We start from the raw sequence: 55,653 nt of genomic DNA, 5'->3' as shown, positions 1-55,653 counted from the left end.
GATCGCCACAGCCGGGTTCTGAACCACACGCTGTTGCAGCTTCGTGAAGATCGGCTCACGAATCGCCAGGTTGTTGTCCTGAAGAACACACTGACGAGCAGTGCGCGCTTCAATGTTCACCACAACGGGTGCCTTCAAGTTCGCCGTCATTTGTGTAGGATCGTCCGGGATTGTCACGATAGAGAAGTAACGAGCTTTGTCTTGAGACGTCAGCTTCAAAGCTTCCATGTCACCTTTAGTGAGGTTGGCTTTGTACTGAGGAGCAAACAGCTCAGGCTCAAGCACGGGGAAGGCAATGGCGGGGGCTTCGCAGCTTTGCAACCAAGCGAAGATCTCGTCATTTGGATCATCAAGAAGAACGAATTTGCGCAAATCAGCGAAGCCCAAAAGGCCTTCGGTGAAAGTCAGAACATCTTCTTGTTTCAGCTCAATCTGGCCGAATCTTGATGTCGAAATGATCATTCAACCCCTCCAAACAGGTACACAGATTCACCCTTATTTTAGACACACCAAGGCACTAAGACGGTGAATACACCTATAAATCTGGACCTAAATCTAGGGAGACTCAATTAAAATCTAGAGAGGATGACTGACCGCTTCAGGCGCAACGCCTTTGCCAGAAAGGATTTGGGAGGGATTTCAAAAACGAAAAAAGGCCTGACAATCAAATGCAGGCCTTTTTATGCACAAGTTTAAAGAAACCTTTATGGTTTCAATAGCTTAGCAATATTTCGCGTCTTATCAGCATCTGTTGTGGCAGACTGCTGATTCTGATCTTGGATCGCAACGTAAACTTCTTCACGGTGGATTTTGGTATCTTTGGGCGCTTCGATGCCTAGGCGGACCTGTTTACCTTTAATTTGAACTACTCTGATTTTGATGTGGTCATCGATAGCGATGCTTTCACCCAACTTCCGTGTGAGAACCAGCATGACAACTCCTTTTGCTGCAGTCGTTATCGGTAGTTTTAAGCGGAACTGTAGGTATTATTTTTATCTTAGAAAGTCAAGAAGGCTTGGCTGAATAAGCTTTCCAGACGTTTCGAGGGTCGCTTTGAGCGTGCTATCGGTCTTATTGATGTCGGAAATAACCTGGAAGGCATCCGCATCTTCAAGCTGGGAAGCCGTAATTTTATTGTCCACCACAGCCTTTTGCAGGGAATCCATGGTGTTATTCACCGCCATAATTCTGGACCCAACTTCAGATCGGGCCAAAACCACCTGGGAAATAGCCTGATCAAGGGTGTCCAGGGCTTCCTGGATGCCCTCTTTGTCGTTGGTGCGCATGGAAATCTCAAGATTCTTCAGGGTCGAGAACAGGTTCACCCCGCTCGACCCCGTCACCGGATCTTGCTTATCCAAGCGGCTGGAACGACGCTCCGAGGCAGGACCGCGAGTTTCCAAGTAGTTGGAGTCGATCTGCTCATTGCGCTCTTGACGCTGAATCTCCTGATTTTGGAAGTCTTTTAAGGACTCAACATCCGTCGGAGTCTCATACTGCGCCCGAACGATCCCGTCCCCGCCCAAGCCCCGACCCAGGAACACTTTACTGCCCGGAAGGTTCATCGCCACAAAAGCGTCCTTCTGGGTCTGAATCTTCATGTCCGAGTCGTTGCCGAAGTATTCGCCGCTTTGATTAAACGGCGTCGTCTGAGTTTTCTGCCCACCAAAGATATATCTTTCACCGAGCTTGCGGTTGCCGATCTGGATGGACTGATTGTAAATCTGTTCAACCTCAGAAGCCGTCACCATACGGCTTTCTTCGTTTCCGCTGGCATCATTGGCCTGACTGACCGCCAGCTCTTTGGCGCGCACCAGAATGTCAGTCAACTCACTCAGGGACTGATCCGAGAACTCCAGGAAGCTTTTGGCGTTATTAATATTCTTAATAAACTGAGAATTTCCACGTTCTTCAGTTCGGGCCGTCAGAACACGCGCTGATGCCAATGGATCGTCAGATGGCTTGTTGATACGTTTTTGAGTCGCAGCCTGATTTTGCAAATCAGCCATGTCCGACCTGTTTTTGGTCAGATTCTGGTTCACCTGATTGAAAGCCATTTTATCTGCGATTCTCATCTATTCCTTCTCTGCTTCAGCTTACGCGGCTGCCGCCGCTACAGCTCTGCCCGCTAGAGCGGAGCTTCAGCTCTGCCCGCTAGAGCGGAGCTTCAGCTCTGCCCGCTAGGGCGGCTACATCCGTTTTAGATTCAACACTGTATCAAACATTTCATCGGCGGTTTTGATCAAACGCGCGGATGCATCGTAAGTTTTCTGGAACTCGATCATTTTCGTGGTCTCTTCATCCAGACTCACACCGCTGATACTTTCGCGGATGTTTGTCAGTTGAGACATCACATTCTTTTGCGACTCCTGTGACTTCACCGCACGCTGGGCAATCGCACCGATCTGACCCACTTGCGTGTTGTAGTAATCATCCAAGGTCGCTGTACCACCATCCATCACCTGGCGATACTGCAGGGACGAAATCACGTTGGCCACGGTGTTGTCACCCGGAGCCCCCGCTTGAGCCGCCGTGGCGATACGACCCACGTCATTAAAAACGGTTTTGTTAACAGCGATCTGAGACGCCGCCCCCTTGACGGCATCGGGCATCTCAAAGAACAAAACCCCATTACGGCCGGTTTTGTCATAACCTTCGATATGGGCCGTATTCACCTCTTTTGCCAAAGTGTAGGCCATATTGTCGACGTGACTTAAAAGATCCTCAATGACACGGTCACGAACATCCAGAGCCCCCCCGATACGACCGCCCGAGATCTGCTCGGTTATGTTGGCAGAGGTGCTGCCGCTTCCCATGAAGAAGACTTCGACACGGTCACGAGCATCTGTCTGCTGGGCCTTCAACTCTGAAGAACCGATTCCGGAAACCAGAATTGCCGTGCGACCCGCCGTCACGGTCACCATACCATCCTTACCCTCTGCCCAGGAAATATCGATCTTTTCACCCATTTTTTTAAGCAAAAGATCACGACGGTCACGCTCGTCGTTGGCAGGAGTGTTTTGAACTTCAATCATCTGAATCTTTTCATTCAGAGAGGCAATTTCCTTGGAAAGCTGATTGATCTCTTCAACAGTCGTTTTCACCTGACCGTCCAGATCTTCTTGCACGGCTTTCAACTGTCCCACCACGCGACCGAAATCTTTGGTCAACGCCACCGACGTTTCACGCACCATGGTACGTGACGCCAAACTTTCTGGATTGTTGGAAAGCTCACGGAAGGAATTGAAGAAATCCGTCATGTACTGATTCAGACCCTTGTTGGTCTGTTCGTTGTACACCTGTTCTACACGGCTCAGGGCTTCCGCGCGGGAATCCTGAAAGCCCATGTTCATGCCTTCTTTTTGGATTTGTTTTTCAAGCCAAGGATTGTTCACACGGGTCACAACACCCGCACGGGCCCCCATACCGATCTGAAGATTGCCTTCCGTGATAGGCATGTTCGTCTGAAGCTCCACTCTTTGGCGAGAGAAGCCTTCAGTCGATTTATTGGCGATATTATGACCGACCGTCTGCAACGCTGTCTGAGAGTTCATCAGAGAGCGTTTACCCGTATCCATCATAGCCGAGATTTTAGACATCCTATCCTCATCTCCGGTGGGTTCCGTTTACTGCTTCAGCCTGCGGGGCTCCGCCCCTTCGGCTCTGCCCGGTCAAGCCGGGCCTCAGGCTTCTTTGCTAACGAAGTTGCCTGCGACTTGAGGGCCTTGTTTTACCTGGCCCTTGCCTCCGTAAGTCTTCTTACCGGAAAGCGTGTCTTTGATATTATTCAAAGCGCCGTTCAATGTATTCAGAGCGGACTTTGTGTATTCTTCGTTTTCTTTGTTAATTTCGGTGATTCGTTTGATCAGAATATCCAGCGCCGCGTGCTGCGTGCGCAGACGATCTGCCGCTGGAGTGCCCGCCAGTTTTTGCGCCAGCTCCAACAAACGCGGATTTTCCGCATCAGCACCCACGATTGTCGCCAGCTCCATCGCATAGCGAGAGCGCAAAGAATCTTGCGCACGAAGCTTGAACAGCAGCTCTTCTTTAAGTTTGTTGCTTTCATCCAAAGCTTCACGGTCCGCTTTCAAAAGAATTTCTTTTTCTTTGCGAACGATATCCAACAGGGAACGGTAGATTTTTGTAAGTTCTTCGAGATTTGCTTCCAGCTTGTGAAACGCTCTTTCTACTGTTGCGTCCATCTTTATCATCCTTCCGCCTTTGCTGAAGCTTTGGCGGACAGGTCCGCGGGCTTACTTGGGGCGGGATTGAAATCGTTTTACTTCAGCTTCCTTGCTGTCGCTGCCGCGTCCGTCTTCACGGCGCGGACTTGTTCGGTGTCAGCCGATTAGAACTCCAAATGTTCGTCGACCATTTTGTCGGCGATGGCTTTGGCGTCAACTTTGTATTTTCCTTCGTCGATCAAAGCGCGGAATTTAGCAACTTTGGCTTCGTCAACATCAGGGGCAGACATAGCAAGTTCTTTGATGCGTTTTGCTTCCTGAGCACGAGGAGACAACTCCACGCGTGAGGATTCACCAAGATTGGAAGACGTCAAAGCATCCGCTTTTGTCAAACCTGCATCCGGCGCTTTATTCTTGATACCATCCGCTCTGTCAGATCTGGAAGAATCTGTAAGATTCAAATTTTGACCGACTTTGTTGTGCGTGATCTTCATCGAGAACTCCTCTGTCAGAGTGTAGAAACACACTCTTTTATTCTTTTTATAGTATCACAATGGGACAGTTACACCAAATCATTCTGAGACAGTTTCTGGTCCAGGTTCGATGGTCCAGTAAAGGGATTTTGCCTCTGGACTTAAAAAGCCAAGCGTGTCGCCAGCTTGCAACTTTTCCCCTGTCGAAACTTTAGACAGTCCACCCTTAAAAACAAGCTGACTTTTAAGACCATTGTCGTGTTCGATTTCCACCATGGTCTGATCATCTGCCAAACTTCGCTTCCCCAGCAAAACCCCGTCCCATGGGGCTTTGACTGCTGCTTCAGCTTGCGCGCCTGTCGGCACTCCAGCACTGCCGGCTGCCGCCGTGTCAGACGAAGGTCCAGCGTTGGGTGACACATCAAATTTGTAGGACACGGCTTGTTTTTTTCCGGGATGCTGAAACGGCTTTGCCGTGTAATTGCTTTTTTCGTCCATCGCCAGTGGGCCGACAGGTTTGGTGACAGGAGCTTTGATTCCCATCATCACACCAAACTTATTCATCAGCTGATCGTAGATCATATTGGAAAGACCAATGCCGCCACGCTCGCCCCACTTTTCGACATACTGATCATCCAGCTGTTCGCGAAAGATTTTTTCAGCCTGGTTGGATTGAATGAAGCCACCCTCTTTGACGGTGGAGCGCATCGCCTTCATCATCTCGCGAAGGAAATGTTTCTCGTACATATCAGAAACTTCGCGCAGCTTCTGCTCGGGCGGCTTTTGTTCCGGCCGCCCCATCATACGATTTCCCATTGGTTTGAAGCCGCCGGAGGATCCCACATCGCTCATTGCGAGACTCCTACATCAAAAAAGAAAAAGGTACGGATGTACCTTTTTTGAAAGAGAAAAAAAGGGGAGTTAGAGTCGGAGAATCATGTGCATCCTGCACTCGATTCTGAGAGTGTAGCTTCGGCTCGTGTTGATCACTCCGTGATCTCTGCTGACCTATTGCTCCTGTTTCCTGCGAGAAACTTTTGACTCTTGACCTTCCATGGTTCGCGATCTCTTTCTCACCCTCCCCGCGTTTCAAACACGTCCATGTGTCTGAAACTATAACTTTGATTGTATTAAATGCTGTGTCATTCTGAAACAGAAATCTCATAAAACTTCGAGCTCCCCGTGCAAAGCTCCAGCTGACTTTATGGACTGAAGTATTGTAATCAGGTCCTTCGGCGAGACTCCCAGTTTGTTTAGTGCTTGCACCAGTTCTCCGACGCTGACACCGCTGTCGAGAACCGCCACTTTTTCTTCAGATCCTTTTTTACCTTCGCCCACTTTTACAGAAAGCGCACCGTGTGAGATTGCAACCCTGGAGATTTTCACTTTGTCTCCAATCACGATCGTGCCGGTTTTTTCATTCACCACCACACGCGCTTTCATGTCCGGATTGATCTCGATGGATTCAATGGTCGCCAACAGTTCCACGCCCCGATTTTCATAGGCAAATGGAGTGATGATGTCGATCGTTCCAGAGTCCTTGGCCGAAGCGTAGTGACCGCCCAGTTCTTTGTTAATCGTAAGTACGGAACGCGCAGCCGTGGTGAAATCCGGATTAATCAGTGTCAGACGATACATTTTTCTGGAAGAAAAATCCGCCGTCATGTCACGCTCAATGATCGCCCCGTTGGGCACACGCCCAGCGGTCAGATGCTGGTCTTTGCCGTCACCACCGATGATAATGCTTCCCTGAGCCACTGCATACACCTGTTCATTCGCAGCGCGCAGCGGAGTTTGCAACAGTGTGCCCCCCTGCAATGACGAGGCATCCCCGATCGCACTGACTGTGATATCAATCGGATTACCCGCTTTGCCAAATGCCGGCATCGTCGCCGTCACAATGACAGCTGCCACGTTTTTACTGGAGAAATCCACATTATCCAGTTTCATGCCCAGCTTATCCAGCATGCGCACCATGCTCTTGCTCATAAATTCATTTTTGCCGTCACCAGTGCCCTTCAGACCCACAACGATCCCATAACCGATAAGTTGATTCTCGCGCACCCCACGGATGCTGGCGATATCCTTCAGGCGAGCGGCATTAGCCGACTCAATCAAAGTCATAAAGAACAAGGCCGACAGCAAAAAGAAGTTGATGATTTTATTCATTGCTCTTCGTCTTTCTTAAGCTGACCACGTCGTACTGTGGATCAAGCAGTTTTTCTGAATTGATTCCGGCATCGTTAAAGTCTTCTGGACGAATCAGACCCGTCACAATCACCTTGTATTCACGTTTGCCGATCATGAACGGCTGCTGTCCCTTGATGCGATAGTTGCCATCCGCCATCTTTTCCACAATACGGGTTGGTATGTTCTGCACATCCGCCAGGCCCTCATCTTTTTCGTCAGCCTTTGGTGCTTCCGCTTTTTTAGCTTCGGAAGCCGGTGCCCGGGAAGCATCCCCTGCATTTTGCGCCAAAGAGTTGCTCAATTCCTGCTGTTGTTGTTCTTCCAACTGCTTCAACAACTTTTTAATCACTGACACTTTGGTTTCAACCTGCTTGCGGGCCGGTCCATCCAAAGTCACATTCAGTAAATCACCCTCTTTGCGCATTTTGTTTTGTGCAAAAAGATAGGCTCCCTGACCTTCCATCACCCACGTGGAACCGGCATTGGCCCCCAGATCGGATTCTTCTTCCATACGGTTGCGGGTCATACGCTTGTAATGTCGGTCTGTGGGCACACCCATGTTCTGATTGTCAGAAAAACGTGGCGCCGTATTGATGTCTTTCAAAGCCGGAGCCTCTTTCGGTCCATCCAAAGACGTCAAAAAATCCTGCATCGTCGCACAACCTGTTGCGAACACGGACATAACCAAAACTGAGAAGAGAGAAACCATCTTCATCATTGCAACTTCACCACACCTTTTTCAGTCACGAGACCGGAGAGTACTTTTTGTGTTTCCAGATTTTTTACTTTAATGATGTCTCCGACAAAGCCACTGTCCTCCGCCATCATATTCACGGAGATCTCGAAACTGTCGTCGCCAAGCAAAGCTTTAACGACTTGTCCCTTCTTAGCTGCCGGTTCACGTTTGAGATCAGAAGCCCATACAGTGCTTCCAACGGGAAGAGAGCGAGCTGCCAACTGACCCTGGATATCCTCCATGCGCAAACTGCCATCCTTGGCAAAGGTCACGTCCGTCATGGACATGCGCAGGTCTTCGGCCTGAACCCTCTCTCCTTGTAAGATCAAGCGAGTGGTCACGGGGGTTAATCGGGAAACACGAATTGTTCCAGAGATCCATTTAATTTGTCGCTGATCCCCGTCGCGCAACGGCAAAAGGAACCCACCCTTTGCTGAAAGCTGAGTATAATCCAGATCCCACAGCTTTGATGCCGGGCGTGGCGTACTTTGCACGCTGACCTGATACTCACAATCCTGACAACGGGCTTTGAGCACATTGTGAATCTTTCTTTCAATTTCCTGTTTGGAAACTGGTGTGCTGGCAAAACTCACCTTCACTTGGGAAGGAACTTTGAACTGCGGATTCATGCGGCGCAGGCTTTCCTGGCTGTTCAAAGCCGCTCGCATCTTGCCCAGAATCTCGCTGGATTCCAGATGCTGACTCAACAGCAAGTCACGTGCGTCTTCACGCAAAACCACCGCATCCAGGGCCGCCAGCAATTCCTCGCTGCCACCTTCAACAACGGCGATATCGCCCAGGCGCAGAAGTTCTCTTTGCGAAATCTCCACGCTGGCCGGAATAGAGATCTCAGGCCTTGCAAAAGCCTGAGCGCTCAAAAGAAATAGAAACACAAAGTACTTAATCATCAATTATCTCAAATTGTTGATGGATTGAAGCATCTGATCGGAAGCCTGCATCACTTTGGAGTTGGTTTCCATCGCACGCTGGGCGGTGATCATGTTCACCATCTCGTCCACGATATTCACGTTACTGGATTCCAACTGTCCTTGTGCCAGATAGCCTGTGCCATTCAATCCCGGACGCGAGGCAATGGCCTGACCGCTGGCCGGTGTTTGTGTGAACAAGTTCTTACCGACGGCCTTCAGACCGGCCGGATTAACAAAGTTCACCACATCAATCTGACCGATCGTCTGCGGAGCATCGTTAAGACCTGTGATCACACGAACTTCTCCCGTCGGTGCGATCTCAAGACCGGAAACATTCGGCGGGACTGTGATTTCGGGCTGAAGAACGTTGCCGTTCTTGTCAACCATGCGGCCCGTGGGATCTTTCTTGAAAGCGCCATCACGGGTGTAAGCTGTTTCGCCGTCCGCCGTCAGCACCTGGAAGAACCCCTGACCTTCGATTTGAATGTCCAATGGATTTTTCGTGACTTGCGCCTGACCGCCAGCAAAGTCCTTTTGCACGCCCGCAGTGCGCACACCCAAGCCGACTTGAACACCGTTGGGTGAATAAGCATTCAGACCCGAAGCCGTCCCTGGCTCCTTTTGGGTCTGATACATGAGGTCTTCAAACTCAGCACGGGATCTTTTAAAGCCAGCCGTTGAAACGTTGGCAATATTATTGGCAATCACATCCATATTGGTCTGTTGGGCTGCCATCCCTGTCGCTGCTGTGTTTAAACTCTTAAGCATTCACGAATCCTTCCGTTAGCTTCATTTCAATCTTTTATCTAACCTTGCCCATACGATGGCTAACCCGTTAACCGCATCTCCGCGAGAGCTAACCTGCTAGCCGTAGCTCCGCGAAGGCTAACCCGTTAGCCATAGCTTCAGCGAAGGCTAATTTGTTTTTCCCACCACATTGATCATCTTGTCCGCCATCTGATCGTAAGCACTGATGGCTTTTTGCGTACTTTCAAAGACACGATTGGTGGTGATCATGTCTGACATTTCCTGGATGATATTGACGTTGGAGGTTTCCAAGAATCCCTGCTTTACGCTTGGATTATTGATGTTCTGCATATCCGGCGCCATATTCGGCTTAAAGGTATAAAGAGAGCTTCCGGCCTTTTGCAAAGAATCAGGGTTGTTCACTGCGACCAATGACAACTTGCCCAGGTTTTCAGTTCCTTCAAACACATCACCATTGTCAGCGATGCTGATAGCGCCATTTCCAGTGAAGCGAATCACTCGGCCCGCCGGGTCCGCGCCCGGTTCCGCTTGACGAAGGACCGGGTGTCCATCCTTGGTTACAAGCTGCCCATTACCATCCAAGGTGAAGTTCCCGGCACGTGTCAATTTTACGCCACCCGGAGTGGCCACTTCAAAGAAGCCTTTTCCGTCAATGGCCACATCCAGATTGTTCCCTGTAGGCTTCAGACCCCCTTGTGAGAAGTCCGTGAAAGTACCCTTGGTATCGACATAACTTTTGTCGCCACCTTGCATATTATAAAAACTTTCAATGGATGCGACATCGCGAGGGATTTGTGTGGTTTCCGGCATCTTTTCATTGGCGGTCAGATACTCTTGAAAGAGCTGCTGATCACGCTTAAAAGCGGGCGTGTTCACGTTGGCCAAATTATTGGCGATGGTATCAAGCTTTGTACTTTGAGCCATGGCACCACTGAGCGCTGTATAGACACCTTTTACTCCCATGAACTTCCCTCCCACTGTGTTGAGCAGCAAGGCGTGTGCCATCTTTTGACAGGACGGATCTTCGTCTAGGAAAAAGGTTCCAAGCTCGACCTTTGAAGAGTTCAAAAATTCTGGGCTCAAGTTTTTTTCGATTTGGCCGTGCATTGACCTTCGTCGATGGCGCCAGGGAATTGTCAGATCTTTGTCGACAGTGTCAAAGAATCGGCTTCATAATTGACTACATGAGGACGTGGGTTTCTTTCTTTTTCATTGCATCTCTTTCTTACAGCTTCAAGACAGAAGCAGCGCCAGTGGCTCCAACCAAGCCCTTGCCTGCTCCTGCCGTGGCCGCTGCAACACCAGAAAACCGCGCCCTGAGCTTGAAGGAAAAACTGAAAGCTCTGACCGCCAAGTCGACCCATGCGCAGTCGGACAATCTGATCTTTGATCTTCCAGTGACGTACAATAAGAAAGTCAGCAAGTGGATCGCCTACTTCCAGGGAAGTGGTAACAAGTGGTTCCGGACCTGGTTGCAACGCTCTTACAAGTACATGCCTTTTATTCAGGAAGAACTAAAACGTGCGGGCCTGCCTTCGGATCTTGCCTATATGGTGATGATCGAAAGTGGATTTGCGCCAAACGCCATCAGCCACGCCGATGCGGTGGGACCTTGGCAGTTCATTGAAGCCACAGGTTCACGCTACGGCTTAAGTAAAACCTGGTGGCTGGATGAACGCAGAGATCTTAAGAAGAGCACCTTGGCTGCCATCCGTTATCTGAAAGATCTGCATGCGGAGTTCGGTTCCTGGTACCTCGTGGCCGCCAGCTACAACATGGGCGAAAGTGGCTTACGCCGGCGCATCAAGAAGTATGGCACCAAAGATTACTGGGCCCTCATCAAGCTCGATGCTCTTCCGCAAGAGACTCAAGATTACGTTCCTAAAATCCTCGCAGCCATGCTAATTGCCAAAGCGCCAAATCTGTATGGATTCCGAGACTTGGAAAAAATGGACCCGTTGGAATACGATGTTGTCCTTGTCCCCGGCGGCACCGATCTGGAACCTTTGGCCGACCATTTGGGAGTCACCAGAAAGTCATTAAAAGATTTGAACGCCGAGCTGTATTTGGGATACATTCCCCGACAGGTGCAAAAACACTTTATCCGAGTCCCAAAAGGGGCCGGGCGAATGGTTTCCACCTACGTCTATCAGAACACTCGGAAAGTTGCATTGGAATGAAACCCCTGATTGTCCAAAAATACGGTGGAGCCACCTTGGCGGATCCTGAGAAAATCAGATCTGTCTCTGCTCGCATCGCAGCTCAATCCAAAGATAATTCGCTGATCGTTGTCGTCAGCGCCATGGGTAAAACCACTAATTCTTTGATCGATCTAGCCAATCAGGTGTCAGCTCATCCGCAAAGACGCGAAATGGATATGCTGCTGACTGTGGGTGAACGTATCAGCATGTCGTTGGTCAGCATGGCCTTGAATGACCTGGGCTGTTCAGCAATCAGCTTCACCGGAAGCCAAGCAGGTATCTTTACAGATGATTCCCACGTCAATGCTTTCATCAAGGATGTGAAACCCATCCGCGTGGAAGAGGCTCTAAAAAGTGACCGTGTGGTGATTCTGGCCGGATTCCAGGGTGTGTCCCCGGCGACCAAAGAAATTACCACTTTGGGGCGCGGCGGATCAGACACGTCGGCAGTTGCCATGGCGGCAGCTTTCAAAGCAGAACGATGCGAGATTTTAAAAGATGTTCCGGCTGTCTTTACGGCGGACCCCAACATCGTCAAATCAGCCCGACCTCTGAATGAACTGAATTATGATCAGTTGATGGAAATGACCTTCTGGGGCGCCAAAGTTCTGCACTATCGCTCTGTGGAATTGGCCAAAATGCGTGATGTAACTTTATACATTGGTCCCGCTTCCAATAAAACCTCTGACGGCACACTCGTCAAAAAAGGATTGAATATGTTTGAATCCTGCAAAGCTCTGTCCTTGAACTCGCATGAACTGGTTTTGGGAATTCACTGTAAAGAAAAGAATCCCGCTAAAGCTCTGCACGGGTTGCAAAGCCTGTTGGATCAAAACCAAATAGCCTTTCCTCAGTTGTTAAGCTGTGAACTTTCTTTGGACAAGACAGAAATCTTCCTGACCGGTCCGCAGGAGATCATGGTGGCAGTGAAGAAAGAGCTGCAGAAGCATTCCGATTTCACATTGCTGCCAACGGACTATTCCACAGTGACTTTGACCTGCACCGGAGCGACGTCGCCCGAGATCACCCAGAAGGTCCTGAATAATTTGAATGAAAAGAATTTGTCTGCCCAGAAACTTCTGGTCAGCGCCATGAGTCTGACGGTTTTGGTGGAGGCCCCCCTGCGCAAGCAGGTGATCGAGGCGCTCCATCCTTTGATTTAGTTTTAAGCTGAATTAAGGCAACAACGTCGGCGTCATCACACGATAACGATTCTGAATCTTCTGCCAGATATTCGAATGAGGGCCGGTGATCCCATCGGCTCCACCCATACCGGAGATTCCGCGTTTTGGATCATACTGACCACCGGGAAGAAACTTGCTAAGATCCGGACCACCCTTAGTGGTCGCAGTTCCAGCCGCACCAGCACCGGGACGACCTCCGCCACCGGCAGCTCCACCGCCATAGCTTCCGAAGCTTCCGCCTCCGCCGCCATAGAAACCCGCTGTCACTTGAACACCATCAAGGCCTTCGCCATCTCCACCAGAGCCGCCGCCAGAATCTCCACCGCCGCCGGAGCCACCTCCGCCACCGGCCAAGCCTGCACCACCGCCCTGCTTGCCATCAACCGCTTCTCCCGCACCGCCAGAGCCTGGTTTTCCCGGAGAAATAGAGGGCAGACCCGGAAGATCTCCAGAAAGTCCATCACCGCCTTTGGCTGTCAGTCGGGAACTTGAATCCAAACTACTGCCCACGAAAGTGCCGCCACCTGATTTTGTATTCAAACAAACAGGATCCGTCGGACTCTTCGCACAAATACATACTTTGTTTGAGGCCATTTCAGGTTTCGTACAATCCACGGGACCCGCGGCAGAACATCCGGGCAGGTTCGGATTGGTCTTACAGATTTCCGGAATCGGCGTCGAATCACCCGACGTCAACGAAGCACACTGAGAAGCGTTTTGCATGGTATTACCAAAGTTCGCTATCGCCTGATTGGCTTCCTGAACTTTATTTTCAAAGTCCGAACAACGCTTTGCCTGCGATTCGGCACTGGATATGGAGATCGACCCACCACTGGCTTGCACACATGTGGGGTTTCTGTTCACCCATTCCACCAAAGCACCGCAAGCGGAATGACATGAATTAATAGAACTGCTGCAGGTCAGGCGATAAGCCGCCACTGCCGCATTGGCTGCCGCCGAAAGACTGGCCATTTTAGAACAAGCGGCCTGGATGCTGGCCGCCGTCTGCTGACCAAACATCAAACTGAGCTGGGAGGCCGTATTAGCCACACCACTCATGCCCGAATCATTTTTTTCATCACAGGTATGAGCCGTATCAATAATCTGGGCACTGCACTGTTCTTGCAGCTGCTGATACTCCGCACAGCCGCCTCCGCCGCCTGTCATTTCACTTCGACAGACCCAGCCATTCCCACCATTCACGTTGATGCAGTCACTGACTGCGCATCGGTTACCACAATGGTTCACAGGGCCTGGAGGACCTACAAATCCGCGATCAACTTCGCATCTGTATATATTTGTCGTGGTATTTTCTGTGGCGTCATAGACCCTGACACATGTCATTCCTTCAGGACAACCATCGGTATTACAGCCAGCCTGCGCCTGCGAAGGAAGCATAAAGAGAATTAAGAAAAATCCTCCGACAATAAACTGCGATAAAAGCACCTTCATTCCCATGGTGATTCTTTTCGGTACTTTTCAACGTGAACTTTACCAAAGTATAAGTAATCTCGATTTGAGACACTAAGGCATCAATGTCGGGCTTAAGACTTGATATCTGTTCTGAATCTTCTTCCAGATGTTGGAATGGGGTCCCGTGATTCCATCAGGACCTGACACACCGGCAACGCCGCGAGCTTTGGGATCAAACTTTCCACCGGGCAAGAATTGGCGTAAATCAGGGCCCCCCGCTTTGCCATCCGCGCCCACAGCTCCGGCTTTTCCAGCAGAGCCCCCGGCAGATCCCATAGCGCCACCACCGTAGGCCCCTCCGCCACCGCCGCCATAGAATCCGGCATTGACGTCAGGATCAAGACTGTCGCTTTCGGCCTGCCCTGAGCCAGAACCAGAGGCGCCGCCTCCCGCTCCGCCACCAGAGAGGGCAAGTCCCGCGCCCGCTCCCTGACGACCCTCCACGGCCTCACCGGCACCGCCGGGCCCAGGTTTTCCGGGAGAAATAGAAGGCAAGCCCGGCAAATCACCACCAGGCCCATCGCCCCCCACAGAGTTCAAGCGTGCAGCGGAATTAATACTGGAATAAGTTGTCCCGTTCATACCTTTTTCAGAACGACAGACCGGATCTGTTGGATTCTTCGAACAAATGCAAACTTTATTGGTAGCCATTTCCGGCTTGGTGCAATCAACAGGTCCGGCACTGGAACATCCTGGCAGGTTGGGGTTGGCCTTACAGATCTCTGGCACAGTCGTGTCCCCTGAGGTCTGATCAGCACACTGAGATGCATTTTGCATCGTACCTGCGTAGTTTGCGATCGCTTGATTGGCCTCTTGAACTTTGTTTTCAAAGCGATCACAACGCTCGGCTTGGGAACGCGCACTTTCAATTATCATTGAATTGTCTCCGGCCGCCCCGGAAAAACCCTGCACGGTGCATGTGGGATTGTTCGTAACATAGTCCACCAACTCCGAGCAGGCCGAGCGGCAGGAACTGATCGAGCTACTGCAGTTCAAACGATAAGCCGCCACCGCAGCATTGGCTGCGGCAGACAATCCCGCCATCCGCGAACACGCCGCCTGAATACTGGAAGCCGTCTGCTGACCAAACATCAGACTGAGTTGGGAAGCCATGTTGGCCACGCCACCCATTCCGCTGTCATTCTTTTCATCACACGTGTGAGCAGTTTCTTCGACCGCCTCGGAACACCGCTGCACCAACTCGGAATACTGCGCAGAGCAATCCGGCCCACGCTGTTGAATTTCTGACTGGCATACATATCCACCATTGCCATTCACATCCAGGCACTGATTGACAGGGCAACGATTGCCGCAAGGATTGGTTTGCGAGGAGCCTGGAGGTTCCTGTTGTTGCCGGGATTCAGCAGGCCGTTGGGTTTGCGAAGGACGAGAGGTGCCGCCCCCGGAACCACGGTTGGTGGAACCTGAGCCACACCGACCTTCCCTCTGCGTTTGCACGACACAGTTGTCGTAACGAAGCATCTGATCCCGGCTGGCTGAGCCCGATTTGGGCAGATATCGACTGGCACACCATTCAGCACAACCCAGAAAGGTGCCGGCCGAAACCTTCACGCTTCCGAGAAGTACCAAAAGAATAAGAGGGAGGAATCCCCTTAAATACCAGTTTCTCATAGAATGCCTATCGGCCCCCAACCCAGTCTGCTACAACTGTGTTCGGATATGTTCTCATATTTTAATGAAGTTGGATTCGCAAAACAGAATCAAAATGAAAAAACGATTCAAGATGAAACACATCTTGCTAGGGTATCAACGTGGGACGCACGAACTGATAGCGGTTTTGAATTTTCATCCAGATGTTTGAATGCGGCCCGGTGATACCATCGGGTCCCGAAGCTCCCGCAGGACCACGAATTTTGGGATCGAATTTTCCACCCGGCAAAAACTGACGAAGATTGGGAGACACCGTTGAAGCGCTCACTGTCGCAGTAACTCCTGCGCTTCCTCTTCCCGCAGGGCCCGCCCCCGCAGAGCCAAAACCACCACCGCCTCCACCGCCATAGAATCCGGCTGTGACAGCATGTCCACCGCCCTCAGATTCTTCGCTTGAGGATTCTGTTGCTTCAAAGCTTCCGCCTGCTGCTCCTGCTCCTGAACCGGAAAGGTTTGTACTGCCACCCTGGCGCCCTTCAACGGCTTCTCCTGATCCACCTGCTCCCGGTTTTCCCGGAGATATCGCCGGCAGACCTGGCAAGTCTCCTATGCCTGCCCCCGCAGCCCCTGGAGTGGTCAAACGCGCTGACGGGTTGATGCTTCCCATTTGAATCGACCCGGCCGAGCTTTGCGATAAACACATTGGATCGGTCGGGTTCTTGGCGCAGACACAGACTTTATTGGTGGCTAATTCTGGTTTGGTACAATCCACCGGCCCAGCGGGTGTACACCCCGGAAGATTGGGATTGGTTTTACAAACATCCGGAACCTCCGCAGATTCGCCCGACGTTAAGGATGCGCATTGAGAGGCATTGTTCATCGTGCTGCTTAAATTGCTGATGGCCTGATTGGCCTCTTGAACCTTATTTTCAAACTCAGAACATTTTTCTGCGTCAGTTTCGGCCGCCTGCAGGATCAAAGGATTAGTCCCCATGGTCCCTTCAAAACCAGAGGCCATGCATGCTGGATTACTGGCGACAAAATCTTTTAAGCTGGAGCAGGCAGAACGACACTTCGCGATCGCACTGCTGCAGAGCATGCGGTAGGCAGCCACAGCACTGTTGGCCGCTGCCGAAAGACCCGCCATCTTAGAGCATGCCGCCTGAATGCTGGCACCTGTCTGCTGCCCAAACATCAGCCCCAACTGCGTTGCTGTATTGGAAACACTGTTCATTCCTGAATTGCTTTTTTCATCACACGAACGGGACGTTGCCTGAATTTCCTGACGGCAGGCTTCCTGCAATCCGGAATACTGCTGACACCCCTCGCCCGCCACGGGGCTGGTCGAAGGTGAGCCCGCACCCGCAAATCTTTCACGGCATCGACTGTAACAGGTCTCCTGATAGTGAATCATCACATTCACATTGCAGGTATCGATGCAGTTTTGCTCAGAGAAGGCCCCCTGAACCGTGAAACTGATGGCTCGCATCTCGCGATCCCGTTCATCTGCCTCTGTTTGCTGTGGTAAACTGTTAAGATACTCCAGATGCGCTTCGATCGAACCGTCGTTGGATCGTGAAGGACTTCTTCTTTTATTGGACGAGGCCCAGGCCAGATCCACCACAAGGGTGACAGCCAGAAGAGAATAACTAAGAAGAATGAAACGGACCCCTTGCCTCATAAGTTAAAAATCGGCCAAACATAAGGACTGCTAAAATTTCCAAATCGGCTATAAGAGAACTACCAAAGATCTGTTTCCTCCTTCAGACGGAACGTATCAATTTGCACCTCAACTTCTTCCAAGCTATGCTAGCCTTGCATAGACAGGAGATCACATGACAAGCCTTTATAATTTCTCTGTAACCAACGCCAGTGGTAAATCTACTTCTTTGGAAGAGTATCGCGGCAAAGTCGTTCTGATTGTAAACGTCGCCAGCAAATGCGGTTTCACCCCACAATACAAGGGCCTTGAAGAGCTTTACGCTCAGTTCAAGGATCAGGGCTTGGTTATTCTGGGCTTCCCTTGCAACCAGTTCGGCGCACAGGAACCAGGAACAGATTCCGAGATCCAACAGTTCTGTGAACTGAACTATGGAGTTTCGTTCCCGGTGATGGCCAAAATCGACGTGAACGGAGATAAGGCAGATCCTCTTTACCAGTGGTTGAAATCTTCCGCTCCAGGTCTGCTGGGCACAGAGATGATTAAATGGAACTTCACCAAGTTCCTCGTGGGGAAAGACGGTCAGGTTCTGAAGCGCTACGCGCCTCAGGAAGAGCCCGCGAACATCGCCAGCGACATCAAAAAAGCTCTGGCTTAATATTCCGCGAACATCCATAAGCTAATAAATGGCACCGCCCTGTCAGAGACTTCGACAGGGCTTTCTTCACCGCCGACACCACGATGCTTGCGATTGTCTGGCACCCTCGTTGCTATCTCTTCTTTTCATGATGAAGAGCCCTTTTCAGACAATCAGAAACTCGCTGCTCGCAACGACCCTGTGTCTCGTTCTGGGACAGTCATTTGCCTGGGCTGCTGTCACTGTTAAAACTGAAAAGTTCGACAACGGCGTCACCTCGAAAGAAAGTTACTATCAGGATACGGTTCTGACAGAGCGACGCTATTTTGATATCGACGGCCGCTTCACCGGCTGGATGCGGTTCACCAAGTCCACACAAAGTCGTGTGATTGTGACCGAGCTTTCTGTCGAAAAAGAAAACTACGGTCAGATTAAAAGCCAGGAAGAGTGGTCTTTCCTGGATCAGGAAGGCCATCAAACCGACAAGTCACGTCTGATGCGCAAATGGCACTACACCAAAGAAGCCCCTGTCACTTTGGAATACATAGGCCACCACGAACAGAATGAGCCTTTCAGAGAAATTCGCAAAGACTATTTGAATAAGGACAATCAAATCACATCCTCGATCTTCCTTTACTATAAGGAGCAGGATGAAAAGCCCTACGCCTTTATCGAAAAGGACCCTCAAGGGAAGGTTCTCAGTCAATTTTCCCTTTATGAAAAGTATGATCTTGTGGGCAGCTTAAAAAAAGCGGGACTCAAGGCAGATGAAATTGCTGTCCTAAAAAAGCAGCGGGAAAACCCCAACCGCTTTCTGGTTGCCATCATCGATTCGGGCTTTGACTATAACCACAAAGAGCTTGTCAGCAAGTGGTGGAACAACCCTCAGGATCCGGTCGATGACATCGACAATGATGGGAACGGCTGGGTTGACGACAACTTCGGGTGGGAACAAGTGCGCAATATCGGCCTGCCCACAGAATCTTCCATTGGTATGCATAAAGACCACCGTCCGCTGTCCCATGGAACCCATGTCGCCCACATCGCCAGCCGTGGACTGAATAATATCGCACTGGTGGGCTTTGCTGGCGACTACACCCGTGCCGACTACATTCGCAAAATGTCAGATTTCATCAAGAAGCATCAGGTTCGCATCGTCAATATGAGTCTGGGCTTTCCTGCTGACAACAAAGACCTGCTGGGCCTGCGCGACGGTATTCGGGCTTATAAGACTATGATCGAAGAAAATCCCAACACTCTTTTTGTCGTAGCCTCTGGCAACGCCGGTGTTGATCTGGATATGACCAAGAACCGCCAGTACCCTGCCAGCTTTACCCATCCGAATGTTCTGAAGGTCGGCGCGCTGACGGCCAGCACGATCGAAGAAGTGACCCCTGAAAATGCCAAAATGGCTGATTTCAGCAACTTCGGTAAAGAGAACGTCGATATTCTGGCTCCGGGAGTAAAAGTCAATGCGGCTTCCTTGGGCGGCGGTCTGATTGAACACTCTGGCACCTCCATGGCAACGCCTTACATGGTCAACCTGATTGCCCGCCTGTGGAGTGAGTTGCCTGAGCTTTCCGCCTCTGAAGTGCGGGACCTTTTCATCTCCACAGCTCAGGTCACCAAAGACCCCGCACCAGTCAAGTCCGGGGGATATGCGGATTTAAAAAAGGCCCTGCTGACTGGAAAGATGAAATTGCTCAAAGACCGCTACGCCAAGGTCGATGGTCCAAACTGCTGGAATGCCTCCACCTATCTGGCCGGAGTTTCCAAAGGACTGCACCACACCTTTGCCAGCGAGTTTGCCAACATCGTGGACTCAGCTCTGTGTCAGCCTGTACCGTTGGAGCAAGCCCAAGCTGGCGACATCATCGCATTTCGTCGCTTGAACAGACACGGTAAAGTTTTACCCGCCGCCTTTGCTTCGGAAGTGCATGGATACACGCTGATTGGTCCGGGACTGGGTTTCACCAAGAATGGTGTTTCTGCGGCAGCCCCCTATCAAGAGCAGCCTTCACAAGAAATCTTCTACAAGTACCGCTCGCAGGAAGGACGCGAATGCAAGAAACTGGGTATTGAACGCCAGGACTGTCGGTTGGCGCAAATGGCCTATCGCTGCAGGGGACTTGAAGAATTTATGAGCCAACACGGCGGACTTAATGTCTTTGAAAAAGATCTTCTGCTGGAAGTCAGCCGACTGGAAAAAATAGTCCAGAGTCAGATGCTTGATCAGAAGAATCTGAATGTAAATATCGAGCCCGTGCTGGAAAGACTAAAAAATAAAGTCCTGGAGCTGAAGGCTCGCGGCAGTTCTTTGATAGTCACCGACTATTTTGAGTCCCGCCTGGAATCTTTGGAATACAGATAAAAAAACAAAACTAAAAAGGAGTTCCCATGAAAAAGATCTTTATCACCGCACTGATTCTGGCCGGCGTTCAAGCCCAGGCTGAAGGCGACCTGCGTATCTTCGTCAACAATCAAGGCTGCAGTGTGATTGAGCAAATCGAAGCCACCAAGCGGATCGTCGATATCCAAAAAGGCAGCGAGCGAGAACTTATTGTCATCAACAGTGATGGCACAATGGATGGCGATCTCCAGATGATCGAAGATGCCGGCGGCATCCGAGCCGTCAGCGCCAATCAGGGCCGCCTTCAGTGCGCTGATCTGGAAGAGGATATCGGGCCTTAGTTAAAAGCCCGGGTGTTCTTTCATAAATTCCAACTCTGCCGTCGTGGACTCTCTCCCCAGGACGGCATTTCTATGTGGATAGCGTCCGAACTGATCGATGATCTTTTTATGGGCGACCTCAAACTTATAAGAATTCTCAAGCCCCTCTTGCGCAAACAGCTTCATGGCCTGATCATGGATCAACGGCGATTCGCTATGCATATAGGGCATATAGAGAAAACCACGCTGTTGCAGAGGTAATTCCATATCATCCCCTTGCGAAACTGCTTCCTGAGCCAACACCAAGGCTTGTGCATCACTGGCAAAGGCCTTCGCTGATCCACGAAACATGTTCCGGGAAAACTGATCCAGCACAAGAATTTCTGCCAACCGACCTTCTGGAGAATTTCGCCAAAGATAGGTTTCACCTTTGCTGACTTGGTCATGCAAATCAGAAAAGCGGGCGCGCAGAAGTTGATCAAACTCTTCATTCCTGGCAAACCACAGCTGCGGATCAATTTCTTCAAACCAAAATGATATAACAGTCTTTGCATTCATGTCTTGAGCATCCCCGAAGCCACCCCCGGTGTCCAGACACATTGAGACATCAGCGGTGCGGAGGCAAAAGAATGACCTTCCTGGTCTTGGGATACCCCGTCCTTTCGCGCACCAAAGCAGCTTCTTCTTCCGTTGCCATTCGGAAAGGAAAGCTGTTTTTGATATTGGCAAACCCCAGACGATGGAAAGTGTTTTCAGGGACAAAGGGTTTGGTAAAACCCGTATAGAAATCAAAGCGATTCGGACCTTTGATGGCTCCTCCGGCATCGCGCACGACAAAGAATCCATCGTGTTCCGTTCCATCAGGCATTCGCTGACCTTCCAAGCGAGGCACAAAAATCACATCCCCCAACTTATAGATACTTAAGTCGGCTGCGACCGTATGATATGGATCCAGGCACACGTTTCTCATGCCATACCCATAGGGGCACTTTCGCAGATCCACTTCCTTAAAGCGTGGCACCCCATCCTCGCCACGAGCATAATAGTTGAACGACCGGAATCGTCCATTTTCATCATGAACGTAGCAAGCCCCTTGCATCACACAATTATTAAAGTCCTTCAGACACAGACGGGTCAGAATTTTGTCCTCTGGGGACAGCATCTCCACACGGGTCTGCTCTTCGCAGCGATCCACATCATATTTGATAATGGGCTTGTAATAGATTGTTGGATTTAAAAAGGTTGGCTCTTGCGGCTCGGGTAAGGGCGGTGGCATCGGTGGCTCAAAAAAGCCCACCCCTTGGGCCTGCACACCCATCGCCAACATTAGTCCCATCACCAACTTGATCATCGGCTCATACTAACAAACTCACAGGGCATCCTTCACAACTAGGTCAAAAGACATAACAAGGTGCGCTTGACCTGAACTGTAAATAAACGACGGTTCAGCGCTGTTTTCGCTCTTTATTTGAATTTATTGAATTAAAAAAACATAAGGTTCAGCCAGAGGGAGATCAGAACTTTTCTAAAACCTCTTTCAGCACATGAGCATGATTGATCTTTTCATCCCGAGCCGCATACAACAAGGTGACGTTCTGAGCTTGCGCACGCTCCGCCAACTCAGCGAGCTTATCTTGGGCTGCCGCTGCCTTGAGTTCTTTTTTGTATTCCGTTTTGAATTCAGAAAACTTTTCGGGCTTGTGTCCGAACTCTTTGCGCAGCTCCGTGCTGGGACAAATCTCCTTGGGCCACTCACTGAATTTCAGCTCTTCCTTCTTAATTCCCCGCGGCCACAAACGATCGACAAGAACACGATAACCATCATCCCGACTAGGCTTTTCATAAACTCGTTTAATCTTAATCATAAAAGGTACCTGCTCACTTTTGCAGAAGCTCTGCGTTGGATTTCTTCCATTTTACGCGCAGCTTCTGCAAAAGTGAGCAGGTACCTTTAGGGTGGGGAAAAAAACAAAACCCACTCTTGTTAGGAGTGGGTTTTGGAGTTGCTTCAGCTTGCGCGACTGCCGTCGCTCCAGCACTGCCGGCGGGGCCGACTGCCGGCGGGGCCGAGCTCCAGCTCTGCCGCTGGCGCGAGCTAGTGTTTGCCTTTTTTGCCTTTTTTCGGAGCGTCTTCAGCTTCAACTTCTGGCTCAACACCTTCGTGGTCTTCGCCGTTGTTGCCGTTGGTATCAACCAAAAGTTTGCCGATACCGTTGGCCGCAAGGATCTTCTTACGAAGTTCAGTCATGTACTCCGGGTGCTCTTTCAGGAAGGTCTTCGCAGCATCACGGCCTTGGCCCATGCGCTCACCGTTGATAGAGAACCACGCGCCGGATTTTTCAACCATGCCCGCAGTCACTGCCAGATCCAGAAGGTCACCCTCTTCAGAGATACCTTCACCGTACATCAAGTCGAATTCAACTTTGGTGAATGGAGGTGCCATTTTGTTCTTAACAACTTTCACCGCAGTACGGTTCCCAGTCACGTCCTCACCGTTTTTGATCGCGCCCACACGGCGTACATCCAAACGAACAGAAGAGTAGAATTTCAAAGCGTTACCGCCCGTAGTTGTTTCAGGGTTCCCGAACATAACACCGATTTTCATACGGATTTGGTTAATAAAGATAACCAGAGTGTTGGAACGGTTGATCGCCGCAGTCAGCTTACGCAAAGCCTGGGACATCAAACGAGCCTGCAAACCAACGTGGGAATCACCCATGTCACCTTCGATCTCTGCACGAGGAACCAAGGCTGCTACGGAGTCGACAACCAATACGTCGATCGCGCCGGAGCGAACAAGAGTTTCAGTGATTTCCAAAGCCTGTTCACCAGTGTCTGGCTGGGAGATCAGAAGATCTTCCGTGTTCACACCCAGTTTACGAGCATAGTTTACGTCCAACGCGTGTTCCGCATCGACGAAGGCAACAACGCCGCCTTTTTTCTGAGCTTGAGCGATAACAGACAAGCACAGAGTTGTTTTACCAGAAGACTCTGGTCCGTAGATTTCAACGATACGACCTTTGGGAAGACCGCCGATACCCAAAGCGATGTCCAAGCTCAATGCACCCGTGCTGATCGCTTCAACGTCTTTAACCAAAGATTCGTTCGCGCCCAGACGCATGATAGAGCCTTTACCGAATTGCTTTTCGATAGTCGAAACAGCCAATTCAAGGGCTTTGATTTTTTCTGAGTTTGCTTTGTTGTCTACAGTAGCGTTTGCCATCTGTCGTCCCTCTCTCGTGACTTCTGTCACGACACTTTTATTGTTTAAAATTCAGGCCGGGGGCCTTTTACTATTTCTTGTCGAGAACTTCTTTCAGCCAAGACACTGCGTAGTCTACCGAAGCCATCTGGATGGATTTGCGATCGCCTGAAAAGAGTTCTTTTCGGGAATCTTCAAAACCCGGTCCAGCGATGGCAAAGCATACAGTGCCCACTGGCTTTGACGGTGTTCCACCTGTCGGACCAGCGATACCTGTGATTGCCACAGACCAATCAGTTTTAAGCTGACGACGCACTCCGTGCGCCATTTGACGAGCGACTGTCTCGCTCACCGCACCCTCTTGCATGAGAGTGTCTCGACGAACCCCCAGAAGATCCACCTTCGCCTCGTTAGAGTAAGAAACCACAGAGCCTAGAAATATGTCGGACACGCCTGCTTGCTCTGTTACAAAAGCCGAAAGTGCACCTCCAGTACAACTTTCCGCAAAACCCACTGTGAGTTTTTGGTTGCGAAGGGATCGAATGAGTTCTTGAAGCTTCTGATCGTTGGGTGTCATTGACTGATCACCACGATCTGAGAGCCCAACCAGTTGGTTTGAGTGTAGATCACTTGCATGATGAGGCTCGCAATTATCCCCGCGGCCACGTCATCGATCATCACCCCAAGTCCTCCTTGGATCTTCTTATCTAAATATCCTATGAATAAAGGCTTTGTGATGTCCAGCACTCTGAACAAGGCAAAACCGATTAAAATGGCTTGCCATGTCATTGGCAGCCAAACCATGGTAATCAGAAAACCTAAAACCTCATCAATTACGATCTCTTTGTGATCATGACCGCCCTTAACCTGCTCATAAGCTTCGCAGGCCGCGATTCCGACTGGGAGCAGCAAAATCACCGCCCCCATATAATAGAGCGGCCCCAGTTTGCTTAAAAGAATGACAATAGGAATAGTCACCAGGGTGCCGACAGTACCGGGGCCTTTGGGAAAACGGCCGATACCGAACATAGTCGCAAGTTGTATCAGAAAGCTTGTCATCATACCGATGACGTACGCCGGACCCACAGGCCTTGCAATGCAGAATGAGAAGCGTCAGAACTAAAGGTGCAGTTCCTGATGGAAGCCCACAGGTTCCCGCAAAGAAGACCTCCAGAGCTCGCCGGATTGAGCCGAATATTTTGTGAAGAATTTTTCCCGACGGCAGACCATCACCGCCGAAGAGCGCTCCGGCATCTCCACCACTCCCTGCATCTCAAAACACGTGGCTTCTGCATAGCGAAGCACCATGCGGTTGTTGATGTCCGGTTCACCAAAAACCCGCTGCGTGCGCACATCCTGAAAAAGAAATTTCAAGAAAGCCGCAATCAGCGACGGTGTGAATCTGCGGCCCAGATATTCCTTTTCACCAATAAGGAAATGCAACCCTTGATCAAAGGGCTGAGTTTCCACATAGCGACCCAGAATATCCTGCTGCAACCAATAGCGTTCCCAATAGCTGACGGGAACCCCATCCACACAACCGATAAAAAGACTCTGATGTTTATCTGCGAGTTCTTTTTCCAGATGAGTTTTTAATTCCGCCGGAGATTTTGCCAAGTTCCACCATTGCGATACGTACGACTGATTCATCCACTTGGAGTAGACATCAAAATCACGTTCGATGGAAAAGGGGCGGAAAGAGTACGTGTGCCCGTTTTGCTTGTTATAGATCTCAAAACACTCGGACTGCATACCCAACGTCGTATTTTTCGACCTCCCAACAGGCAAGTTCCCGTCACAAAAAAGGCTCAACTGCAAACCAACCAAAAATATTTTCAAGTGGCTTTCACCTTCGACTGATTATAACTCAGTGCGAAAAACTTATGGCTTCCATCAAAATTAGCGATTCGACTTCTCCGAGTCCTTTTCGCATACTGCCTTCACGGAGGCCCCATGATTCGTTGGATGATTCTGTTGGCTAGCTTGGTCTACTTCGTAGACACTCTGATAGCTCTCCAGTTGTAGATCAAACGCCGGAAACTAAAATGTTTGGTTTCACCTCTAAGACTCTCGGGGCCGACCTATTTTCTTTCCAGAACTCAGTTCCCAGCCACTTCCGTTAATGCTATAGCTTTTTTATGAAACCAATCATTCTTACGGGCGACCGCCCAACAGGTCCCCTCCATCTTGGCCATTATGTTGGATCGCTTAAAAACCGCGTGGATCTTCAGGACTCCCACGATCAATACGTCATCATCGCAGACGTTCAGGCTTTGACGGACAACTACGATGACACCACCAAAGTTCGCGAAAACATTCTGCAAGTAACTTTGGATTATCTGGCGGCGGGTATTGATCCGGCGAAAAGCACGATCTTCGTTCAATCTGAAATCCCAGAACTGTTTGAGATGACCACTTACTTCATGAATCTGGTCACCGTGGCACGCCTGGAAAGAAATCCCACCGTAAAAACGGAAATCCAGCAAAAAGGGTTGGAAAAATCCTTGCCTGCCGGCTTCCTGACTTATCCCGTCAGCCAGGCCGCCGACATTCTGGGATTCAAGGCCAATCTGGTCCCAGCCGGTGAAGATCAAAATCCAATGATCGAACAGACCAACGAAATCGCTCAGCGCTTCAACCATATCTATAAAACGGACTTCTTTAAGCCTGTGAAAGGTATGCCGGGTGTGGCTGGCCGTCTGCCAGGCATCGACGGCAAGGCGAAGATGAGTAAATCTTTGGGGAACGCCATCTATCTTTCCGACGATGCTGACACCATCAAAAAGAAAGTTCAAAAGATGTACACTGATCCAGGGCACATCCGCATTGAAGATCCAGGCAAAGTGGAAGGCAACGTGGTCTTCAGCTTCCTGGATGTCTTCGATCCAAGAAAAGACGAAGTCGCTGCACTGAAAGAACACTATCAGCGCGGCGGTCTGGGGGATGGCACTTTGAAAGTGCGGCTGACCGAGGTTCTCAACACGATCATCGCCCCTATGCGCGAACGTCGTGCGCAGTACGCTCAGGACCCACAGGCAGTTCTGAAAATCTGCAAAGAGGGTTCTCTGAAGGCGCAGACCAAGGTCCACCAGACATTGAAAGAAATGAAATCTTTGATGGGAGTCGGACTCCAATAAGAAAAGGGCGGTACAAACTGATCTGTACCCCAAATTTCGGACAGGAAAATAAAAGACCCTGTCCCATTTTTGGGGTATTTTCGTATAAAAAGGAAGCAGATCATGGGCTCACTGTCCGAAAGAGATCGCCGAGATCTTGAGAAGAATCCGAATGTTCTAAAGGTAACGCAGTCCAATGTTGCCTATACCCCCGAATTTAAGGTTAGGGCCTTAAGGCTTCGGGAAGAGGGACAAACTCCTAGTCAAATTTTTAAAGATGCTGGTATTAACCTATCCTTATTTGGTGTGGATTATGCCAAGAAGTGCCTTCAGCGTTGGGAAAAGATGTCTACCCAAGAAGGTGGATTAAAGAAAGACCGCCGAGGTTCTAAGTCTACAGGTCGACCCAAGGGAAAAAAGCTTAAATCAGCAGAAGATGAAATCGCTTATCTTCGCGCGGAGAACGACTTCCTAAAAAAGCTCCGCGCCTTGGAGGCAAAATACGCAAACAAGAAAAGTTCGCGTTGATTAGCAAGGCGGTCAATCATCGGCCTGATCTATGTCTCAGCAGGCTGTGCGCTCAGGCTCAAGTCAGTACCAGTGGCTATTACTACTGGTTTGCCCAAAGAGCATCTCCCCAGGTCATCACAACAGACGCGGAATGGGTGCAAATCATTTTTGCGTATAGAAGGGGTAAAGCCGGCGCTAGGACAATAAAGATGCTTTTGCAACGCCACTTCTGGATCAACATGAACCTGAAGAAAATTAGACGGTTAATGAAGAAGTACGGCCTTCAGGCGACTATCCGACGTAAGAATAAGTACAAGCAAGGCTGGGCATCAGGTGAGGAACACCGGGTAAGTCCGAACATCCTAAGCAGGCAATTTAATGTTGAAAAGAAAGACACAGTTTATTCAACAGACATTACCTACTTAGACTATGGCAAAGGAAACAGGGCTTATCTGTCAGCCGTAAAAGACTTGGCAGTGAAAGATATCGTCCACTATACGGTTTCTCCTGGAGCTGGACTACACGTTGCGATTCGAGGCCTGGAAGACCTATTCAGCCGAAAGCCAGAGAGTTTGATCATGCATTCGGACCAAGGGTGTCACTATACATCCAAGACGTATCGAGATCTTTTGTCTAAGTGGGGTGTCACCCAGTCCATGTCCAGAAAAGGCAACTGCCTGGACAATGCGCCTATAGAAAGTTTTTTTGGTCATTTAAAAGATGAAGTGGATCTTCAAAGTTGCCATACGTTTGAGGAATTGGTAGCAGAGATAGACCGTTATATTAACTACTACAATAACGAACGTCCCCAATGGGGCTTAAAAGGAAAAACCCCGGCAGAATGCCGAGGTTTCACTTAGAGGACCCTTTTATTTATCTGTCCACTTTTTGGGGTACAGATCAAACCGCCCTCTTTTTTTTGCATGAACTTCCACTGGCTTGCCTACGGCAGCTCCTGCGCCCAGGTGTCGGCAATGCTGATCTTGGAATCCTCTTCCCAGAACTCATAGGGCGCCCGTTCACCGCTTTGGCGCTTTTGTTTTTCCATCGCAATCAAGTCAGAACGCAAAGTTTCGCCGGCCGTGTTTTTGGGAATTTCCATAAACTCCAGGCGGCGGATCCGTTTAAACGGTGAAAGTCTGGTGCGCGCAAAGTTCATAATGTCCAAAGCCAGCTCTTTGGTGGGCTCCACCCCTTTTACAACAGAAACCAAAGCTTTGGGAACGGCCTCACGCACGGGGTCCGGACTGGGAACAACCACCACATCCCGAATCGACGGGAAGTCCTTCAGAACAAATTCAAGCTCGAAAGGACTGATGCGGTAACCCGAGGACTTAAACAATCCATCGATGCGTTCACAGTAAGTATAATTTCCAGAAGCATCGACATAGGCCGAATCCCCCGTGTGATAATATTTTTGAGTGCTGTCCAGCCCGCTCATCAAGCCCCATGGATTGCCTGAGATATCCACACAGATTTCCCCAGTGTCGCTCTGCTCCCCTTGTCCGTCCAGCAGCGCGATTTTAAAGCCTGGCATGGCTTTCCCGGTGGTCCCAAGACTTTCTTTTTCCCCAGGAGGCACTCCTATCAACGTGGCAGTTTCTGTCTGTCCATACCCATCCCGCAGGAAAAGTCCCCAGGCACTGTGAATCTTCACGATAAGATCCGCCGTCAATGCTTCACCTGTGCTTATCACTTCACGCAGACTGATTTCACTGGCAGCAATCTCTTCCTGAGCCAGCAGCCGCCAAACTGTCGGTGGCGCGCACAGGGTTGTGATTGGATATTCTTCCAGCACATCCAGAATCAGCCGTGCATTAAAGCGTTTTTCCTTGAAGACAAAGACCGTCGCTTCGGCATTCCAAGGCACAATGAACGAATTCCAGTCGTGCATCGCCCAGCCTGTGGAGTTGATCGCCAGGTGCACATCCCCAGGACGCAAGCCCATCCAGTACATGGTCGACAAATGCCCGACCGCGAACCCGCCGTGACTGTGTTCGATAGCTTTGGGTTTCACACCACTGGTGGAAATAAAATAGCGAAACAGCGGATCGGTCGCCTTGGTTTTCCCTTCAGGCTCAAACTCTGAACTTTCCAGATAGGCGTTTTCGTAATGAATCCAGCCCTCCTGCTCACCATCAACAACAATGGGAATGACTCCAGAGGCCACCACATCAAACTTTGCAGTGTGAGACTTGGTTGTGGCTATGAGTTTGATCTTTTCCCGATCCAGACGGTCTTTCAGTTCCTGTTGGGATAACAGCGGATTATTGGGCACCAGGATGGCCCCCACCTTCATCGCCGCCAGCATGATTTCCCACAAGGCCACATCATCTTCGATCAGCAGAAAGATGGAATCACCTCTTTGCAATCCCTGAGCTCGCATAAAGTTGGCAACCTGATTAGATCGTCGGGACAATTCTGAAAAGCTGAATTTCTTTTCCCGCCCCGTTTCATCCACCAGCCACAGTCCAATCTTGCTGTTGCCGTTGGCCATTGGGTCAAAGTAATCAAGGGCCCAATTGAATTCATCCAAGCGCGGCCAGCGGAAGTTTTTATAGGCATAATCATAATCCGAGCGATGCAGGATTAAAAAATCCCTCGCCTGTTCAAATTCATTGCGAAAGCTCATACAAACCTCCAGGGATTTTCTAAGGTTAGCACTTCTAACTCGACTCGCCGACGTGTGTTTCTACATTGGACTGTGCAAAGACAAGGGGACATGTTAAAAAAATCCATGGGAATTTTTCGCACTATCGCCAGCACCTTTGTTCTTGTGATCTTCGTCTATGTTTCGCACCAATTGACTCGCTTCACAGATTTTTCGTGGCAAGGCACAACTTTGCTGGTGAGCTTTCTGGCCTTCCTGTTCGCCCTGGTCCTAGGCAGCTTCACACTTCTTCTGCGCGAAAAGCGTCCGGACCACAATCCATGGCGCGATCGTTTTATGAACGGCGCCCTGACAGTCATGGCCTATATCAACTTTCTGATTTCGTTTGTAATTCTGCGTGACGTCCTGGCATTTGCGGATAAGATCTCGGTTGAATCCTTGTCGTTGGAAACGCTTTACAGCGCTCAGGCCACGACGACACTGATGGGGCTTCCGCTGTTATTCATCCTTGTAGGTCATCTGATCGTGCGCAAAGGGGCCTTTAATAAAACGGTGCCCATCAAGTTTGCTCATCTGCCCTCCGACTTGGAAAACCTGCGCATTGTTCATATCACCGATCTGCACATCAGCCCCAGCCTGCCTGTTCGGCTGGTAAAAAAACTGGTGGCGCAGGTGAACCGCCTGGATGCCGACCTGATCGTATTTACCGGGGACATACTGGACAGCTTCGCGGAAAAGCACCACGAAGAGTTCCAGATCTTAAAAGGTCTTCAGGCTAAACACGGAATCTACTACGTGCCCGGAAACCACGAATACTATTGGAACGGCAGTAAGAGCCTTCAGGCCTTTCGCGACATCGGGTTCCGGGTCCTGATTAACCAGGCCGAATCCCTTCGTTTCGGAACTGCCGAGTTGCAGATGATCGGCATCCCCGACCCTGCCGCCAACCATTTCAAAGAAGAAGGACCGGACCTGGCCAAGGTGCATGCTCAGCTGAAAACGGACAGCTTTAAGGTCCTTTTGTCCCATCAGCCGGCATTGGCTAAAAAAATCGAAAAGCTGGGGGTGGATTTGCAGCTTTCCGGTCACACTCATGGTGGTCAGTTCTTTCCATGGAACCTGTTGATTGTATTCTTCCAGCGCTACAACAAGGGCTTGTACCGCATCGGCGACATGCAGCTCTATGTCAATCAGGGAACCGGCTATTGGGGACCTCAGTTGCGCCTGGGAACATATTGCGAGCTGACTGAAATTATCCTTCGCAAGAAATAAAAAACGGGGTATTAATTTCCCCTATGTCCCGAGAGAAAGATCCCCTAAAAACCCGACAAGCCGCCAAAAAGAAGGTCATGGACATGATCGCGCGCCGGGACCATTCCGAAAAAGAACTGCGCACCAAGCTGCGCGAAAAGTTCTCGGACGAAGATGACGTGGGGGATATCATCGACGAGGCCATCGAGTTCGCCAAAGACAACCGCTGGTTGGGTGACCCGTTGGACCTGGCCCATCGTTTGGCCGACATGCTTCATCGCCGCAACAAAGGCATCTATTACATCAACAACTACCTTAAGGAAAAAGGTCTTCCCACTATTGAGACCGATCGCGCTTTGGAGCTTGAAAAGGCGCTGGCGATTGTCAAAAATAAGTACGACGAGGACCACAGTTTTTCCCGTGAGGAAAAAGCCCGTGTGGGCCGCTTGCTGGCTTCCCGTGGATTCGATTCTGAGACCGTAAGAAAGGTTATTTATGAAAAGCTCTGAGATCAGAAACGCCTTTATCAAATACTTTGAGAAGAACGGACACAAACATGTCGCCTCTTCTTCCCTGATTCCTGAAAATGATCCTACGTTGCTTTTCGCCAACGCCGGAATGAATCAGTTTAAAAACACATTCCTGGGTCTTGAGAAGCGAGACTACAACCGCGCCGTGACCGCACAAAAATGCGTGCGCGCCGGTGGTAAACACAACGACTTGGAAAACGTGGGATTCACCGCACGTCACCACACGTTCTTCGAGATGCTGGGGAATTTTTCTTTCGGCGATTACTTCAAGAAGGATGCAATTCACTTTGCGTGGGAATTCCTGACAAAAGAATTGCAGATCCCGAAAGAAAAGCTTTACGTGACCGTTCACCTTTCTGACGATGAAGCGGCCGACATCTGGCACACCCAGGAAGGTGTCCCGCGTGAGCGCATTTTCCGCTTCGACAAAGACAATTTCTGGAAGATGGGTGACACCGGTCCTTGCGGTCCGTGCACAGAAATCTTCTATGATCACGGCCCCAAAGCTGGCACCATCGACGATCCTTACAAAGGCATCGCGGCCGGCGAAGACCGCTTCGTGGAAATCTGGAATCTGGTCTTCATGCAGTACTTTGAAAATCCTCCGGGCACTCTGACTCCACTGCCGAAGCCTTCTGTGGACACTGGTGGCGGTCTGGAGCGCATGACTGCAGCCATGCAGGGTGTGTTTAACAACTATGACACCGATCTCTTCCAGCCGATGATTCAACATGCCTGCAAAATCGGTGGTATTGAATACATCACAGACAAAGAGGTGCTGGCGAAAAACCCCGCGGCGGCGGAAACTACAGCCGCTCTGCGCGTACTGGCCGATCACTGCCGTTCCACGTCTTTCCTGATTGCTGACGGCGCTTTGCCATCCAATGAAGGCCGCGGTTACGTGCTTCGTCGTATCATGAGACGCGCCATCCGTTACGGGCGCAAGCTTTCTGCTGACAAATCCTTCTTGCCTGGCATGGCGGAAGCGTTGATTGAAAGTATGGGCTCTGTTTATCCAGAGCTGAAAACCCGTCGCGACCATATCATCAACACCATCCGTGACGAAGAAGACCGCTTCATCGCCACTTTGGACAAAGGGACCGCGATTCTGGCCGATGAACTTTCCAAGGCCAAAGCCAAAGGCGTTAAAGAGCTTTCCGGCGAAGTCGTCTTCCGTATGTATGACACCTATGGCTTCCCTGCCGATCTGACTCGCGTGATAGCCAACGAACAAGGCATCGAAGTGAATGAAGCCGCGTTCGAAAAGGAAATGGAAGACAACCGTGCCAAATCCAAAGCCTCCTGGAAAGGCAAATCCATGGGCGCTGACGAAGCTCACATGATCAAGTTTGCCAAAGACTATCTTCAGTCCGGCAAAACAGTGACCTTCCTGGGCTATGAAGGAACCATCGGCGACGGTAAAGTGATGGCCCTTTCCAATGGCCAGGCTGAAGTTTCAGAACTCAAAACCGGCGATTCCGGTTTGATGATTCTGGATGCAACAACCTTCTATGGTGAAGGAGGAGGTCAGTCCGGTGACGTGGGTTACATCATGCAGGACACCCACCGTGCGCGTGTCGTGAACACCACAAAAATCGACGATATCGTTCTTCATCATGTTGAGATCGAACACGGCTCGTTCAAAGTGGGCAATGCCGTTGTGACGGGCGTGGACCCAGTTGAAAGACGCAATACGGCTGCGAACCACTCTGCAACTCACTTGTTGCACGCGGCTCTTCGCAAAGTACTGGGCACGCATGTGACTCAGGCCGGTTCTTTGGTTGATTCGCAAAAGACCCGCTTTGACTTTACTCACAACAAGCCGGTGTCCACTGAAGAAATCAAAAAAATCGAAGACCTGGTGAATGAACAGATCGCGCGTGCCAATCCGGTGCAAACCGAGATGATGTCCCACAAGGCCGCCCTTGAAAAAGGGGCCATGGCACTGTTTGGGGAAAAGTACGCAAGCGACGTGCGCGTTCTGACGATGGGGGATTTCTCTTGCGAACTGTGCGGCGGCACACACGTAAAGAACACTTCCGAAATCCGCTTGTTCAAAGTCGTTTCTGAAGCAGGTGTCAGCTCAGGCGTTCGCCGTATCGAGGCAATCACTGCTGACAATGCCGTTCACTATGTGATGAGTGCTGTAAATCATCTGGATGATGCTTTGGCAGCCGCAGGCTTCCAAAAAAGCCCGCACTATATCAAGCATCTGGAAACCACCGGCGAAACAGCCACTTTGGCAAACCGTGTGGAGTCCCTGAAAGATCAGGTGAAGCAGCTGGAAAAAGAAATGAAGAAACTGCAGGGTGGACAGGTCAACGTCGATGATCTTGCTGCCAAAGCCCTGACCTTCAAAACCAAAGCCGGCGCTTCTGCGAAACTAGTATTGGCGGATGTTCCTTTGGATGACCGCCAGGTTCTGGCAGAGGTCACTGATCATCTGAAAAACAAAATCCAGTCTGGCATCGTGGTTGTGGTTGGTCAGGGGGACGGCAGTCACCCGATCATCGTGAGTGTTTCCAAAGAGATCACCTCCGAAACCAAAGCCGGCGATCTTTTGAAGGAAGTTGCTGGTATTATGGGTGGTAAAGGGGGCGGTCGCCCAGACTTCGCTCAAGGGGCCGCACCAAATCGTGCGCAAATGAACGAAGCCTTCAGTAAGATCAAATCAATGCTGGGTCTGTAAAGACCTGGCTATTCGCAGCTCATGTCCGACCAGTTGGCGCGGACATGGGCGACGTAAGCTTGGAAAACATCAGCCAAACCGCCACACAAATCCTGGCGACCCCGGCCGCAGGAGTCTTTTTCTTCACCCAGATTCACACGCTTTTCATCTGCATATAAAGAGGCATAAGCTGGCGTGTACTTCATCGCACAAATATCATTCGATTTCACCGGCGCCGCACACACAGAGGAACCACTCAGGATTGTTTTAAGTTCCGCCAGATTGGCAGACCCCAAACAACGCTCTTGCAGAATGTTGTTTCCATCATCAACCAGATGAATTTTTCCCGAATCGATTGCAATCACCAGTCGGTAAGGGCTGACTTCGGAGGCCTTTGCAGATACTGCGCCGTCCTCAGAGATATTGGGAATTTCAACATAGGTGACCTTGCTAGCTTCTGTGGGGGACTCGCCACCAGCCGCCGGAGGCACGATCACAGAGACATCGTTCATGGATGCCATTTCGGATGTTTGAAGTGCACTTTGGCTGCAATTCTGAAATCCCACAATGAGACAGACTGTACCAGCCAACACTGCCAAACGCTTAGTCATGAATTCCCCCTGTTTACCCGTTTCATAATGAATAGAGGCAAGATCCGTTCCGGGCTCAGACCTAAGTAATATCGGGAATAGCTGTTAAGAACTTAACGCTGTCTTGATAGTTTTCACTTTTGTGGGTGCAAATAGATTAGACCTGAGCGGTTTCAATATTCTGCGAACAGTACTTCTGAACCACTTCGAGCACCGTCTGCTTGCGCACCGGCTTACCCAGGTGTTCATCGGCACCGGCAACCAGGCTTTTCTCGATATCTTCTGTAAAGTTATTGGCTGAAATCACCACCACTGGGGTCCGGCGCAGGCCGCGCACCCGTTCTATTTCACGCAGCTTGCGAATGGTGTCCAAACCCGACATCTTCGGCATTTGCACGTCCATAAAGATCAGGTCGTAGTGATTCTTTTCCCACATTTCCAGACATTCAAAACCATTATAGGCGGACTCCGTGGCAACAAAGTCCAAGCGCTTGATATACGCTTTTAACAGCGTGTGGTTTTCTTCCATGTCATCCACGATCAAGACCGTGCGACGACCACTGTCCACCACCTTTGGGGCCGCATCCGTCACGGGGACTGCGGGGGCCAGGTTCAGATCCATCGCCAGACGACGGTTCCACAACTCTGCCTTGCGCGAAACAAACTGCAGCGAGAAGTGAAAACGTGAACCCACAAACTGGCGGCTTTCACAATAAAGTTCGCCCCCCATGGACTGCACCACTCGCTGGGAAATACTCAACCCCAGCCCTGTTCCCCCAAAGCGTCGGGTGACGGAAGAATCTTCCTGCCCGAATTCATCAAAGACTTTCTTCAGATTTTCTTTCGCGATACCGATGCCCGTGTCTTTGACCTCAAAGAAGATCACTTCACGACCATCTTCTGCGGCTGGATAGGGCTGAATGGTCAGCTCAATGACCCCACGATCTGTGAACTTCACTGCATTCCCCAGAAGATTCATCAGCACCTGCTTTAAACGCAGGGAGTCCCCCACAATCCACCGATCATACTCCGGAGGATGAAACACAAACTGCAGATTCTTGCGCAGCACTGCCGTGGCAATCAACGCCTGAACCTCACGCGCCAGATCGCTCAGCAGAAACTCACGACTTTCCATCTGCATTCGGCCGGACTCGAACTTCGAATAATCCAGGATATTGTTCAACATGCTAAGCAGGGTTTCTCCTGCGCTTTGCAAAGAGCTCAAGAGTTCTTTCTGTTCATAACCCAGCGGCGTTTCGCTCAACAGTTCCGCCGAGCCCAGCATGGCATTCAAAGGGGTGCGGATTTCATGGCTCATCGTGGACAAGAAAAGTGACTTGGCGCGAGTGGCGGCCTCAGCTCGATCCCGGGACTCCTGCAATTGGGCCAGGGCTTTTTTATCCTGCTTGATCACGTAGTTCCCGGTCATCCAGACCATCACCGTAAAGACGCCATACGTGACCAAGGCCACAAATCCAAAGAAGAACAAACGGAAGTACAAACCGGAATAAGCTTCCGACTTTTCCTGATAGATTACCAGATGCCAGGACTTGCCTTTGATCGGATTGGAGTAGGTCAGATAAGTTTTTCCATCAGCGCCGGGAAACTCCCGAATCTGTTTTTGCGCCTGGATATTAAAAACTTTCTGCGAAAGCTTCGGCATGGACTTAAATTCGTCCTGACTTAAAGCCCGCAGATATCTGTAACCCAGCAAAGGCAAATCTTTGGCGATCAAGGGCAGCACGGGGCGCCCATGTTCATCCACAATGACAGCCCCACCGGTTTCCCCCAGCTTGAAGCTTCCCAGACGGTGGGCAATGTCACCCGCCAACGTGTCAATTCCAACAACGGCCTCCAACTTACCAGCCTTATAGATGCCGGTGGTCGCACTGAACATGACCTTTTCCATGAAGCCTTTGTCGAAGTAGAAATCTGAATAATTGACGTTTTGATTCTTTTCATTCAACCACCACCACTGTTGATCAGGGTCACGGTCGTATCCAGGTTCAGAAAAAACCTCGGCAATGAATGTCGAAGGTTCATTGTACTGTGGACTGGCGAAAAGTGAAAAGTCCCGGTGCAGGACATAGACGTAAGCTTTTTTTCCGAAGTATTCATTCGCCAGACGAGGCCCCAAAGCCACGTAAGCATTAAACTGACTGCTGTGACTGGCGATGGTTGTGGAGGCAAACTGACGGAACTTTTCAATGCGCGTGCCCTTGGGCATGACATCAAATAGCTCCACCATGCTTTTAAGCCTCAGGACGTTGGCCTCCAAAGCGGCAAAATCGTGGTTCATTCGCTCTACTTCCCGAACGGAAGCCGGCTCCATGCGCTCGCGCAATGCTCTTTGCTCCTGAATGAACAAGTGAGTCCCATAGACCCCCAGCACCGTCAAAAGCACCAGGGTGGTCACCAGTTGGTTCAGCAAAAAAAGATGGACAAAGGTGAGCTTCTTTTTCATCAACCTTCCGTTTAAAAGTTAAGCCCCAACCCCACGGTTCCATAGAAGGTCGTTAATTTGGCTCCGGAGCCGTCAGACTTTTTCTCGTAGTAGTAGTTCTTCAAACCAAACCCCGCCTCGCCAAAGAAGCTGGAGGTCCACAAAACTTTTCCGTGGAAATTCAAAACATAGTCATCACCCAGGGTGATGTCACTGTCCGTGGACGACATGTACTTGATGAATTCCATATCAACCCATTTTGGATAGTTCATGAACGGAAGCTTCGAGAACCAATAATCAATTACTCGCGGCATAGAGCGCGCCCAGAACAGACCCGCTCCCATCTTTGGAACATTGGTGTCCCCCAAGGACATGGCCTCGTAGGCCAGAATCACACCCAAAGTTTCATCCTTTTCCCAAAGTCCCGGAGTCAAACGATAACGTAAATCCACATCCGCCACGTTCAGATTCACATCTTCAGAACCGCCCCCCGCCGTGGATGCCGGAAGTTTTGTTAACGAAGTGAAGTACTTCGCACTGACACCCCATCGTTGTTTGGACAAGTAATAGTTCTGCCAGTCAAAAAGATCATTGAACCACCAGGAAACGTGCCCTTCACCAAGGACCACATAATCACTTTCGCTGGTCACCACACCGGTCAGACGAAGACTCGCCTCGCCCGCACCTGCACGATAGATTTCCATATATGCTTTGTGATTTGCTTTTTCTCCAGGAACTTCCAACAGAACCGTATTCATCGCAAACTTCTGCGGGACATCGAAATGCCAAGGCGTCACTTTGTCTTCTATATCACGCACTGGCACCTGGTCTCTGGAAGAATAAGTACCCTTCGGAGCGCGGTAGGAAATAAAGCGACGATCCTTTTGTCTCGGAGGATCGGCAATTTCCAATCCATAAACGAAGACGCCACCAGATTTTCCAGGAATCACAAGGCGGGTGTTTTTCTGCGGAAGATCGGCCTGCCATAAATCTTTGGGTGCCCCAATGGTGCTTTCAAAACCCAGGATGCGGGTCACAGTCCCATACTGCTCTCCCTGAATTATTGTGGAATCAACCTTCAGCGGGCGTGGCAGTTCGGCTGTCAACGTGACTTGATCTGCTTTCTCAGATTCGATCATGTCCCGCACTACAGGCATCACCGGCTCGGAAACGAATTCATACGTCGCATCTGATGTCAGCGTCGCCAGAAACTGCACCGGCGCTCCCACTGCCACTTCCTCTGAGCCCTGCAGCTTTCCTTCTTCGTTTTGGAAGATCACGCGCGCAGTGGCTTCGGATTTGGTCACACCAATTTGTGCCTGCCCATCTTTGATCTCAACCCCATACCACTGTGAGCAGATGCTCGCATAGCCTTTGCCGACCTCTGAACGCAGACAGAAACGGAATCTTTCACCGTCTTTCCACGGCGGAGCTTTGGCACCGCTCAGTTCAGCTGACTTCCAAGAGCCCGTGCCCTACACCGTCTGTTTCCACAGCTCTTTTCCCTGCTGGTTGATAATTGAAAGATCTCCGCCTGCAACCAGATCGTAATTCCATGTCACAATCAGGCTTGAGTTTTCCATTTTCGCCACCAAGGAATCACTGCTGAAAGTGACTCCACCGATGTCCATCTGCTTTCCTTTGGAGGTCTTCAGATCATACTCCACGACGGGATTTTTTATTTTCAGTTCCTGATCCATGACTGAGAAAAACAGAGGCTTGGAGTATTCCGATGCAGCTTGTGAAGGCTCTGCCTTCTTCTCTGAATCGGTGGCAGGTTTGGTCTCAGCAGCGGCTGGTGCCGGGGTGGAAGGGGCTTCAGGAGCTTTGTCCTGAGCAATAGATAAGGAGCAAACAAGAATGACGATCAAAGATGAAAGCATGGATTTCACGTAACGTTCCTTCGGCAAATTTTCCTTAACACATAGGGTAATCAAGAAACGCGAGTCTGTCCCTTAAATCAGAGGGAACTCAGACCAAGTGCTAGTAAAGATGTGCGTCCAAGTGTGGGTCATTCTAAAAGTCCTCCTCCAATAGTGCGATGCATTTGGATTGCAAGGCTTCGTCCACTGAAATAGCCTCCCCCCGTTCACCTTATAGGAGGTTGATAATGAAAAAGCTTATTATGGCTGCTTTGGTTCTTATGGGTTCTTCTGCTATGGCAGATACAACAATCATGAAATGTGTTGTTCCTTCCGAAAGCAACGCTGTCACTTTGACAGTTGAATTGGCTGATGATCAGTCCGTTGACTTCGTGGTTGTGAACTTGGTTGAGCGTGCAAAAACGGCTGTCTTCTTCTCTCAAATGGATAAAGGCACCGTGGCACAACAAATCCAAAATGGTTTCTTGAACCTGTTGGCTTTGACTGACAAGTCGTCTCAAGTAGACGGTGTGATCACAAACACTGGTTTCTTGGGATTGAGTCTTGAAAATGATGGCGTGTTCGGTGGCTTCTTGGCTGCGAACGGCAACATCTATCCTTTGTCTTGCACAAAGTAATTTACCGGACTTCAAAAGGCGCCTGCTACAGGCGCCTTTTTTTTTATCATCCTGTTACGTCCCCAGAATTCGATTTCAGACAAATTTTATGACGGAATAAATGTAGGACGATCAAAAAAAGACAAAAAAAAAGGGAGCTCGAAAGCTCCCTTTTTTCTTCCATTCCCAAAATCCGAAGATCTTGAGTCCGTGCGAATTAACGCTTGGAGTATTGGAATCTACGGCGTGCACCAGCTTTACCGTATTTTTTACGCTCAACCATACGAGGATCACGTGTAACGAAGCCAGCTTTCTTCAAGATCCCTTTGAATTCAGGATTGAAAGCGATCAACGCACGAGTGATACCCAAACGGATAGCACCAGCTTGTCCAGACTCACCACCACCGGAAACAGTGATTTTAGCGTCGAACTTGCCAAGTTGGTTCAACAGGTCCAAAGGCTGAACGATAACCATTTGAGACTGCATACGAGTCAAATAGTCGTCAGATTTTTTACCATTGATTGTGATTGTACCTTTACCAGGCTTCAAGAAAACGCGCGCGGAGCTTGTTTTTCTTCTTCCAGTTGCATAGTAGAATTTATCTGCTGCTGCCATTGTCTATCTCCGATTATTTCTTAGAAGGGAGTGTGTAAAGAGCCGGCTTTTGAGCTGCATGAGGATGCTCAGCACCAGTGTATGTCTTCATTTTCGCGATAACGTGACGGGATAGCTTGTTTGTTGGAAGCATACCGCGTACAGCTTCGTGCATGATGAAAGTAGAATCTTTCTCTTTCGCCTGAGCTGCAGTCATCTCTTTCATAGAACCGAAGAAGCGAGTGTGAGAGTAGTACTTCTTATCCTGCCACTTAGTTCCAGAAAGCTCCATCTTGTCCGTGTTGATAACGATCACGAAATCGCCAGTATCAACGTTCGGAGTGTAGATAGCTTTGTTTTTACCACGAAGGATAGTCGCTACGTGAGTTGCTACACGACCAACTTTTTGGCCAGCGGCATCGACAATCCACCATTTTCTTTCAACTTCATCTGCCTTAGCATTGAAAGTCTTCATTAGAATCTCCAGTTTCATTTTGAACAGTCAGTTTTACCGTCTGCTGCTCGGCAAAAATATGTTTGAGTTTACAACGGGCTCTTACACTATTTTGCGGGAAGGGATGTTTTAAAGTTCTAGGCACCTATTGTCAAGGTCCTGAGGATAATAAACCTTCATCAAATACAGGCCTTGAGCGGGCGCCGGAGGCCCTGCTTTCATGCGGTCCTGAGCCGCAATGATCTCCTGCATTTTAGAGGGGGCTAAGCCTTTTCGCTCCAAAAGCAATGAGGTCCCCACAATATTGCGGACCATCTGCTTCAAAAACCCACTGCCAGTAATCGTGAACTGCAAGACACCGGGTTTACGCCATTCCCAGTCGGCCTTATAGATCTCTCGAATGGTGTCCTGAACCGGTGTTCCGACGGACTGAAAGCTCTTAAAGTCTTGATTTCCCAAGAGATATTTAGAACTTTCCTGCAAATGTTCGATATCGATCGGCAGGCGCACCCAATCGGCATAACGGTTCAGATGGGCACTGGGGCGGGGTTTATTCATTATAAGATAACGATATGTCTTATGGGTGGCTGACAAAGTGGCATGAAAGTCCTCTGGAGCAATCCAGGCCTTCTTGGCCACGATGGACGGAGGCAAGTGCGAGTTCAAAGCCCAGCACAGATCCCATTTCTTGGCCGGGTCGATCTTGCGATGCGTAGAAAAGTGGCAGACCTGGTTCAGAGCATGAACTCCGGCATCCGTTCTTCCCGAGGCAAATAGAGTGATTTTTTCATTAAAGACCTTGGAAAGGGCTTCTTCAATAACCTGAGCCACCGAAATCTGATCTTCCGGCTTTTGCTTCTGCCATCCGCAGAATCCTGTTCCGTCGTAAGCAACGGTAAAGCGCACTTTTGTCGTCATGGCCGGAACCTATCAGGTTCCCCTGCCCACGGCAACCCTGAGGGTAAAAGGTACCCACTTACAAAAGAGCACCGTCGCAGCGGATGATTTTTCCGCGATTGAAGGCAAAACTGCGCAGAGCTGATACGATGTTGTCTTTGAAACCCGCCAACGCCGGGAAGGAAGCTCGAAGCCCTTCCGTTCGGAACAAATAATAGCGAGTGGCTTCATCCTGATAAACCAGCAGAATCCCGATCCCCGGAGGCAAAGACATTCCGGTGGAAGCCGCCCAGCCAAACTGCTGAGAGCCCTGACGGAAAACCCCAGTCGCACCTCCATACATGGTCGTGCTCTTTTGACTTCTTATGGAACCTTCACGTTTTTCGAAGACCAGTCCGTAAGTACCCGCCGCCGACACCTCGGCAATTCCTGTCAGAGTTTTCTTCAGTTTTTCCACATCCAGGAAGAGTTCGAAAACAAAACGAGCTTTGCCGTCCGCACCCACCTGCCGAGAAAATCCTGCCCCCAAACCCAGCATGTAATAAAACCCGCCGGACGCCGGGACAAAGTTTCCGATACTGCGAGCTCGCATGGCTTCCATCACTTTTTGAGGCAAGGCCAAGCCCGCAGAAATCGAGAACATCACCGTGCCACCTTTGACGTTACTCTTGGACACCACGTGGGAGCTTTCATAAAAACGGGCGTTTAATTCATTCAAAGCTTTGTTCACTTTCGCCGGGGAAACCTTAAAGAATCTCAGAACCCTGGCAAACTTCCCAAGGAACGCTTTCTTCTTCGCCAGAAAAACTTCGATCTCGGCATCCGGCAACTGCAGCAGCTTTTCCAGCTCCGCTTCAGTACGAGGACCCTCAAATTCATAAACAACATCCTTGGGAATATCGGCCTTCATCGCCAGGCGCGCCCGCTTGATAAAGTCCTCTCGATGAAACTTTTCGGTTTCCGCCACTTCAGAAGGATCCAGCTGAACCACGACCTCCTGGGCCTCGGAACGAATCTGTTCTGAACCCGCACTCTTTTGTTCGAAGATCAGAAGGTTGGCTTCATCATCCACTCCCCAGGCCAGGGAAGCAGAAAGACTTAAGACCAACGCCAGCGCCGCGGTTTTACAAGCATATAAGAGTTTCATGGAAGCACTCCTTGTGCTTCCAAAAAGCAACGACTGTACCAGTCTCATCTTGAGACGGCACCCGCCAGGGACGGCTCAAGTCCCACTCTTTCAAGATCAAACGGTCGGAATGTCACGGCCTGAAGCCGCTGTCGGCAAAAAGCCGTGAATCGGCAGACACTCCGTCGCGTTCTGACACTTTCCGCCTCGCAATCCACCCTGTCCAATTTTCACAGGGCATTGCAATCCCGCGCGGATAGGCGTACTTCTCTGGGCGTTCATTTTCATTATTAACTCAGGAGAATAAAATGAAAGCTTTGATCGCTGTATTGTTGTTGGCTTCCGGTTCCGCAATGGCTCAAACTTCCCAGGTTAACCAGTCCCGTCCAGATGATTTTTATGTAGATTTCATCAGCTGGTGTGACCAAAACAATGTTATGGGTTACGACTCTAACAACCAGGTTTATATTCGCGCCAACTGCAGCACCTACGGTCAAACTTGCTATCAGGCAGTTACTCACCGCCACGCAAGAACCATCTACACAGCAACTTGTGTGAACAAGTAATGAAACAAAAAAAGGGGCCAACTGATCTGTACCCCAAAAAGTGGACGGATAAATAAAAGGACCTCTTAAGTGAAACCTCGGCATTCTGCCGGGGTTTTTCCTTTTAAGCCCCATTGGGGACGTTCGTTATTGTAATAGTTAATATAAAGGTCTATCTCTGCTACCAACTCTTCAAAAGTATCGCAACTTTGAATATCCGCCTCATCTTTTAAATGACCAAAAAAACTTTCAGCAGGAGCATTACCCAAGTAGTTTCCTTTACGAGACATTGATTGAGTTACATCCCATTTTGCCAAAAGATCTCGATATATTTTTGATGCGTAGTGGCATCCCTAGTCAGAATGCATGATCAAATGCTTGGGTTTTCGACTGACCAATTCCTCTAGCCCGCTTGTCGAGATCTCTAGATTTAAACTCCGAGATACTTTGTGATGAACGACATCCTTTACTGCCAAGTACTTTCCACTGAAAGAGAAGATCGATGAGTGGCACTGGAAATATAATAACTTCAATCCACAATCAGCACTGGGAATGAAGTCTCCGATAGAATTTGCAAAAGAAAGAAGAAGTATGTTAGCAAGCTAACGCCACCTAACTCAAAGACTCTGACACACAGATTCTTGGGAGAACCGCCGTCCCTGTACTCGTTAAAGATACGCTTGTATCGGGCGCTACTTTTAATTGTTAGTTCGACTTCGATGGCTATGTTGGTGGATTCGCCGCGCAAGGGCTCTGTCATCAAACCGTCGGGAATAAGTCTGTCTTTGGCATGTTTGATGGTTTTGCGATTAAAGAACTGTAGGCGCTCCGCAACGCAAATTTCGTTTTTTCCTTTAAAGCCCACGGTCCATGTTTTGGTTCCATCATCCAAAGGAACTGCTCTTCGAATAAAGTGACTTGCCTCAAGCGTTCATAAGCGTCTAAGCGCAGTCGTCTTGGCCACATTGGAAAAATGCAGTTGGAGAACTTGGGCCGCGAAAAAAGCAAGCAGGTTCTTTGCAGCCGTTGGCAACGAAGCACTTGATGCTTTTATTATTTATCTGGGCGTGGATTATTGTCGGTATAGTCCCAGCCAAGCTGAAGAATTGAACGGACAAGTCTTTTAATATCTCCTACGCCAGAGTTGTGATGCCCAGGGGGAATGTCAAGATTAGAAGCCAAATCGTTCTCGGTGATGTTCCAGTTTTTCAATAGCTCTTTGGCGATATCATAAGCATTTTGGCCAGTGTATTTGTCGTTAGTTGAACGCTTACTTATCAAAGTTACATCTATTGCTGATTTATCTAGTCCCATTTTATAAACCTCTATTCTTTCACTTTAAAGAGATTCTTTTGATAAAGAACCCAATTTTGGGTGCTAGAGGCTAAGCTTATCCAATTATTGATAAAAGCCTGAACCTCGGATTTTTGGGCAGGGGGTAAAGAATCCACTTTCTGCTTCATAGCAGGCTCAGCTTTTTTTACGAACTTAACGGCCCTCTCTGCAAGACCGTGATAGTCCCAAGAGTTACTGGTCTTTCCCATTGCCTTACCGATACGAATATACTCTGTGAGCCAAATTGGTATGCTAGACATGACACTGCAACCGTGAAACTTCTTATAGTCAGATTCGGAGCAAAAGTTAGCTTCTTTGGGGTCAAATCTGTATTCTAGGGCTACAGATTCAAAAGCAATTGATGCGATTGAGGCCTGCTTGCCATCATAATTTGTGGCTAGAGATACTGCCCGAATGGCGGGAGTGATTTCAAAATCCAAAAACGCATTTTTATTAAAGTCTTTATCTACTTTATATGTTTGCGCGTATGAACTCACAAATGAATTTAACGTATTGAAGTCTGCACCGACTACCGTGTTTTTCTCGTTTAGATCGAGGTTGATATATCCAATTAAATCGCCGACGGTATTCATCTGCAATCTTTTTAAAAAACTGTCTTCCTTGATTGCTTGGCATGTGTAAAAAGTAGCAAATGGCAACCTACTTTCATCTTTACTTTTTAGAGTAAAACCTATTGGGCAAGGATTTTGAGGATTAATCTTTTGTCCGATTTTAGCAGGAAGCGTATCAAATACCTCTTTCAAACTTTGCGGTAAATTTGATTTAGATACTGATGTTGTATTTTTTGAGTGTGTAGTGCTCCCCATTTAAACCGGACATGACGGTCCGCTCCTAATGATAGGAGTATGACTATGAATAATGATAGTTCTTATGAGTTGCCCAGAGGGCGTAAAGTTGAGGTTATCACCTCGGTCCAGCGCCGCAGAAGGTGGGCGCCAGCAGAGAAAAAGCTAATGGTTGAAGAGACTTACGAACCTGGGCATACGGTCTCGTATGTGGCCAGGAAGTATGGTATATCTCCTGCGCAACTATTCAATTGGAAGAGGCAGATGGAAAACGGAGCTCTTACGGCAATCGACAAAGAAGAACGTGTGATTCCAGAGTCTGAGCTAAATAAGGCTCAAGAGCGGATCAAACGCCTTGAGCGCCTTCTTGGACAGAAAACTGAAGAAGTTGAAGTCCTTAAAGAAGCTGTTCGGATCGGTCGCGAAAAAAAACTTATCTCGCGCAAACCGTTGCCCGGAGTCGAAGATTTCGAATAACGACAGTTTGTCGTGCCCTCGAAGTCTCTCGGAGCCACTTAGCAGAGAAAATCAAAAACAATCAGGTTTTGAAAATGAAAAAGAAAATCGTAAAAGACGATGATAGTCGCCTATTGCCATTAATACGGGAAATTGTCGATCAAAGGGCTACTTACGGATATCGCAGAGTAACGGCTTTACTACGGAAGAAGGTCGACGAGAAGATCAACTACAAGCGTGTCTACAGAATCATGAAGCAGAACGGTCTCCTGTTGCAACGCCACACTGGCCGACCTATTCGAAGCCATGATGGCAAGGTTTCAACGATCAAATCAGATGTCAGATGGTGCAGCGATGCCTTCGGAATTCAATGCTGGAATGGGGAACAGGTTCAAGTGGCCTTCTCTCTCGATTGCCATGACCGAGAGTCGATTACATATGTCGCAAGCACAAGAGGAATTGATGGAGGTTTGGTTCGCGATCTCATGATGGAAACGGTTGAGCAGCGCTTTGGTAAAGTCAAAAGAGTGCCTCATGTCGTACAATGGCTAACCGACAATGGGCCCGGCTATACTGCGCATGAAACCGTTCGCTTCGGACATTCACTGGGTCTGGATATCAGAACAACTCCGAGCTACAGCCCAGAAAGCAATGGCATGGCGGAAGCCTTCGTGAAAACCTTCAAAAGGGATTACGTGTGGCTTGGGGATCTTTCGTCAGCAGCCCGGGTTATTGAGCAATTAGATGCTTGGTTTGAGGACTACAATGAAAACGCACCACATAAAGCATTGCGAATGAAGTCACCCAGGCAGTACAGAAGAGAAATTAACCGAGCGGTCTGACCTGTCCGTTTTTATAGGGGCAACTCCAGAGTGACCCTCTTCATAAGTAATATCAAATCTACATATTCGTTTTACCGCTGAAGTGTTATCAACGATATTTTTATGTCCCGACGATGTAAATGTCAATCTGACAGGATTAAAGCTAACTAATCTTAAATCAGAAACCCATTGTTTTGCTTTGTTATCATCAACCCGGAAATCAACATTTTCTCTTATAAGTTCATTTGGTTGGAGATATCTTTCGAATTTGAGAGTTGTACCCACAAGATCATTAGTAAATACTTTCGTTTGGTCAGTGGCAAGTCGTGCCTTAAGTTCACCTCTGAATTGCAGAGGGTGTTTCGACAAATTTTTATAACGAACCCATGTTGAGACGTGAGAAGTGGTTGATGCACTTCTGTCTTCCCACTCCACTGCGAAGGAAATATGGCAGGAGTCAATAAATTGAAGGTAGTCCCTCACGGAAGAGGTGAGCTTTTGCGATTTAAGTGATGCTTTTATTAACTCCGAGATTACTGAAAAGGTTATATTGGGGTCGTCAGTAGGATACTCAACAAATTTGACCGCAAAGAATACGCAGCTATCGTAGTCGCCAGTATCGATACATCTACGAGCTATTTCGGTTGCTTTTTTTGTATTAGGCGTGGATGAAATGTCACCTTGTCCTAGATAAAACTCAAAGAGATCTATACAGCGACTTGACACCCTTGAATTATATGAGAAGCAGTATTTTTCCATCGTGGGGATGGCTGAAATATCTTTTTCATCACGATAAAGAATTACACCCAAGAGACTACATGCAGTCTCTTTTCCTGTCTTGCATTCTTTTTTAGCAAGCTCTTTAATTTTTCTTACGTTCTGTGAATACAAAGGGGATTTGTTTTGATCCTCGCTCGAGTCAAAGAAATCGAAGCACGAGTCAATATTAACCTTGTCAAGGCATTGTTTTAGTTTCTGGGTATCATCACTGGCGAATAGGGCATTGGTTAGTAGAAGGCTAAAAAGTATAGCCAGCCATAAAGTTCTCAAGATCAATTTCAATTGCCCCCCGAAGATATCTATGAAGACTACGGTAAAGTATCTGTTACGAGCTGAAATCTTTCAATCGCAATTTGCAAGGCCTGCGCTACTGACTATCAACTCTCCTAAAAAAACGGGCTTGCACCTCGTTTAGTTGAAATTGATTGAGTGGCGGTTGTAATTTCTATGCAACTTCCTCTGGTGACTCGAGGGAGTCACCGTCTTTTTTATAAACTTTGTTTCTGAGTTCGATCCATTGAGTCACGGCGTGCCAAAACATCGGCCAGAGAGCCGGAGAAGGAACACCAAATAAAAAAAGATTCACCGACCCCCAAATTATTAAAGCGGTCAAAAAACTTGAAGGCGGCATCCGCCCGAAAGACCTTTTCCGTGAAATGGGCGTTACCCAACAAACGCTTTATCACTGGAAGAAGAAATTCAAGGGCATGGATGTCGTGGACGCCAAACGCCTTAAGGAACTAGAGGCTGAAAATGCAAAACTGAAGCGCCTTGTGGCTGATCATGACCTGGACATCGTAATTCTCAAAGATGTGAACTCAAAAAAGTGGTAAGGCCCAAAGACCGACGGACAGAGGCCCTTTATCTGGTCGAGAAGTATAAGACCACAAAGGCCCGATCCTGTCGACTATTGGGCCTTAATATCTCAACACTAGCTTACAAGCCAGTACCGAATAAGGATGGTCCTGTTCGCGACAAACTCATAGAGCTTGCCAGGGAAAACAATCGCTTTGGTCATCCAAGACTTTTTGTTCTTCTGAGAAATGAGATGCCGGATGTGAATCACAATCGATTACACCGCGTGTACACGGAGTGTGAACTGCAACTTCAGAGGAGAAAACGTAAGAAAATTGGATCCCACCCGCGAATACCACCAACCAGAGCCGATGGGCCGAATCAAGTCTGGGCCATTGATTTTATGTTCGACTACTTAGAAAGCGGTCGAAAACTCAAAACACTGACCATCATCGACGAGCACTTGAAGATTTCCCCAGGGATTCTAGTAGAACACTCTATCCGCGGAGTTGATGTGACCAGGTTCTTGGATCACTTAGCAGCGGGATCTTATCCAAAGATCGTGAGGAGGATATTCAAAGTTGCGATACTTTGAAGAGTTGGTAGCAGAGGTAGACCTTTATATTAACTATTACAATAACGAACGTCCCCAATGGGGCTTAAAAGGAAAAACCCCGGCAGAATGCCGAGGTTTCACTTAAGAGGCCCTTTTATTTATCCGTCCACTTTTTGGGGTACAGATCAGTTGGCCCCTTTTTTAGTAGTCCACCGTCACACCGGCGGCAATGATCCCTGAAGAAAAGTCCACGTCCTCCGTGAACGTCTGCAACTGACGATACTCCAAAGAAATCCAAAGATTTTTAATTCCGTATTCTGAGCTCAGGGTGAAGGCTGTGTCTCGGCTCATGGCCGAAACATTAAACAGCAAACCCCCGGCACCATACACACCCGGTGTTCCCACCAGGGATGGAGACTTGCCGTCATCGCGGATCTCAGCCACGCCGATATAAGTTCCCCCCCCTGAAATGTACGGTGCCACCCACTGACGGTGACCCCACTCCAAACGATAGATAACACCCAAATTCAAAGGAATTGCCAGAAACGTGTATTCCTCTTTGGCTTGCTGATCCGGGAACTGAGGATCTGCCACAATGAAACGCCCCTGACCTGTGGCGTACATGATGCCCAGACCGACCTGCAAGCCCAAGCTTCCAAAGCCGTTAAACGGTTTCCATTCGTAATCAAACATAAAGACCGGCTGAGAGGAGCCACCATACATGGAGCTAAAATCTGTCACCTCATCTGCGGACTTGATTTTGGGAGGATCAATCATTCCCACCCGGAAGGTCCCGGATTCTTTCGACGCCGACGGCGGCTTCACGCGATAAATATAGGCGCCGTCTTTTGTGATGGTCATCAAACCCTTGGCTGCCTGAGGATGCTGAATGTATTCCACCCCACCACTCTTTGAGCGGCGAACCACTTCCACCTGCGGTGTCTTGCGCGCCGGAGCCACTTCGTAAGCGGGTTCTTCAGGCACCGGTGGTTTTTCTTCCACGACGGGCGCAGCTGGCTCTTCAAACAACAGATCTTCTTCAACCTTTGATTCACCGGGACTTTGTTCGTTCAGATTTACTGTTTCTTTTTTGCTCTCTGGTGAAGCGCTTTGAATTTCACTTTCAACAGCTTCCGCCTCGTTTGTGAACAGGTCGTCCTCTGGCGCTGGAACTTCAAATTCACTTTCCTCCTGAACAAAAGGAGGCTCCTGCGGCGCAGACTCTTCCTGCGCTGGGGCCGAATGGAAAGCTAACACAGCCAAAACAACAACGAAGTGCTTATGCCATGATTTCACACTACACCTCTTGCTTTACGCACCTGAAACCAGCGGCGACAAACCGCATAAGCAGACGCCCCGGCCAAAGTCAAAATCAGTAAGGTCGTCCACAATCCGAAGGTCACACTTAAACGTGCAAAGAACAACAACGGCCACAAAACCGCACGTGCCGCGGTCTTGGCATACTCATTTTGAGAAATCCATTCTGCATAGAAAGGACTGTGCTTGTAATAGAACTTCACAAACTTCGTGCCTGCGGAATTGCTCAGTAAATACTTATTACGGAAGTCCCGGAAGCTTTGAACTTCCGGAGCCATGTCGCTGCCAAAAGCTGCCGTGGCAATAAAACAGTGCTTGTCATCCAGAAGTCCGACCACCTGGGAAGGTGTCGCACACAAGTCCGTCGCATTCACTCCCCCGGAGGTTCCCGGCAGTGGCGTGAAGAAGGAAATAATTCCTGTCTGATCCTGGTTCGCCATCACCATGCAGTAGCGAACTTCATTTTTAAGACCATCAATGCGGTTGTCCTGCTCTGGAGAAATCAACTGCATGTAGTCTGACGCATTGGTGATGTTTGCGATGGTGGTGTTGTCGTCTTCGCCCTGCAACTGTTCGCGGAAGAAGAACACCGGGCCGGTGTACTCAATTCCCGCCGCTGTCGTCGCTGGATATCCATCGGCACGACCCAGTTGATCGGCATAAATCTTCGCATCACCACGATAGACTGAAAAGTGACAGTAACCCGAACCCGGCGTCACCTGCGAATCATCGGTCGGACAGTCCTGATAAACCAAGTCCTGCCCGGCGGCGATCGCGCGTCCATATACTTTAAAAGTCAGAAGGTCATTCGTGGTGGTGGAATCCGTTGTGGTCTTAAAGCCCAGAGCAAACTCTCCGGAAAAGCTTTTGGTGCAACTGTCATTATCAGTCGCCATTGCCCGGCACAGTTCATACCATTCTACTTGTGCCGTCAGAACGCCATCTGACAACGTCGGTGAGATGTTCGGAGTAAAAGTTGTGTCGTTGATCTTAAAAACAGCATCTGTCACAGCCACAGAGGTGCTGCTGGACCGGATCCGAATGGTCAATCGCATGGTGGGATAGGCATTGCGTTTATTGCAAGGCCACAACTTGCTGCCGCTGACGTCTTCCCCTGTGCAGCTGTCACACGTTTTGGTGACATCCGTAGAGGTACAACTGCCGGCAAAGCCCGCAAAAATCTTCGGCGTTGCGGCCACTGAAAAATCAGTCGCCGAGGCCCCTTCGGCCGACACCAGGGTGATAGTTGCAAAACTGGAAGTTGAAAAAAGCAGACCGCCCACCAACGTGGATAGGGCCCAAGACTTATAATTGTGAATTCCCGTCCATGGAAAGAGTCTCATCCTTTAATCGAACCATGCTAAGGTCCGGAAGTCAAAAAATGGACCCTGCCCAGACCTTGGTCGCACAGAATGAATTAGAAAGGCCGTTTTTGAAACGGCCTTTTCCACGGTTTTTACTTATTGAAAGAAGATCTTTTCGGCGATCTGAATTCCATTCAGAGCGGCCCCTTTGCGAATGTTGTCAGACACCACCCACATCAACCACATATTGGGATTATCAACGTCGCGGTGAATACGCCCTACGTAAACCGGGTCCTTGCCTGAAACATCACGAGCCAGCGGGTAAACGCTTTTCTTGGGCTCATCCTGCACCACGATGCCTGCCTGACCTTGCAAGGCTGCGGTCACTTCATCGTGACTCACGGACTTTTTCAACGTCACCCACACAGATTCACTGTGAGCATTCAAAGCAGGAATACGAACTGTGAAAGCCGAAACCTTCAGATCATTCTGACCCAGAATTTTGCGGGTCTCTTTCATGATCTTCACTTCTTCACTGCAATAGCCCTGGTCGTTGAAAGACCCGATTTGAGGGATGCAGTTGAACAAAATAGTATGAGGGAATGTTTTCGGTTCATGGCTTTTTTGATGATTGGAGGTTTGCTCCATCAATTCATCATAGCCACCCTGACCAGCCCCGCTGACTGCTTGATAAGTGCTGACACGCACCTCTTCCAAACCGAACTTTTCCTGCAAAGGTTTTAAAGCCACCACCAATTGAATGGTGGAGCAGTTTGGATTGGCAATAATTTGTGGTTTCGAGTCCTTGTTCACCAAATGACCGTTCACTTCAGGAACAATCAATACTGTGTTCGGATCCATGCGGAACGCCGCCGAGTTATCCACGGCAAAGGCTCCGGCAGCAACAGCTTTCGGCGCCCACTCTGCAGAGATTTCATCCCCGGAAGAAAAGAACACCAAGTCCAAACCGTCAAAACAGCCGTCTTTAAGAACCTGCACCGGCCATTGCTGCCCCTGCAGTTCAATTTTTTTACCCAGTGAATTTTCAGAGGCAAACGGGCGCAGCTCCTCAATCGGGAAGTCACGCTCTGCCAAAATGTTCATGAAGGTCTGGCCGACCATACCGGTCGCACCAACAACACCGACTTTAAGTTTTCTTTTCATCTTTCACTGCCTGTTCTTCCTCTTCTTCGAGGACTAGGTCGCTCTCATGCACAGAGGCTGGAGCGTACACACTTGGCTTGATCTTACGGATATTCTTTCCGAGCTTGAAGACACCAAAAACAGCACCCAAAGCAGCATAAGCCATGAAGAGAACAAACAGCATCACTTCAGGACGAAGTGCGACAACGACAAGAACACCCAAACCCAGAATCAGATAACGGAAAGGCAAACGCTCTTTCAGATCCAAATCTTTGAAGCTGCGGAATCGGAAGTTGCTGACCATCACCAGCGCCAGCAAAATCGTCATCACCAACAGACCATAGTTCCCCAGTGGTTCCAATTCCAGATCCTGGAACGCCAAAACGGAAGAGGCCACGATACCTGCCGCCATAGGAATTGGCAGACCCTGGAAGTAATTCTTTTCAACCACGTTGGCCTGAACGTTGAAACGCGCCAAACGAAGAGCGCCGCACGCCACAAACAGGAAGCACGCCACCCAACCCAAACGGCCGAACGGTTGCAAAGCCCATAGGAACAACAAAACACCCGGCGCCATACCGAAGCTGACCAGATCACACAAAGAATCATATTCCGCACCGAACTTACTTGTGGAACGAGTCAAACGAGCCAAACGGCCATCCAACTGGTCAAAGACGGCTGCCACCACGATCGCGTAAGCAGCAAACAGATAGTTCCCTTTGATGGATTGAATCACCGCAAAGAAACCTGAGAACAGATTCCCTGTCGTCATCAGGTTTGGAAGGATATAAATGTACATCGCCAAGCGCTGAGCTTTAGCGTCTTCAGAGTCAATTTTATCGATGTGGGTTTCAGTAGCCATAATATCCGCCTTTAATAAGGACAGACATTATCCTACGGTGGCGAAAAATCCAAAGAAATAAAATAGGATGGTCAACCCCACAGCACTCATCAAAGGCAGAGTCAAATTGTCATCGAGCTTTGCCACAGGAATCAGCTCGGCAAAAGCGCCCACCAAACCTGCGAACAAACTCACGACGATCAGACGATCCATCAGATAGTTGTGGTAGATTAAATAAATGAAAGTCACTGCGGCGCAGACAAAGAAGGCCGCCATGAAACCCTGAATGGACTTGTGACCAAAGATTTTATCTTTGCCATACAAGATTCCAAAATAGCTCGCGATAGGATCGGCAAAAGCCAAGAATAACAAAGTTAAAGCGACGATGGGCCTTGGGAACAAGACATCCACGATCAAAACACCGCTTAGAAGGAAGGTGGTGCCAGCCAATTTCTTCACTTCACTTTGGCGCATGATGGGTTTGAAAGCGTGCATCGCCCAATCATTCAAGGCCGGATACTTCAAACGAAGGAAATCAAATGGAACAAACAAAGACCACGAGATCAAAAGGATAGTCATGGACACGGCGGGCGGCAGATAAACGTATGCCAGGAACATCGCGAAGACTCCGGACATATGCCAAATTTTGCGAGCATAATGAATGTCCGAGCGTTTTTTTAAGTCCACAGGTTGGGTTAATCCTTCAATTAGCATCAATAAGTCCACTCACTATCCACACGGTGATCGTGGGACGGGGGCTAACTTAAAGGCAGAGCGAGGCAAGATCAATTTAATTGATCTTACTCTAGCCGGTCGCATTAAGTATCTGTATTTTCAGGGTTAAATTTGACTCGAATGAACCAGAACAACCTCTTCAACGGCTTTTCCAGGGCCATCGTGATAACGAATCGTAATTTCGTTGTCGCCCTTCTGCAATTGGATCAGGTCGGTTTGGTATTTGTCAGTGCCTTTGAGGAACACAGAGGCCGTATAGCCGTTGCTTTTATTGACGATCTCAAGGGTCTTATCCCGAAGACAGTTTTTACCCTCGAACTGGACATAGCTGCCCTCAACGCGCAACGGACTCGCCGCCTTCTTCGCGCAACGCAGATCAAGCTGAGCAAGGTGGGAGAGAGCTAAGGACACTTTGTTTGTCAGCCCCGTTGGCACACTGGCCGGAGTTCTTCCCTGTGCCAGCACGGCGCCCTGTCCGGCCGCCACTGCCTCTGGGATCAAAACATCTTCTTCGGTCAAATTCATGAAGGTTGGCACTCCCAAAAAGAGCACCAAAACAAATGTCACAATGAGAAATTGTGTGTCCGAAGGCTGACGTTTCAACATACTTCCTTGATCGGAAGTTCAACGCAGGACTTTAGCTGTGTCATTTTGAGAAAAATGACCAAAAAAACCGGACTTTCGCTTTAGTTTTTCCACGATTCTTCCGTATTAAAGTCCAGGCACTGAGGGGAAAGGTGACCATGAACAGACGTATTCTGCGAAAAATTCGAAACTTTCGAGTTCTTTCTGCGATTGTTGTCGCGTCACTCACCATTGTGAGTTTCCAGAACTGTGCGCCCCAGAACTCTCTGTGCGGTGGTGCGGACTGTGAAAACCAAAACAGCGAGGGCTCCTCCTCGACTGGCTCCAAAGGCTCATCCACAAGCAATTCATCTATTTGGGGCTCCCGACCCGGCAGCAGCGGTGGCATCAATATGGGGGGCGGTTCCAATACAGGTGGAACTTCCGGCTCTGGCAGCCCTTCCGGC

At 49.4% G+C, this 55,653-nt stretch carries 61 protein-coding genes (2 of these 61 cut by a window edge); 18 read left to right on the top strand and 43 right to left on the bottom strand.

What is annotated here, in order from left to right:
- The 12 genes from fliW to flgF form a co-directional block, all read right to left on the bottom strand.
- Window positions 1-462 carry the 5' portion of a flagellar assembly protein FliW gene (gene fliW / locus ACZ5ZV_RS03245; protein ID WP_464119996.1) on the bottom strand. It extends 66 nt beyond the left edge of the window, so the window shows 462 of its 528 coding nt (coding positions 1-462); the start codon lies at window positions 460-462; its stop codon lies beyond the left edge, outside the window.
- 242 nt (window positions 463-704) lie between these two features.
- Window positions 705-932 carry a carbon storage regulator CsrA gene (csrA, locus tag ACZ5ZV_RS03240; protein WP_038451346.1) on the bottom strand — a complete coding sequence of 76 codons (228 nt, stop codon included), beginning with the start codon at window positions 930-932 and terminating at the stop codon, window positions 705-707.
- A gap of 60 nt (window positions 933-992) precedes the next feature.
- A complete protein-coding gene (gene flgL / locus ACZ5ZV_RS03235; protein WP_464119995.1) occupies window positions 993-2,075 on the bottom strand; it encodes a flagellar hook-associated protein FlgL in 1,083 nt (360 codons plus the stop codon).
- 114 nt (window positions 2,076-2,189) lie between these two features.
- Window positions 2,190-3,599: a flagellar hook-associated protein FlgK gene (gene flgK, locus ACZ5ZV_RS03230; RefSeq protein WP_464119994.1), complete on the bottom strand. Its 1,410-nt coding sequence runs from the start codon at window positions 3,597-3,599 to the stop codon at window positions 2,190-2,192.
- A gap of 84 nt (window positions 3,600-3,683) precedes the next feature.
- Window positions 3,684-4,202, bottom strand: a complete 519-nt coding sequence (locus ACZ5ZV_RS03225) for a flagellar protein FlgN (RefSeq protein ID WP_464119993.1) — start codon at window positions 4,200-4,202, stop codon at window positions 3,684-3,686.
- 146 nt (window positions 4,203-4,348) lie between these two features.
- Window positions 4,349-4,678, bottom strand: coding sequence for a flagellar biosynthesis anti-sigma factor FlgM (gene flgM, locus ACZ5ZV_RS03220; RefSeq protein WP_464119992.1), 330 nt, complete (start codon window positions 4,676-4,678; stop codon window positions 4,349-4,351).
- 78 nt (window positions 4,679-4,756) lie between these two features.
- Complete coding sequence (locus ACZ5ZV_RS03215) at window positions 4,757-5,509, bottom strand: rod-binding protein (protein WP_464119991.1); 753 nt, start codon at window positions 5,507-5,509, stop codon at window positions 4,757-4,759.
- A 309-nt stretch (window positions 5,510-5,818) separates the two neighbouring features.
- Complete coding sequence (locus ACZ5ZV_RS03210; RefSeq protein WP_464121382.1) at window positions 5,819-6,817, bottom strand: flagellar basal body P-ring protein FlgI; 999 nt, start codon at window positions 6,815-6,817, stop codon at window positions 5,819-5,821.
- 1 nt (window position 6,818) lies between these two features.
- Window positions 6,819-7,565, bottom strand: a complete 747-nt coding sequence (locus ACZ5ZV_RS03205) for a flagellar basal body L-ring protein FlgH (RefSeq protein WP_464119990.1) — start codon at window positions 7,563-7,565, stop codon at window positions 6,819-6,821.
- The gene (gene flgA / locus ACZ5ZV_RS03200; RefSeq protein WP_464119989.1) at window positions 7,562-8,491 is read right to left on the bottom strand and encodes a flagellar basal body P-ring formation chaperone FlgA; all 930 of its coding nucleotides are present in this window, start codon (window positions 8,489-8,491) and stop codon (window positions 7,562-7,564) included. Before flgA ends, ACZ5ZV_RS03205 begins: the two co-directional genes overlap by 4 nt.
- A 3-nt stretch (window positions 8,492-8,494) precedes the next feature.
- Complete coding sequence (gene flgG, locus ACZ5ZV_RS03195; RefSeq protein ID WP_464119988.1) at window positions 8,495-9,280, bottom strand: flagellar basal-body rod protein FlgG; 786 nt, start codon at window positions 9,278-9,280, stop codon at window positions 8,495-8,497.
- 147 nt (window positions 9,281-9,427) lie between these two features.
- Complete coding sequence (gene flgF, locus ACZ5ZV_RS03190) at window positions 9,428-10,243, bottom strand: flagellar basal-body rod protein FlgF (protein ID WP_464119987.1); 816 nt, start codon at window positions 10,241-10,243, stop codon at window positions 9,428-9,430.
- Between the two features lie 221 nt (window positions 10,244-10,464).
- On the opposite strand from flgF, the gene ACZ5ZV_RS03185 reads away from it, so the two are divergent.
- Window positions 10,465-11,460, top strand: a complete 996-nt coding sequence (locus ACZ5ZV_RS03185; protein WP_464119986.1) for a lytic transglycosylase domain-containing protein — start codon at window positions 10,465-10,467, stop codon at window positions 11,458-11,460.
- Entirely contained in the window at window positions 11,457-12,644 is a 1,188-nt protein-coding gene (locus ACZ5ZV_RS03180; RefSeq protein ID WP_464119985.1) for an aspartate kinase, read from the top strand. Before ACZ5ZV_RS03185 ends, ACZ5ZV_RS03180 begins: the two co-directional genes overlap by 4 nt.
- Window positions 12,645-12,656: 12 nt before the next feature.
- On the opposite strand, the gene ACZ5ZV_RS03175 is transcribed toward ACZ5ZV_RS03180, so the two are convergent.
- The 3 genes from ACZ5ZV_RS03175 to ACZ5ZV_RS03165 form a co-directional block, all read right to left on the bottom strand.
- Complete coding sequence (locus ACZ5ZV_RS03175; RefSeq protein ID WP_464119984.1) at window positions 12,657-14,123, bottom strand: hypothetical protein; 1,467 nt, start codon at window positions 14,121-14,123, stop codon at window positions 12,657-12,659.
- Between the two features lie 66 nt (window positions 14,124-14,189).
- Window positions 14,190-15,710, bottom strand: coding sequence for a hypothetical protein (locus ACZ5ZV_RS03170; protein ID WP_464119983.1), 1,521 nt, complete (start codon window positions 15,708-15,710; stop codon window positions 14,190-14,192).
- A gap of 187 nt (window positions 15,711-15,897) precedes the next feature.
- Entirely contained in the window at window positions 15,898-17,430 is a 1,533-nt protein-coding gene (locus tag ACZ5ZV_RS03165; protein ID WP_464119982.1) for a hypothetical protein, read from the bottom strand.
- Window positions 17,431-17,584: 154 nt separating this feature from the next.
- Between ACZ5ZV_RS03165 and ACZ5ZV_RS03160 the strand changes: the two genes are divergently transcribed.
- The 3 genes from ACZ5ZV_RS03160 (at window position 17,585) to ACZ5ZV_RS03150 (ending at window position 20,737) form a co-directional block, all read left to right on the top strand.
- On the top strand, window positions 17,585-18,067 hold the full coding sequence (locus tag ACZ5ZV_RS03160; protein ID WP_464119981.1) for a glutathione peroxidase: 483 nt from the start codon (window positions 17,585-17,587) through the stop codon (window positions 18,065-18,067).
- A gap of 127 nt (window positions 18,068-18,194) precedes the next feature.
- Window positions 18,195-20,417 (top strand): S8 family serine peptidase, encoded by a 2,223-nt coding sequence (locus ACZ5ZV_RS03155; RefSeq protein WP_464119980.1) that lies wholly within the window; start codon window positions 18,195-18,197, stop codon window positions 20,415-20,417.
- Between the two features lie 26 nt (window positions 20,418-20,443).
- Window positions 20,444-20,737 (top strand): hypothetical protein, encoded by a 294-nt coding sequence (locus ACZ5ZV_RS03150; protein WP_464119979.1) that lies wholly within the window; start codon window positions 20,444-20,446, stop codon window positions 20,735-20,737.
- On the opposite strand, the gene ACZ5ZV_RS03145 is transcribed toward ACZ5ZV_RS03150, so the two are convergent.
- The 8 genes from ACZ5ZV_RS03145 to ACZ5ZV_RS03110 all read right to left on the bottom strand — a co-directional run bounded on the left by ACZ5ZV_RS03145 (window position 20,738) and on the right by ACZ5ZV_RS03110 (window position 25,670).
- On the bottom strand, window positions 20,738-21,274 hold the full coding sequence (locus tag ACZ5ZV_RS03145) for a DUF924 family protein (protein WP_464119978.1): 537 nt from the start codon (window positions 21,272-21,274) through the stop codon (window positions 20,738-20,740). It lies immediately after the preceding gene.
- Window positions 21,275-21,323: 49 nt separating this feature from the next.
- Complete coding sequence (locus ACZ5ZV_RS03140) at window positions 21,324-22,067, bottom strand: 3D domain-containing protein (protein WP_464119977.1); 744 nt, start codon at window positions 22,065-22,067, stop codon at window positions 21,324-21,326.
- A 163-nt stretch (window positions 22,068-22,230) separates the two neighbouring features.
- A complete protein-coding gene (locus tag ACZ5ZV_RS03135; protein ID WP_464119976.1) occupies window positions 22,231-22,581 on the bottom strand; it encodes a DUF488 domain-containing protein in 351 nt (116 codons plus the stop codon).
- 230 nt (window positions 22,582-22,811) lie between these two features.
- Window positions 22,812-23,939, bottom strand: a complete 1,128-nt coding sequence (gene recA, locus ACZ5ZV_RS03130; protein WP_464119975.1) for a recombinase RecA — start codon at window positions 23,937-23,939, stop codon at window positions 22,812-22,814.
- Window positions 23,940-24,009: 70 nt separating this feature from the next.
- Window positions 24,010-24,495 (bottom strand): CinA family protein, encoded by a 486-nt coding sequence (locus ACZ5ZV_RS03125; RefSeq protein ID WP_464119974.1) that lies wholly within the window; start codon window positions 24,493-24,495, stop codon window positions 24,010-24,012.
- Window positions 24,492-24,947, bottom strand: a complete 456-nt coding sequence (locus ACZ5ZV_RS03120) for a phosphatidylglycerophosphatase A family protein (protein ID WP_464119973.1) — start codon at window positions 24,945-24,947, stop codon at window positions 24,492-24,494. Before ACZ5ZV_RS03120 ends, ACZ5ZV_RS03125 begins: the two co-directional genes overlap by 4 nt.
- A 29-nt stretch (window positions 24,948-24,976) precedes the next feature.
- Entirely contained in the window at window positions 24,977-25,069 is a 93-nt protein-coding gene (locus ACZ5ZV_RS03115; RefSeq protein WP_464121381.1) for a hypothetical protein, read from the bottom strand.
- Window positions 25,038-25,670, bottom strand: a complete 633-nt coding sequence (locus ACZ5ZV_RS03110) for a GNAT family N-acetyltransferase (RefSeq protein WP_464119972.1) — start codon at window positions 25,668-25,670, stop codon at window positions 25,038-25,040. Before ACZ5ZV_RS03110 ends, ACZ5ZV_RS03115 begins: the two co-directional genes overlap by 32 nt.
- Before the next feature lie 386 nt (window positions 25,671-26,056).
- Between ACZ5ZV_RS03110 and trpS the strand changes: the two genes are divergently transcribed.
- The 3 genes from trpS (at window position 26,057) to ACZ5ZV_RS03095 (ending at window position 28,404) form a co-directional block, all read left to right on the top strand.
- Window positions 26,057-27,055 (top strand): tryptophan--tRNA ligase, encoded by a 999-nt coding sequence (gene trpS, locus ACZ5ZV_RS03105; RefSeq protein ID WP_464119971.1) that lies wholly within the window; start codon window positions 26,057-26,059, stop codon window positions 27,053-27,055.
- A 102-nt stretch (window positions 27,056-27,157) separates the two neighbouring features.
- A complete protein-coding gene (locus ACZ5ZV_RS03100; RefSeq protein ID WP_464117089.1) occupies window positions 27,158-27,562 on the top strand; it encodes a transposase in 405 nt (134 codons plus the stop codon).
- A complete protein-coding gene (locus ACZ5ZV_RS03095) occupies window positions 27,559-28,404 on the top strand; it encodes an IS3 family transposase (protein WP_464117088.1) in 846 nt (281 codons plus the stop codon). The genes ACZ5ZV_RS03100 and ACZ5ZV_RS03095 overlap by 4 nt, the downstream gene beginning before the upstream one ends.
- Window positions 28,405-28,487: 83 nt before the next feature.
- On the opposite strand, the gene ACZ5ZV_RS03090 is transcribed toward ACZ5ZV_RS03095, so the two are convergent.
- Window positions 28,488-30,176 carry an AMP-binding protein gene (locus tag ACZ5ZV_RS03090; protein ID WP_464119970.1) on the bottom strand — a complete coding sequence of 563 codons (1,689 nt, stop codon included), beginning with the start codon at window positions 30,174-30,176 and terminating at the stop codon, window positions 28,488-28,490.
- A 90-nt stretch (window positions 30,177-30,266) separates the two neighbouring features.
- On the opposite strand from ACZ5ZV_RS03090, the gene ACZ5ZV_RS03085 reads away from it, so the two are divergent.
- From ACZ5ZV_RS03085 to alaS, 3 genes are read left to right on the top strand one after another with little or no spacing between them, the layout of a single operon-like run.
- Window positions 30,267-31,427: a metallophosphoesterase gene (locus ACZ5ZV_RS03085; protein WP_464119969.1), complete on the top strand. Its 1,161-nt coding sequence runs from the start codon at window positions 30,267-30,269 to the stop codon at window positions 31,425-31,427.
- 23 nt (window positions 31,428-31,450) lie between these two features.
- Window positions 31,451-31,915, top strand: coding sequence for a regulatory protein RecX (locus ACZ5ZV_RS03080; RefSeq protein WP_464119968.1), 465 nt, complete (start codon window positions 31,451-31,453; stop codon window positions 31,913-31,915).
- The gene (alaS, locus tag ACZ5ZV_RS03075; protein ID WP_464119967.1) at window positions 31,902-34,625 is read left to right on the top strand and encodes an alanine--tRNA ligase; all 2,724 of its coding nucleotides are present in this window, start codon (window positions 31,902-31,904) and stop codon (window positions 34,623-34,625) included. The genes ACZ5ZV_RS03080 and alaS overlap by 14 nt, the downstream gene beginning before the upstream one ends.
- A gap of 8 nt (window positions 34,626-34,633) precedes the next feature.
- Here the strand turns inward: alaS and ACZ5ZV_RS03070 are convergent, their stop codons facing one another.
- The 4 genes from ACZ5ZV_RS03070 to ACZ5ZV_RS03055 all read right to left on the bottom strand — a co-directional run bounded on the left by ACZ5ZV_RS03070 (window position 34,634) and on the right by ACZ5ZV_RS03055 (window position 39,529).
- Window positions 34,634-35,215, bottom strand: coding sequence for a hypothetical protein (locus tag ACZ5ZV_RS03070; RefSeq protein WP_464119966.1), 582 nt, complete (start codon window positions 35,213-35,215; stop codon window positions 34,634-34,636).
- 136 nt (window positions 35,216-35,351) lie between these two features.
- Window positions 35,352-37,658, bottom strand: a complete 2,307-nt coding sequence (locus tag ACZ5ZV_RS03065) for a hybrid sensor histidine kinase/response regulator (protein ID WP_464119965.1) — start codon at window positions 37,656-37,658, stop codon at window positions 35,352-35,354.
- Between the two features lie 11 nt (window positions 37,659-37,669).
- A complete protein-coding gene (locus ACZ5ZV_RS03060) occupies window positions 37,670-38,944 on the bottom strand; it encodes a hypothetical protein (protein WP_464119964.1) in 1,275 nt (424 codons plus the stop codon).
- Between the two features lie 168 nt (window positions 38,945-39,112).
- Entirely contained in the window at window positions 39,113-39,529 is a 417-nt protein-coding gene (locus tag ACZ5ZV_RS03055; RefSeq protein WP_464119963.1) for a hypothetical protein, read from the bottom strand.
- A gap of 218 nt (window positions 39,530-39,747) precedes the next feature.
- On the opposite strand from ACZ5ZV_RS03055, the gene ACZ5ZV_RS03050 reads away from it, so the two are divergent.
- Entirely contained in the window at window positions 39,748-40,137 is a 390-nt protein-coding gene (locus ACZ5ZV_RS03050; RefSeq protein WP_464119962.1) for a hypothetical protein, read from the top strand.
- Window positions 40,138-40,333: 196 nt separating this feature from the next.
- On the opposite strand, the gene rpsI is transcribed toward ACZ5ZV_RS03050, so the two are convergent.
- The 4 genes from rpsI to ACZ5ZV_RS03030 form a co-directional block, all read right to left on the bottom strand.
- Window positions 40,334-40,732 carry a 30S ribosomal protein S9 gene (rpsI, locus tag ACZ5ZV_RS03045; RefSeq protein WP_262553763.1) on the bottom strand — a complete coding sequence of 133 codons (399 nt, stop codon included), beginning with the start codon at window positions 40,730-40,732 and terminating at the stop codon, window positions 40,334-40,336.
- Window positions 40,733-40,745: 13 nt separating this feature from the next.
- Window positions 40,746-41,186: a 50S ribosomal protein L13 gene (rplM, locus tag ACZ5ZV_RS03040; protein ID WP_464119961.1), complete on the bottom strand. Its 441-nt coding sequence runs from the start codon at window positions 41,184-41,186 to the stop codon at window positions 40,746-40,748.
- A gap of 108 nt (window positions 41,187-41,294) precedes the next feature.
- On the bottom strand, window positions 41,295-42,083 hold the full coding sequence (truA, locus tag ACZ5ZV_RS03035; RefSeq protein ID WP_464119960.1) for a tRNA pseudouridine(38-40) synthase TruA: 789 nt from the start codon (window positions 42,081-42,083) through the stop codon (window positions 41,295-41,297).
- 58 nt (window positions 42,084-42,141) lie between these two features.
- On the bottom strand, window positions 42,142-43,209 hold the full coding sequence (locus ACZ5ZV_RS03030) for a hypothetical protein (RefSeq protein ID WP_464119959.1): 1,068 nt from the start codon (window positions 43,207-43,209) through the stop codon (window positions 42,142-42,144).
- 287 nt (window positions 43,210-43,496) lie between these two features.
- Here ACZ5ZV_RS03030 and ACZ5ZV_RS03025 point away from each other — a divergent pair, with 287 nt between their 5' ends.
- Window positions 43,497-43,754 (top strand): hypothetical protein, encoded by a 258-nt coding sequence (locus tag ACZ5ZV_RS03025; protein WP_464119958.1) that lies wholly within the window; start codon window positions 43,497-43,499, stop codon window positions 43,752-43,754.
- 65 nt (window positions 43,755-43,819) lie between these two features.
- Here the strand turns inward: ACZ5ZV_RS03025 and ACZ5ZV_RS03020 are convergent, their stop codons facing one another.
- From ACZ5ZV_RS03020 to ACZ5ZV_RS03005, 4 genes are all read right to left on the bottom strand, one after another.
- Entirely contained in the window at window positions 43,820-44,050 is a 231-nt protein-coding gene (locus tag ACZ5ZV_RS03020; RefSeq protein WP_464119957.1) for an IS3 family transposase, read from the bottom strand.
- Window positions 44,051-44,262: 212 nt separating this feature from the next.
- Complete coding sequence (locus tag ACZ5ZV_RS03015) at window positions 44,263-44,625, bottom strand: hypothetical protein (protein WP_464119956.1); 363 nt, start codon at window positions 44,623-44,625, stop codon at window positions 44,263-44,265.
- Between the two features lie 161 nt (window positions 44,626-44,786).
- Window positions 44,787-45,047 carry a hypothetical protein gene (locus tag ACZ5ZV_RS03010; RefSeq protein WP_464119955.1) on the bottom strand — a complete coding sequence of 87 codons (261 nt, stop codon included), beginning with the start codon at window positions 45,045-45,047 and terminating at the stop codon, window positions 44,787-44,789.
- An 11-nt stretch (window positions 45,048-45,058) separates the two neighbouring features.
- On the bottom strand, window positions 45,059-45,895 hold the full coding sequence (locus ACZ5ZV_RS03005) for a hypothetical protein (protein WP_464119954.1): 837 nt from the start codon (window positions 45,893-45,895) through the stop codon (window positions 45,059-45,061).
- 45 nt (window positions 45,896-45,940) lie between these two features.
- On the opposite strand from ACZ5ZV_RS03005, the gene ACZ5ZV_RS03000 reads away from it, so the two are divergent.
- Window positions 45,941-47,172 (top strand): IS3 family transposase gene (locus ACZ5ZV_RS03000; RefSeq protein WP_464118138.1). Its coding sequence is split into 2 segments (ribosomal slippage): window positions 45,941-46,298 and window positions 46,298-47,172, totalling 1,233 coding nucleotides; the frame shifts between segments, so codons are not numbered across the junction.
- Here ACZ5ZV_RS03000 and ACZ5ZV_RS02995 read toward each other — a convergent pair.
- A complete protein-coding gene (locus ACZ5ZV_RS02995; RefSeq protein ID WP_464119953.1) occupies window positions 47,131-48,213 on the bottom strand; it encodes a hypothetical protein in 1,083 nt (360 codons plus the stop codon). The two genes, ACZ5ZV_RS03000 and ACZ5ZV_RS02995, sit on opposite strands and share 42 nt — an antisense overlap.
- 257 nt (window positions 48,214-48,470) lie before the next feature.
- On the opposite strand from ACZ5ZV_RS02995, the gene ACZ5ZV_RS02990 reads away from it, so the two are divergent.
- From ACZ5ZV_RS02990 to ACZ5ZV_RS02980, 3 genes are read left to right on the top strand one after another with little or no spacing between them, the layout of a single operon-like run.
- A complete protein-coding gene (locus tag ACZ5ZV_RS02990; RefSeq protein WP_464121380.1) occupies window positions 48,471-48,764 on the top strand; it encodes a transposase in 294 nt (97 codons plus the stop codon).
- Window positions 48,758-49,321, top strand: coding sequence for a transposase family protein (locus tag ACZ5ZV_RS02985; RefSeq protein ID WP_464119952.1), 564 nt, complete (start codon window positions 48,758-48,760; stop codon window positions 49,319-49,321). The genes ACZ5ZV_RS02990 and ACZ5ZV_RS02985 overlap by 7 nt, the downstream gene beginning before the upstream one ends.
- The gene (locus ACZ5ZV_RS02980) at window positions 49,308-49,427 is read left to right on the top strand and encodes an IS3 family transposase (RefSeq protein ID WP_464119951.1); all 120 of its coding nucleotides are present in this window, start codon (window positions 49,308-49,310) and stop codon (window positions 49,425-49,427) included. Before ACZ5ZV_RS02985 ends, ACZ5ZV_RS02980 begins: the two co-directional genes overlap by 14 nt.
- 56 nt (window positions 49,428-49,483) lie before the next feature.
- Here the strand turns inward: ACZ5ZV_RS02980 and ACZ5ZV_RS02975 are convergent, their stop codons facing one another.
- The 6 genes from ACZ5ZV_RS02975 to ACZ5ZV_RS02950 form a co-directional block, all read right to left on the bottom strand.
- The gene (locus ACZ5ZV_RS02975; protein WP_464119950.1) at window positions 49,484-50,578 is read right to left on the bottom strand and encodes a hypothetical protein; all 1,095 of its coding nucleotides are present in this window, start codon (window positions 50,576-50,578) and stop codon (window positions 49,484-49,486) included.
- Window positions 50,575-51,942: a CFI-box-CTERM domain-containing protein gene (locus ACZ5ZV_RS02970; RefSeq protein WP_464119949.1), complete on the bottom strand. Its 1,368-nt coding sequence runs from the start codon at window positions 51,940-51,942 to the stop codon at window positions 50,575-50,577. Before ACZ5ZV_RS02970 ends, ACZ5ZV_RS02975 begins: the two co-directional genes overlap by 4 nt.
- Before the next feature lie 117 nt (window positions 51,943-52,059).
- On the bottom strand, window positions 52,060-53,067 hold the full coding sequence (locus ACZ5ZV_RS02965) for an aspartate-semialdehyde dehydrogenase (protein WP_464119948.1): 1,008 nt from the start codon (window positions 53,065-53,067) through the stop codon (window positions 52,060-52,062).
- Window positions 53,051-53,908, bottom strand: coding sequence for a CDP-diacylglycerol--serine O-phosphatidyltransferase (gene pssA / locus ACZ5ZV_RS02960; protein WP_464119947.1), 858 nt, complete (start codon window positions 53,906-53,908; stop codon window positions 53,051-53,053). The genes ACZ5ZV_RS02965 and pssA overlap by 17 nt, the downstream gene beginning before the upstream one ends.
- A gap of 27 nt (window positions 53,909-53,935) precedes the next feature.
- The gene (locus ACZ5ZV_RS02955; RefSeq protein WP_464119946.1) at window positions 53,936-54,574 is read right to left on the bottom strand and encodes a diacylglycerol/polyprenol kinase family protein; all 639 of its coding nucleotides are present in this window, start codon (window positions 54,572-54,574) and stop codon (window positions 53,936-53,938) included.
- A 153-nt stretch (window positions 54,575-54,727) separates the two neighbouring features.
- Complete coding sequence (locus tag ACZ5ZV_RS02950) at window positions 54,728-55,228, bottom strand: hypothetical protein (RefSeq protein ID WP_464119945.1); 501 nt, start codon at window positions 55,226-55,228, stop codon at window positions 54,728-54,730.
- A 137-nt stretch (window positions 55,229-55,365) separates the two neighbouring features.
- Here ACZ5ZV_RS02950 and ACZ5ZV_RS02945 point away from each other — a divergent pair, with 137 nt between their 5' ends.
- Window positions 55,366-55,653: the beginning of an immunoglobulin domain-containing protein gene (locus tag ACZ5ZV_RS02945; protein ID WP_464119944.1), read on the top strand. Its footprint extends 777 nt past the window's final position; 288 of the gene's 1,065 nt are visible here — the first part of the coding sequence; its start codon is at window positions 55,366-55,368; the stop codon falls past the right edge of the window.

Source organism: Bdellovibrio sp. HAGR004, from assembly GCF_055397015.1.
The sequence above is the reverse complement of the archived record's forward strand: the minus strand, read 5'-3'. Positions and strand labels throughout refer to the sequence as shown.

Excerpts from the sequence above, each read along its gene's own strand:
- flgA (WP_464119989.1), bottom strand. The coding sequence starts at position 8,491 with ATGATTAAGTACTTTGTGTTTCTATTTCTTTTGAGCGCTCAGGCTTTT.
- ACZ5ZV_RS03175 (WP_464119984.1), bottom strand. The coding sequence starts at position 14,123 with ATGGGAATGAAGGTGCTTTTATCGCAGTTTATTGTCGGAGGATTTTTC.
- flgL (WP_464119995.1), bottom strand. The coding sequence starts at position 2,075 with ATGAGAATCGCAGATAAAATGGCTTTCAATCAGGTGAACCAGAATCTG.
- ACZ5ZV_RS03120 (WP_464119973.1), bottom strand. The coding sequence starts at position 24,947 with ATGTTCGGTATCGGCCGTTTTCCCAAAGGCCCCGGTACTGTCGGCACC.
- ACZ5ZV_RS03110 (WP_464119972.1), bottom strand. The coding sequence starts at position 25,670 with ATGCAGTCCGAGTGTTTTGAGATCTATAACAAGCAAAACGGGCACACG.
- ACZ5ZV_RS02950 (WP_464119945.1), bottom strand. The coding sequence starts at position 55,228 with ATGTTGAAACGTCAGCCTTCGGACACACAATTTCTCATTGTGACATTT.
- alaS (WP_464119967.1), top strand. The coding sequence starts at position 31,902 with ATGAAAAGCTCTGAGATCAGAAACGCCTTTATCAAATACTTTGAGAAG.
- flgG (WP_464119988.1), bottom strand. The coding sequence starts at position 9,280 with ATGCTTAAGAGTTTAAACACAGCAGCGACAGGGATGGCAGCCCAACAG.
- flgM (WP_464119992.1), bottom strand. The coding sequence starts at position 4,678 with ATGAAGATCACGCACAACAAAGTCGGTCAAAATTTGAATCTTACAGAT.
- ACZ5ZV_RS03150 (WP_464119979.1), top strand. The coding sequence starts at position 20,444 with ATGAAAAAGATCTTTATCACCGCACTGATTCTGGCCGGCGTTCAAGCC.
- ACZ5ZV_RS03135 (WP_464119976.1), bottom strand. The coding sequence starts at position 22,581 with ATGATTAAGATTAAACGAGTTTATGAAAAGCCTAGTCGGGATGATGGT.
- ACZ5ZV_RS03140 (WP_464119977.1), bottom strand. The coding sequence starts at position 22,067 with ATGATCAAGTTGGTGATGGGACTAATGTTGGCGATGGGTGTGCAGGCC.
- flgF (WP_464119987.1), bottom strand. The coding sequence starts at position 10,243 with ATGGGAGTAAAAGGTGTCTATACAGCGCTCAGTGGTGCCATGGCTCAA.
- ACZ5ZV_RS03125 (WP_464119974.1), bottom strand. The coding sequence starts at position 24,495 with ATGACACCCAACGATCAGAAGCTTCAAGAACTCATTCGATCCCTTCGC.
- ACZ5ZV_RS03090 (WP_464119970.1), bottom strand. The coding sequence starts at position 30,176 with ATGAGCTTTCGCAATGAATTTGAACAGGCGAGGGATTTTTTAATCCTG.
- ACZ5ZV_RS03205 (WP_464119990.1), bottom strand. The coding sequence starts at position 7,565 with ATGATGAAGATGGTTTCTCTCTTCTCAGTTTTGGTTATGTCCGTGTTC.
- rplM (WP_464119961.1), bottom strand. The coding sequence starts at position 41,186 with ATGAAGACTTTCAATGCTAAGGCAGATGAAGTTGAAAGAAAATGGTGG.
- ACZ5ZV_RS03180 (WP_464119985.1), top strand. The coding sequence starts at position 11,457 with ATGAAACCCCTGATTGTCCAAAAATACGGTGGAGCCACCTTGGCGGAT.
- csrA (WP_038451346.1), bottom strand. The coding sequence starts at position 932 with ATGCTGGTTCTCACACGGAAGTTGGGTGAAAGCATCGCTATCGATGAC.
- ACZ5ZV_RS03145 (WP_464119978.1), bottom strand. The coding sequence starts at position 21,274 with ATGAATGCAAAGACTGTTATATCATTTTGGTTTGAAGAAATTGATCCG.
- ACZ5ZV_RS03005 (WP_464119954.1), bottom strand. The coding sequence starts at position 45,895 with ATGGGGAGCACTACACACTCAAAAAATACAACATCAGTATCTAAATCA.
- flgK (WP_464119994.1), bottom strand. The coding sequence starts at position 3,599 with ATGTCTAAAATCTCGGCTATGATGGATACGGGTAAACGCTCTCTGATG.
- ACZ5ZV_RS02965 (WP_464119948.1), bottom strand. The coding sequence starts at position 53,067 with ATGAAAAGAAAACTTAAAGTCGGTGTTGTTGGTGCGACCGGTATGGTC.
- trpS (WP_464119971.1), top strand. The coding sequence starts at position 26,057 with ATGAAACCAATCATTCTTACGGGCGACCGCCCAACAGGTCCCCTCCAT.
- ACZ5ZV_RS03010 (WP_464119955.1), bottom strand. The coding sequence starts at position 45,047 with ATGGGACTAGATAAATCAGCAATAGATGTAACTTTGATAAGTAAGCGT.
- ACZ5ZV_RS03215 (WP_464119991.1), bottom strand. The coding sequence starts at position 5,509 with ATGAGCGATGTGGGATCCTCCGGCGGCTTCAAACCAATGGGAAATCGT.
- ACZ5ZV_RS03065 (WP_464119965.1), bottom strand. The coding sequence starts at position 37,658 with ATGAAAAAGAAGCTCACCTTTGTCCATCTTTTTTTGCTGAACCAACTG.
- ACZ5ZV_RS03030 (WP_464119959.1), bottom strand. The coding sequence starts at position 43,209 with ATGAAACTCTTATATGCTTGTAAAACCGCGGCGCTGGCGTTGGTCTTA.
- ACZ5ZV_RS03160 (WP_464119981.1), top strand. The coding sequence starts at position 17,585 with ATGACAAGCCTTTATAATTTCTCTGTAACCAACGCCAGTGGTAAATCT.
- ACZ5ZV_RS03025 (WP_464119958.1), top strand. The coding sequence starts at position 43,497 with ATGAAAGCTTTGATCGCTGTATTGTTGTTGGCTTCCGGTTCCGCAATG.
- ACZ5ZV_RS03155 (WP_464119980.1), top strand. The coding sequence starts at position 18,195 with ATGATGAAGAGCCCTTTTCAGACAATCAGAAACTCGCTGCTCGCAACG.
- pssA (WP_464119947.1), bottom strand. The coding sequence starts at position 53,908 with ATGGCTACTGAAACCCACATCGATAAAATTGACTCTGAAGACGCTAAA.
- ACZ5ZV_RS03070 (WP_464119966.1), bottom strand. The coding sequence starts at position 35,215 with ATGACTAAGCGTTTGGCAGTGTTGGCTGGTACAGTCTGTCTCATTGTG.
- ACZ5ZV_RS03080 (WP_464119968.1), top strand. The coding sequence starts at position 31,451 with ATGTCCCGAGAGAAAGATCCCCTAAAAACCCGACAAGCCGCCAAAAAG.
- ACZ5ZV_RS03050 (WP_464119962.1), top strand. The coding sequence starts at position 39,748 with ATGAAAAAGCTTATTATGGCTGCTTTGGTTCTTATGGGTTCTTCTGCT.
- ACZ5ZV_RS02970 (WP_464119949.1), bottom strand. The coding sequence starts at position 51,942 with ATGAGACTCTTTCCATGGACGGGAATTCACAATTATAAGTCTTGGGCC.
- ACZ5ZV_RS03085 (WP_464119969.1), top strand. The coding sequence starts at position 30,267 with ATGTTAAAAAAATCCATGGGAATTTTTCGCACTATCGCCAGCACCTTT.
- truA (WP_464119960.1), bottom strand. The coding sequence starts at position 42,083 with ATGACGACAAAAGTGCGCTTTACCGTTGCTTACGACGGAACAGGATTC.
- ACZ5ZV_RS03225 (WP_464119993.1), bottom strand. The coding sequence starts at position 4,202 with ATGGACGCAACAGTAGAAAGAGCGTTTCACAAGCTGGAAGCAAATCTC.
- ACZ5ZV_RS03165 (WP_464119982.1), bottom strand. The coding sequence starts at position 17,430 with ATGAGGCAAGGGGTCCGTTTCATTCTTCTTAGTTATTCTCTTCTGGCT.
- ACZ5ZV_RS03100 (WP_464117089.1), top strand. The coding sequence starts at position 27,158 with ATGGGCTCACTGTCCGAAAGAGATCGCCGAGATCTTGAGAAGAATCCG.
- ACZ5ZV_RS03185 (WP_464119986.1), top strand. The coding sequence starts at position 10,465 with ATGAGGACGTGGGTTTCTTTCTTTTTCATTGCATCTCTTTCTTACAGC.
- rpsI (WP_262553763.1), bottom strand. The coding sequence starts at position 40,732 with ATGGCAGCAGCAGATAAATTCTACTATGCAACTGGAAGAAGAAAAACA.
- recA (WP_464119975.1), bottom strand. The coding sequence starts at position 23,939 with ATGGCAAACGCTACTGTAGACAACAAAGCAAACTCAGAAAAAATCAAA.